Source organism: Gottfriedia luciferensis (genome assembly GCF_002156865.1).
GTDB classification, from domain to species: Bacteria; Bacillota; Bacilli; order Bacillales; family Bacillaceae_G; genus Gottfriedia; species Gottfriedia luciferensis.
Genome location: NZ_NCTA01000016.1, coordinates 1 through 57,671, shown reverse-complemented (window position 1 = coordinate 57,671; position 57,671 = coordinate 1). Strand labels below are relative to the sequence as shown.

Here is a 57,671-nt window from a genome sequence, read left to right as displayed (position 1 = left end):
TGCAGCATCTGAACCAATTCCTCCCATAGCAATTCCAACATCAGCTCTAGCTAGAACTGGTGCATCATTCATTCCATCTCCTACAAAAGCAATTTTTTCATTTTTAGATTTCAAATGTTCTATTTTCTCAAGCTTTTCTACTTTTTGATGAGGTAGTAGCTCTGAATAAATTTCATCAATCCCTAATTCATTTCCTATCATTTTTGCAACAGATTTAGAATCTCCCGTTAGCATAACTGTCTTTTCAACACCTATTTTTTTCAGATCAGCAATAGCTTTTTTAGCGTCGCCCTTTAACTGATCCGCAATCACAATTGATCCAATAAAGTGCTTATTTTTAGCTAAATAAACAATGGTTCCAACTTCTCTAGATGGTTCATATAAGATCGAGTGACTTTCCATAAGTCTTGCATTTCCTGCTAATATTTCGTCTTCATTCATTTTAACGCTAATTCCATGACCTGCAATTTCACTATAATTTGAAAGTTTTGCTTCTACTATATCCTGCCCGTATTTTTGGCGAATCGATACCGCAATAGGATGGGTAGAATAAAACTCTGCATATGCTGCTATTTCAAGAATATCTTCTTTAGAATGTCCACGAGTAGGAACGATTGAACTTACTTGGAATTGCCCTTTTGTCAAAGTTCCAGTTTTATCAAATACGATGTATTTCAGATCATTTAACGCTTCTAAATAATTACTACCTTTAACTAAAACTCCTGCTCTTGATGCTGCTCCAATTCCTCCAAAGAATCCTAATGGAATTGAAACAACTAAAGCACACGGACAGGATATAACTAGAAAGATAAGCGCTCGATATACCCAATCTGATAATGTTTCTCCTGGAATCAAAATTGGTGGAATTACTGCGATCAACGCTGCGGTAATCACAACAATTGGTGTGTAAACTTTAGCAAATTTAGTAATAAAATTTTCGGTTGGTGCCTTTTTACTTGTTGCATTTTGAACAAGCTCTAATATTTTTGAAACAGTTGACTCATCAAATTTCTTTGTTACTTCAATTTCAAGCAAGCCCTGTATATTAATCGATCCACTTAACACATCATCACCTTCAACTATTTCTTTCGGTAATGATTCTCCTGTTAATGCAGATGTATCTAAACTTGAGTATCCTGTTTTCACTCGACCATCTAGTGGAACTCTTTCACCTGGCTTAACAACAATGATGTCACCAATTTGAATTTTTTCTGGAGATACTTGCTCAGTTTTATCTCCTATTTTTAAATTTGCATAATCAGGTCGAATATCCATCAACTTAGAAATCGAATCTCGAGATCGATTAACAGCAATACTCTGGAATAATTCACCTAACTGATAAAAGAGCATTACAGCAACAGCTTCGGGATATTCACCAATAATAAATGCACCAATTGTGGCTACTCCCATTAGAAAATTCTCATCAAATACTTGACCTCGAAAAATATTTCGTATTGCTTTAAATACAACATCAGCACCTGATATTAAATAAGCAGCTATAAAAATGATGATTTGAAAAAATGAAGGAATGCTTAGTAACTGAGCTAAAATTAGTAGGATACTACCAATTCCTAATTTCATCATTAATTTTTTTGTTTCTGAACTTAGTCCTTGCTGCTTAGACTTAAATGTATTATCGGACTTTGATACTGGATTGATATGTGGTTCTAATGAACGAATCTTATTTTTTGCATTATTTAAGATTGTTTCTTGTTTATCTTCACTCGTTGTAATCGTCATTGTTAAAGTTGCAAAATTTACTGAACATTCCTCGACTCCTTCAATAGAAGAAACACCTTTTTCAATCTTCATTGCGCAATTAGCACAATCAAGCCCTTCTAATTTTAATTCACTATTTATTCGTCTTTGCCCCGTACTCAACTATTTTCAACTCCTCTCCTAAAAAAACAACCGCTCCCTTAATCCTCTAAAATATGTTCTAATGCTTGATTAAAAATTTGTGTAACATGATCGTCCGCTAAAGAATAATAAACTACTTTTCCTTCTTTACGATTTTTCACTAAATGAGCCTGTTTTAATACACGTAATTGATGAGAAATGGACGATTGAGTCATTTCCAATAGATGAGCTAAATCACATACACACATCTCGGATTGACTTAGTGCGTGTAATATCCTAGTTCGAGTTTTATCACCAAGAACTTTAAAAAGATCCGCGACAACTGTAAGGGTTTCAGTATTTAACATTCTTTCCTTTACAGAAAGAATTGTGTCCTCATGCATAATCGTTTGCTGACAAGTTTCATCACAAATTTCTTCTATTCGTTTTTTTTCATCGATCATTCATTTGTCCTCCTATGAATATATGAGCAACCATTCATATGTTTAGTATATAATATATTATATGAGTGAATGTTCATATGTGTCAAAACATTATTTGTAAAATTTAAAGGATTATTTCATATGATAAAGAAATGACTAATAAAGCATATAAAAGGAGAAAGTTTAATGACTCTAATCGGATATCTTTTTTGGGGAATTTGCTTAGTAGCCGTAATATTTGCCTTTTTTATGGAAAAGAAAATAGGAACAATGCCCCCTTATAAAACAGAACATCAAGTGTTTTGTTTTAGGCAGGATCAAGTTTTAAAAGAAATGTCGGGAATAGGAAATTCATAAAACTTTAATAAACCTATTTACTTGTAATAATTAATAAAAAAGTCAGACAGCGGCTTATCACTGTCTGACTTTTTTATTTTAATATTAATCTTAAATACTTGGCATTGGTGTATTTGTTGGTTTGGCGTACCCGTTTTTATACTTATCATCAATTAACTTTCGAATTTCTATTGGTGTTTTTCCATCTTGGAGGTATTTAGCAGATTCAATTGCAATTTCCATACAGTTGATGCATGTAGTTGCATGACTATCCCAAACGATTGATCCATCTTTTTTAACCTCATTAATAAAACAATCTAAATTGCTTTTATGACCAACACTTTCTCCACAACCACAGTAACATGGAATATTTTTTAGTAAATCAGTATGCTGTGCTGCAACTAAATAAATTTGTTGAATTTGTTGTTCTCTATCTGCTAAAAATTTTGGTATTATATCCTTACTATTTGTTTGTTCCCTTATATCACTAGTTTGTTTATGCTCGCTATGATTTTGATGCTTTTGATGCTTTTTACTATTAGTTGTTTCAGCTTGTTGGCTATTACACCCTGCTAAAACAATAGAAACAGCTAAAACTGACAGGACATTATGAATCATTTTTCTTTTCATTGTACTCCTCCAATAAATGCACATTAATTCTATTTTATTTATTATCGGAGTGAAAAACAATTCTTACTTATTCACTTTACTATTCATTCTCAAATTTTTGATCACTATTAATCATTACCTCATTAATTACTTCATGCTTTAAAATATATGATTTACTTCTTGAAATCTCTATAGATTTTTATTTTCTGTATTAATCGTTATAGGAGATATTTTTACTGTACTTTCGTCATAGATGAATGTTTGAGGGTCATTTTTAGATTAAAAAAACGAAATGATTGGTTGAATCAATAAAGTCGTAATTAGATAGATGAATCTTAATATGAAACCTGCCCATGCAAATCGACGGTATTTTGCCCATCGAGTTTGATTATTCTTCCTTGAACAGATCCAAAGTAATATCCATACTCCTAGCGGTAAAATTGGTATTTCAATGTAAGATTGATCAAAATTAAAATTAATACTAAACACAAATAAACCTAGAAACATTGCAAGGAATGCTTTCCATAATTTTGGCTTTAAATCATTTGTTTTATAGACCCAATAAAGTACTAACCCAAAAATAATATAGTTTACTAGGGTAATCATGGTAGTTGAAACATGATGAAAGTCCTCATAACGAAATTGAAGATTCATGTAATTCTCCTTTTTAGTAATTTGTCTCTCAGTTACTTGTATATTTTAAAAAATTTAATGACGCTGATTGGGGTGGAAGGAGTGGGACAGAAGGAGCAGGGAACAGAGACAGTAAATTAAATGATTTCTAATAATTATGACGTACTTTACGATAATATTTATTTATATGACGATTTTTTTCATCTATTCGAAAGCAATAATCTTCTATTAAACTAGTTATTCTTACATTTTTAGTAAAAAAATCACCTAGTTACATTAGGTGACTTGATCAAATTAACATATACAAGTTTTTTTCTTAACACCAATCTTCCCTCTGGCTTCAACCTTTTCAATGTAATCGGTCACTAAAGGTACTTTACATGCTGTGTTTCCGACTTCCACATTTACTTTTCCAATCTTTTGCCCGACCATCATTGCTTCAACAGTAAGACTTGGTACAAAACTTCCAACTGAAATAACAAAGCCGTTCATTGTATACCGAACTCTATTTTTAGAAAGATGAATATTATTTTCTACATAATTAAGTAATGTACGAACTTCTTCCTTATCAATTTCTTCATCTGGTGCAATTGATAAATAATGACTATACGTACTCCAGCCACAATCTTCAATTAATTCAACATCTGATTTAATCCAATCTCTAGCTAGTTCAATTGCAAATTGACTTTCTGCAGCAACAGCACCTACAATACTTTCAGCAATCATATACCACTGCACTTCTCTAGCCCATTTTTGGAGTTGTTCTTTTGTCATTAACTTTGGATTAATTGATAAACCTGCTAAATACATCGCGTCGGAATTTCCGGTACTATAAAGCGCCAACGCTAATTCTTGGTCCTTTTTTACAAATTTAACTAGCTTTTTTAAGTCACCTATCTTAACTCCAAAAAATGGTTCCTGCGCTCCGTGACGTAAAAAAGTTTTTTTCGTTTGTTCAGTTCCCATTTCCTCTAATGTTTTCATAATTTCTTCTAAAGTCACTTATTTCCCTCCTTTTTCTCACACATGTTTGTCTCGTAACATCGTTGTCTAAAATGTATCGTATCATACATACCATGGAAGGAAAGTATTTAATGAACTATTTTACTCGATTCAGTTTATTATTATTTTTAATTCTAACATCCTGTTCGAATACTAAGATCGAACATGTCGTTCAGGTAAACGATTCAACGATTAGTACGACAAATCATGATGATTGGTCATACACTGGAAACACGGGACCTAGTTATTGGAGCTCGCTAGACAACGATTATTCACTTTGTTCGAATGGAAAAAGACAATCACCTGTAAATATAAACAAGGCTTCAATAAAACCTCTACCTCTTGGAATAAATTATCATCAAGAAACATTTAAAATTGAGAGAGAAAAATACACAATTAAATTGATTCCTCAAAGTAATACTAACTCAATTAATTTAAATGGTACCAAATATACTTTAATTGAATTCCATTTTCACACACCAAGTGAACATACAGTTAATGGTTTACATAGTGACTTAGAAGTACATTTTATCCATGAAAACCTAAATAAATCAATGGTTACAATTGCAGTACTAGTTAATAAAGGAAATTTAAATAAAGAGTTTCAAAAAATAATGAATGCAAACCCAATGTCCGCTCAAAGTAGACAAAGTCAATTTGTAAAACTCAATTTGCATTCATTTATTCCTTATTCAAGTAAAAAAATTACATATGATGGCTCTTATACGACGCCACCTTGTAATGAAGGTATAAAATGGATTGTATTTAAAAAGCCACTAAAATTTTCAAACAAACAAATTCTTTTCTATCAAAACTTTTTTTACCCGAGTAACCGTCCAGTTCAGCCATTGAACGGTAGAATCATATCAGAATCATGGTAACAACAACTTTATACTTTTAGAAAAACAGAAAAAGTTATCCTAAATTAAAGAATAACTTTTTTTATAATCTAATATTATTCACTTATTTTTTGGTCTCTATGAACTACTTCTAATTTCCCTGTGTGTGGGTCAATTACTAAACCATGTACTTCAATTCCATTTGGAATTAGTGGATGGTTTTTTATGATTGAAACACTATGTTTAACGCTATCATAAACATCAGTAAATCCAGTTAACCATTTGTCTAAATCGATACCTGAGAAGCCTAATATATCGATATTATCTTCTTTAATACCTCTATCAATCATTTTTTCTTTCATTCTAGATGGGTTTATATTCCCCATTCCGCATTCATGGTGACCAATTACAAATACTTCTTTTGCACCTAGTTCATAAATTGATACTAAAATACTTCTCATAGCAGAACCAAATGGATGGGAAATAACTGCACCTGCAGTTTTAATCATTTTAACGTCACCATTTCTTAAATCAAGCGCTTTAGGTAAAAGCTCAACTAGACGAGTATCCATACAAGTAACAACTACAACTTCTTTGTCCGGAAATTTCGAAGCTATGTATGGCTCATATCCCTTATTCTCAACAAATTTCTTATTAAATTCTAAAATCTGATCTAACATATTTTCCCCTCCAAACAAAAATTAAGAGCTTTTTATCCTTATATTGAAGGAAAAGCTCAAAATATACAACATATTTTATAGTATGAATCTAAAATTATGTTTTAATTTATTCGATTTAATTTATTTTTTTTAAGATTTTACAGTATCTTGTTTAAAAAAGCTTTTATGAAATAATCTTGATCGAAATTTTTTTATTTTTAAACTTTATATTGTAAACTAGACTTAGTCTTTTATAAGGAGGGAATATAAATGAAGTTTGAACATTCTATAACATTACATAATGGTGTCAAAATGCCTCAATTAGGATTAGGTGTATGGCGAGTGTCTCCGGAGGACGGTGTAGATGCAGTCCGTACAGCTATTGAATCAGGGTATCGACACATTGATACTGCAGCTGTTTATCAAAATGAAGAACAAGTTGGTGAAGCGATTCGTCAATCTGGTGTTGCCCGTGAAGAACTTTTTATTACGACTAAAGTTTGGAATGCCGATCAAGGTTTTGATACAACTTTAAAAGCTCATGAAGTTAGTCTTAAAAAGTTAGGTTTAGACTATGTTGATCTTTATTTAGTGCACTGGCCAGTAAAAGAAAAATATTTAAATACATATAAAGCATTAGAACGCCTATATGATGAAAAAATGGTACCAGCAATCGGTGTTTCGAATTTCCATATTCATCACTTAGAAGATATTGCAGCTCATTGTAATATTAAACCAATGGTAGATCAAGTTGAATTACATCCACTATTTCAACAAAAAGAATTACATGAATATTGTCATAAAAATGGAATTGCATTAGAAGCATGGAGCCCATTAATGCAAGGTGGCGAAGCTTTAACAAATCCTGTAATTACAGAGATTGCCAGTCAGTATGGTAAAACATCAGCTCAAGTCATCATTCGTTGGCACTTACAACGTAATGTCATCGTTATTCCTAAATCAATTACACCATCTCGCATCAAAGAAAACTTTGATGTATTCAATTTCGAACTTTCATCAAATGATATGGAACAAATTGCTTCACTTGATGCAAACAAACGTGTTGGACCAGACCCAGATAATTTTGATTTTTAAGTATAGCAAAGGCTACTATTCTCTTCAGAAAGTAGCCTTTCATCTTTATGCGTAAGTGTTTTAGATTATTTATACTAAATATATTTCAATGCGCTCTTTTCCTCCACCAATATTGTTACGCTTCAACTTAATTGCTCCAATTTCACTAGTTCTTCTAATATGTGTACCACCGCACGGAACTTTCCCAAATCCTTTGATTTCCCAATATCTTCTTTGGTTTTTCTCATGTTCAAATTCACTTTCTATTTCTAAATCTGCCTGAATCATTTCATTCGCTTTCTTCTCTACTACTTGAAATGTTTCTGATATATTTCCATTCCAATAAAAATCAATTCTTGCTTTTTCACTAGTAATATTCGCCCCAATTTTCTCAGGATGATTATAATTTTGATACATTAGCTCTAAAATGATCTCAGCAGCAAAATGTAACTTCATAATTCGATATCTTTTCTCCCAATCAATTGTAATCTGTACTTCTTGACCAGTTTGAATAGTATGATGTTCAGGTAATGTATAAACAATTTCTAATCCTTCTTTTTTAGCTTCTAATACTTCATACTCTCCAATTTTACCTGAATCAGATTGTTGACCTCCTGAAAAAGCATAAATAATCGTTTGGTCTAATGTAACTTTTTGAGCATCAACATTTTTAACATTTGCGGAGGTTTTTGTAAGATAAGGCTCATCCCAAAACAGTTTTTTTACGCTCATAAAATATCTCCCTTATTGATTTAATGGCAATTTAATTACTATTTGATTTCAACTTCTAATACTTTTTTCCTTTATTTTTGTTTCGAACCATCGATTGATGTTTTAGTAAGGCTCTATTAAAAAAGAATATTGATGATTTCCGTTACAGGATGCCCTAAAGAGCAGGAACAAGGAAAGGCAGGATTAAGGAAAGATATAAAAAGCCTTTAGTTTATTTTATTTCCTCATGTATTTTCGTCTTAAGCTTTTCAAGGCCTACTTTCCTGCCTTTCCTGCACTTAGAATAGGAGTAAAGATAGACTGTGAATAAGGTTCATATATTAAGAAAAAGGAACAATTTTAAGTTTATTGTCCCTTTTCTGTAAGTTACTTATAGCTTTGCTAATTCAGAGCTTTTCAATAATTCAATTCGAACTTTTGAAAGCTGATCTGCTTCATCCACGTATGTAGTAAGCTTCCAATTTGCTGCAAGCGTATTTTTAATAATGTTGATTGCCTCATTAGATAATTGTATACCTTCGATTGCAGTTCCCATATCTACATAATCTGTTTCAACTTCTATGTCAAATTTAAGTCTTAACAGTGTCATTAATGAACCTTTTGTTAAAAACTTAATTTGATAACCTTCATTAACTATTTTGTTAAAATCTTCTTCATTTTTTTTATAAAGATTGATTAATGTCTCCCAATCAGGCATTCCTTTACCAAACTGATTTAAAAACTCGTAATTCTCTTCTTTTAGAGCATCTATTATCTGACTATTTCCAACACCTGCATTACGCAGTCTTTCAATCATAATTGCATAATTGATCGCTATACTTACATTGCCCATTTTTCTTCCCCTTTCGAATTACAAGAATTTTCATTTTATTCAACTTTATCATAAATTAAAGCTTCAAACTATGATTTGATTCTTAAATTAACAAAATTAATTCAAGCTCTGTTAAATAAGAATGTTGATGATTTCCTTTACAGGATGCTCGCTTTCCATGGGGCGTGAGCTGAGCCTCCTCGGCAAGCCTGCGGGGTCTCACCCTTCCCGCTACACCCATAGGAGTCTCCCACCTTCCTCTTCAATCAATACTTTTAAATATTCTTTCTCAATAAAAAAACAGACCAAAAAATTGCGATTTGGTCTGTGATTTGGCTATTTAATTTCTAGTTTTTCCTCAAAGGAGAACTCATTGTCATATTAACAAGTTTTTTAAACCTTTTTTAAATTGTGTTTAAACTAATTACGGCAGTTGTACCCTCACCATGCTCACTCGTGATTTGAATATCTCCACCATAGTTTTCAATTAAGTTTTTGGCAATTGATAGTCCTAAACCATTTCCGCCATTTGCTCTACTTCTTGCTTTATCCGCGCGATAAAAGCGGTCAAAGATGTGATTGATGTCTTCTTCTTTAATGCCAATCCCATTGTCTTTAACTCTAATTTCAATTTTGTTTCCAATTTGTGATGTAGTAATGACAATTTTTGTATGATCCTTACTATATTTAACTGCATTATCAAACAAAATAATTAAAATTTGCATTAAGTGTTCTTTAGCGATATTAGCTTCATCCATTACATGGTCAACTAAATCGAATTGGATTTCTAAGTCTTCATGTAATAATTTATAATTTTTAACGATTTCGTTCAATACTACATTAACGTTAGTTGGCTCATGCTGTTCAATATTTTCGTTACTCTTCTCTAACTTTGTCAGTTGTAAAAGTTCATTCGTTAAAATAATCATTCTGTTTGTTTCATTAATACATGTATTTAATGAGTTTTCTAAAACAGATTTATCCTTTTTTCCCCAACGATTTACAAGAGATAAATGACCATGAATGATTGCCAATGGGGTTCTTAACTCATGGGAAGCATCTTCAACGAAACGTTTTTGTCTCGTAATTGAAGCTTCAAGCTCATCCATCATCTTATTAAAAATTAACCCTAGTTCAGATAGTTCGTCTTTCGTTTCTCCAACAATGACTCGTTCTTTTAATTGATTGTTTTTTATTTTCATCATTGTTTGGTTCAAATTTTTAATAGGGTTTAATAACTTTTTAGATAAAAAGTAACCGCTAAAAATACTTAAAATTAACGCTAAGATTGTTCCAAAAATAAGAATGATGAAAACTTCTTTAACAAAACTAGTGAAGATTTCTACGTTCATTGCTACTTCTAATATTCCGTGGAAGTTTCCGTAGTGCAATGACTTACTTGTAATTAAGATTTCTTGATTGTGTAATCTATATTTTTGAATTTCACCGAAATCATCTTTGTTAATATGAATTTTTGGCATTTTTCTAGATACAGTAAAAATAACATTACCGTCTTTATCTAACAATCGAATCATTTCATTATTTTGAATGATTTTTTCAAAATATGATTTGTTTTCGATTAATGAATTTGCATTTGGGCGTTTCGATTTATATTCTTCATCCAAATAAGCCGACGTTTCATTTAATCTTTTTTCAATTCGATGTTGCTGTTGATTGATAACAGACATTTGAATGGAAACGAGCTGAATAATATTACATATTGTAAATATAAAAAACATTAGTACAGCAATCGTAATTGTTATTTTCCATCTAAACGAAAGCTTATTTAACAAGGTAAAATCCACCTCTACATCCTCATTACATATCCAGTACCTCTAACAGTGTGAATATAGGTATTATTTTTATCTTCTAATTTTGTTCTTAAATAGCTAATGTAAACATCTACTACATTTGTCTCAATTGTCGATCCATAACCCCATACTGTTTCTAATAAAATTTCACGAGTTAATACACGATTTACATTACTCATTAATAAATACAATAAATCAAATTCTTTTTTCGTTAAATCAATTATTGCATCTTCTTTTTTTACAACTCTTGCTGCAGAATCTAATGATAAATCTTTGAATTTTAAACAATGTAAATTCGTTGAACGATCGATTCGTCTAAAAATCGCTCGCATATGTGCTAAAAGCTCTTCAATTACAAATGGTTTTGAAATATAGTCATCTGCACCACTATCTAAACCAGAAATACGATCAAAAACACTATCTCTTGCTGTAATCATAATAATTGGCGTATCTTTATGTGCTCTAATTCTTCTACAAACTTCAATTCCACTTAGATTAGGAAGCATTAAATCAAGTAAAATCAAATCATATTCTTGGTCAATTGCCTGGTTTAATCCATCTCTTCCATCATTTGAAATATGAACTTCATTTCCTTCATATTCTAATTCTAATCGAATAAAATTTGCTAATTCTTTTTCATCTTCTATAATTAATATTTTTTTCATTTATTTTATCCCTCATTTTTTTTATAATAACATATATAAAATTATTCTTTATACTGTATAAGGATATCTTTTTAAAATGAAAATGGCTTTACGGATATCTTAAAATTTAATTAGGGTTTTATTAGAAATCTTTAATACTTAACCTTAATAGTACTGATGATACTATTTATTGTTTACATTTTCTAATAATATCTCTAAAAAAAGATTAAATTTGTTTAAGAAATCATGTTTTTTTCCTCAAAGGATTATGTAACTTAGCTATCAGAATTCCACTTTAAACATAAAAAAAGACTCTAGATTTTTCTAAAGTCAGTAAATAATCTTTTCTTATTTTATTTTGTTAATTGAATTGGAATATTTAATATATGTTCAGGTTGGCCGTCTTTTGCACTTGCTACATAAAGAGTAAGAATCCCATTAGGGCTTGTAGGTTCAGTATACTTAATCTCTAATTTAAAGTTACCCCATTCAGGAGCACCCATATCAGTCATAGAGTTTCCTTCCGCTAAGACATTGTGACCATCTTCTAATCGATAGAGAAACGTTGCTTCAAATACACTTGCTTTCCCTTCAACTAGTAAGACATTTTTTTCAGCGTCATTAACAACTGATGTTACTTTAAACGCATCGTTTTCTACCGGAGTAAATACTTTTACTGGTGGCTTATGTTCTTCTTTTTTTGGTGGTTTATTATTTTCTTTGTCCGTTGTTTTGTTCTGATCAACTTGTGTTGATTTATCATCTTTTTTACCATAACCAAAGTCGCTTGATTGACAACTAGTTAAGCAAAACATACTTAACAAAGTAAGTCCAAGAAACAAAAGTCTCTTCATTCTTATCCCCCCTAATTTAATTTATTGTTACAAAATATTTTTGTTCTAATTTTAATTATTTATTTTGCAATTAAAAAAATAAAAGTATTTGTCATCATTCATAATATGACAAACACTTTTTATTTTTTACTCTTCAAGGATATTACTAAACTAGATTGTCGTTAGCTATTTGATTATTTGTTATACCACTTTTGACAGAAGTTGATTACAACGGAAGGTGCGAAACTGCTGTGGGAGTAACGGGAAGGGTGAGACCCCGCAGGCTTGCCAAGGAGGCTCAGCTCACGCCCCACGGAAAGCGAGTATCCTGGAGTTGTAATCAACTAACGCACTTCAAAATGAAAAGTTATTAATACGACAATTTTCTTAAAATAATGTTTTCACTTACTTTAAAATTAACTTTCACAAATTTTTAAAATAAAGTTCTAGCAAGTTGTATTGTGATCGGTAAGGTAATGCTGCTTAATATTGTGGAGGAAATAACAGTTTGGGCAGCGAAACTTGCATGAGGGCCTTTGAATGATAATAATGCACTGTTTCTAGAACTAGGAAAAGCACTTCCAATAAAAAGGGCTTTTGCAACTACACCTTCAAAACCGAAGAATTTAATTAGTCCGAATGCTATTAGTGGGCCACCAATTAAGCGTAGAAAATTGCTAATGGCCAAGTTATCCCAACTAATTTCTTTACCTGATTCAGCTAATTGTGCTCCAAGGGTAATAAGTGCAAACGGAGCAAATGCTTCAGTTATAGGATTTAAAATATTGATTACTTCTGAATCTAATTTCACATGAGATAGTTGAAGGATGAATCCAAGTGCAACACTATATAAAATAGGTAATTTCAGCATTTTGCGAATTGCTTCTTTAATTTGAACAGACGCTTCAGCATTATAAACCCCTACAGTAAATGTCATGATATTTTGAAACAATACAATAAGTACACCTATACTCAATGCAAAAGGATCATTTTTAAATACTAATGCATTGACAGGTAATCCTAGATTTCCAGAATTGTTTAAAGCAACACTATTGGCGAACGTTCCTCTCATCGAAGGCTCGATTCCCCTCCACTTACAGATTATTGATGAAATGAAGGACATTAATATAAATTGGATCACTAAGTATAATAAAACTCCACCTGCTACAGTTCCAGAAATCGGACTATCATATATTTTCGTAAACACTGCTACTGGAAGAAATAAATATACTAAAAGGGTCGTTAAGGTGCTTAAGTGAAGCTTAAAAATACGATTAAAAAAGTATCCTAATATTACATACATAAATAGTGGCAGCATAACTTCCAGCAATAATTTTAATAGCATTTCTTTTCCTACTTTCATTTAAAAAACGATGTTTTTACATCTCTCGGTTAAAGATTTTTTCCTTTTGATTCAGAAACTCACTTTCTGTAATGATTCCATCGTTTTTTAATTTGTTTAATTTACGAAGTTTCACTTCAAAATCATCTTTTTCCTTTGATAAGTACTCTTCAACATTTACTACATAATCAGCATATCCTCGGTCAGTAAACACGTTATAAGCGTTAACGACAGTAATCATTAAGGCAACACCAATCCAGACAAATCCGTATAGACCTATATTCGGTATTACGAATGTAAATCCGAGAACGACAAAAATAAGTCCAATCAATAAACCAAAGAAAGACTGACCTTTACTCGGTTTAACACGTATCTTTCTCAAATCTCCACCTCAATTCTTAGTTATTCTCTAAGCTTCTTCAAATGGATTCTTGTTTTTTAGTTGGTTTGTTTAACTAACTAGTAAATTAGAAAAAACGTTCGAGTGGAAGATGCGAAATTCTTGTGGAAGAAGCGGGATGTTATAAAGCCTACTAAGGTGATTACTATGATTTTGACGAATAATCTTTATCATACAAAATACTATATTCGACAAAATCGTTAAAATACCTATTTCATAAATAAAAAAACCACCTAGAATAGATGGTTACAGTGTATAGACAAAGTCCTATTTATCTGATTTTAGTCTGATTGAAAACACTTGTCTTTCGAGGCGCAAAGCCTGACGAGGAGCGGAGTTACCTTTAGACGGTAATGAGCACCGCTCAGCAGGCGAAGCAACGAAAAAATGGAGCGTTTTGCGGGCAGTCTAAAACAACCTAGAATAGATGGTTAATTCTTTCCAAAAGAGCTAGTTATTTTTGATATTTTTTTCTCCAATCACTTAAATAGAGAATTTCATTTGTTTTTACTGGTTCTCCATCGAGCAATGTAATAAACTCTAGACTATTCCCATCTGGATCACGGAAATAAACGCTTGCTGCTGGCATCCATGTATGTACAACTGGTTCGATTGGATTTAGTCCAAAAAAGTTTTCAGTAGGTTGGATCCCTCTTTCTTTTAACCAACCAATACTTTTCTCAAGTTCTTTTAGACTAACTCCAAAAGCAAAATGCCCTTTATGAAATTCTTCTCCATCTGTAACTTCCCATAGTCCAAGCATTTGTCGATTTTCACCAATGAAAAAGAATGCTACCTTCCTTTCTTCAATTTTATGGGCTAATTTAAGATCCAGCTTTTCATAAAACAAAATTGATTCTTCTAAGTTTCTAACTTTTAAATGAGTTTCCTAGATACTTTTTATCATCGCTTCTCCCCACTTTCCCTTACGAATTTACTTTAAATTACTTCGTTGTCCCAATAACTTTTACCTCTCCACGATCGTTTACTTCTATCATCATTTTATTATCAACAGTAATGATAACTGGAAATATTTCAGCTTCCTTAGTTGAAAATAGGCCATTTTCGCTTTGGTGGTCCTAACAATAAAAAACAGCATTCAGCTCTCATAAAGTTTAAGGTATTTTGAACTTCTTTATTATCCCTTGCTAGAATACCATTCGAGATTAGTAGTTTACCGCCTTTAATTATTTCAGCCGTAGTTAGATTGATTTCACCAATATTAATAATGGAGTCAATTGAAAAAGATATGTCTGATGATGGTGAAACTGAGTGTCTTGAAATAATTTCGACAATATTGCCAGAAGTGTCTTCAATATAAAATGAATGAGCGTCTATAAATTCAAAATAGATTCTTGTTAGTTTCTTATTCGAATAAGTATTATTATTTTAATACTTAAATGCTTTGTTAATGATAATTGTTGATACTCAAAAAAAAACACATTTTGGAAAAAGATTAAATAAAATTTAAGTATAGATATTAAAAGACATTGATTGGAGTGGAAGGTGTGAGACTCCTATGGGAAGTAGCGGGAAGGGTGAGACCCCGCAGCCTTGCCGAGGAGGCTCAGCTCACGCCCCATGGAAAGCGAGCATCCTGGAACGGAAATCAATCTTCTTTTTAAACAGTGCTTATCAAACAAAAGAATACATAAGAAGAAATGTTCATTAATTTTTTCAAAATAGTGCTATGATTTGCTTAAAACCTACATAAATTTTAAACTTTCTTTCATTTCTATTTAAGGAGGATTAACATTGATTTTAAAAAATAATAAGCTTATGGTTCGTCAATTAGAAGAGAATGATATTCCCCTTTTATCAAAATGGCTCTCAGATCCTAATGTCCTCCAGTATTATGAAGGTAGAGATAATCCATTTGACAATGAAAAAGTTCAAAATGTTTTTTTTAGTAAAGATCCTTCGATTCAAATGGGCATTGTAATTTATGAGAATAATGAAATTGGTTATATTCAATATTATCAATTGGATTCTGAGTCAAAAAGTGAATATGGATTAAGCGATTCTACTGAACTAATCTATGGAATGGATCAATTTATTGGAGAGATTAATCATTGGAATCGAGGGATTGGTAACATACTCGTATCATCAATGGTAGATTATTTAGTGAATAATAAACATGCAGATAAAGTAGTAGTAGATCCACAAACATGGAATATCCGTGCAATTAAATGTTATGAAAAGTGTGGGTTTATAAAGACAAGATTGCTTCCAAACCATGAATTACATGAGGGTGAATATAGAGATTGTTTCGTAATGGAATATAATAAAAAACTACAAAAAAGGCTGCCAAATATTCAATAGCAGCCTTTTATATTATTTAAATTTGGAATATCACTATTTTTATTGAACAAAAACCTGTTTTAACGGTTGATCGGCTGGACCTTCTAAAACTTCACCATAAATTGAAAACCTTGATCCATGACAAGGACAATCCCATGATTTTTCTCCATTGTTCCACTCGACCTCGCACCCTAAATGAGTACAAGTTGTGTCAACACAATGTACTTTTCCATTTACATCTTTATAAGCTCCAACTCTTTTTCCATCTAATGTAACTACTGAACCTTCATCATTGTATAATTCTTCTATTTTTCTAGAAACAGGTTCTAATTTCCCTTCAATTAAATGTTTAGCGACATCAAGATTTTGCATTAAGAAATGCTTAATACTTGGGTCAGCTTGAAATCTTGAGGGAGTAAAAAGATCAGCATCTACAGCTTCTTTTTCTAGAATTAAATTACTAATTAATTGTGCAGAAACTGTTCCACTTGTCATGCCCCATTTACGGAAACCTGTTGCTACATATATATTTTGGTTTTTCGATGACAATCTGCCGATATAAGGTAAGTTATCTAAAGTAATTAAATCTTGGGTAGACCATCTAAATTTTACATCTTCTATTCCAAAAGTCTCTTCTCCAAATTGCTTTAAATTTTCATAAAAGCTCATTGTACGAGTTTCTACACCAGTTTTGTGACTCTCTCCACCAATTAAAACTAATTCTTCGTTATTATATTTAATCGATCTTAATGACCGTTTTGGATCTTCCGCACTTATATACATTCCTCCAGGAAATGCTGTTTTTACCTTTGCAGCTAATACATATGAACGATCTGCATGCAATTTTGTAAAAAAGAATTGATTTCCATCATAAAAAGGAAAATGAGATGCACTTACAACGTGCTTACATTTAATTTTTCGTCCACTTTGCGTTACTACAACTGGACGATCGCCAGTTTCAACGTCAATCACAACAGTTTCTTCATATACTTTTAATCCTTTTTCGACTGATTCTTTTAATAAATGAATCAAATATTTCAAAGGATGAAACTGTGCTTGATTCTTCATTGTGATTGAAAATTTACTATCAACTGGAAGTAATATTTTTTCATCTCCGAATGATTCAATTCCTAATAATTCATATGCCTTTAATTCTTTATGAAGTTTACTTACATATTCATCTGAATTTGTATAAATGGTTGCATCTTGAATCTCAAAATTACAATCTAATTGATTATCATTACAGTATTTCTTAATAAAATCCATTGCATTTTTAGTAGAGTGATAAAAGATTTTTGTCTTTTCCAATCCGAAGTGCTGAATTAGCTCATCATAAATTAAATCATGCTGTGCCGTTACTTTTGCTGTAGTATGGCCAGTAGTTCCATTAATGATTTTATTCGCTTCAAGTAAAGCAACCTTCATACCAGCTTGAGTTAAAAAATATGCGGTTGAAATTCCAGTAATACCAGCCCCAACGATTACAACGTCAAATTCTCCATCATCATTATATGGTTCGAACGAAGGAATATTTAGTCCACTTCTCCATAATGGCTTTGAGTGTTTAGGTAAACCATTATAATCAATCTTTTCATTCATTTGAAAACCTCCAAATTTGTTATATGGCTATTATTACCAAATTGAAGACTGTTCATGATATTTACTTTTTAATTCTACTATTTAGTAAATATTGTTAAAATGGACATAATGATGAATGCTAATTAAATCAATTCATTCAAATAGGAAAAATATGTAAAGAGGGTAATTTTCATGTCATATAGAATTAAGGATACTTTAATTTCAGAATCTGATTTAAAAACAAGAGTAAAAGAACTCGCTAAACAAATCGAAAATGACTTTAACAATGAACCACTTATCTTAGTGGTAGTATTAAAAGGCTCATTTGTGTTTGCAGCTGATTTAATTCGTGAAATGAAGAACGACATTAATGTGGATTTTATTTCTGTATCTAGCTATAGCAACCAAACTGAATCCACTGGTAAAGTTAAACTACTAAAAGATTTAGACGAGAATATCACAGATAAAAATGTTGTGATAATTGAGGATATTATTGATAGTGGTCTAACATTGCATTTTCTGCGCGACCATCTAGACATGCATAAGCCAAAATCAATTAAGATTTGTACATTATTAGATAAGCCAGAAAGAAGAAAAATCGATTTACCTGTAGACTATGTAGGGTTCGTTATTCCAGATGAGTTTATTGTCGGTTACGGAATTGATTATGCACAGCAATATCGTAATCTTCCTTATATTGCTACGGTAGAAAAATATTAAACAGAAAAGCTTTGTTTAAGAAGGTAGGGGTAAAAGTATGGAACAATTTTCTGTCCACTCCTTATTAACCTACCTTTCTAGCTATTAAATTAAAAAACCATTTTTTTATTTATTAGCTCTATTAGTAAATTGCGATCTTCAGGAAAAGAAAGCTCTAAATCCTTTATTTCATCAGCAGATTTCCATGCTATATCATAAATCAACTGATCAGGATCTTGTATTTTTGCGTTACCACCTACGACTTTAACTTCAAAATAGTGTACTTCTACTTCAAAACCATATGAAACTCCTTCTTTTACAAACAATCGTTTAACAATTTCAGCTTCATATCCTGTTTCCTCAAAAATTTCTCGAATACAGCACTCTTCAATCGTTTCATTTTTTTCTAAACCACCAGATGGTACCGACCAAACCTTCTTTTCCTCAGGTTTACCTTGGAGCACCATTAAAATTTGAGCATTTCGATTAATACAAACACCAGAAGCGCCAATCCATTTCTCCATTTATTATCCCCTTCCCTTTTTACTTTTCTATTCGTTAACTTGAATGCTTTTCCTACCTAAAAATCGATTCTCTATTTATTAATTACGTTTCAAACTTAGTTACTTGGGAAAAATAAAACAAATTTAAAGAACGGAGTGATTTTGTGAATCGAAAAATCTTTTTAATCATCCTCATTATTTTCAGTTTTATTGTTCCTAGCTTTACACACGCCGAAACGACAGAAAAACCATTAAGAATTGCTTTTGTACGCGATGGATACGTATGGATAAAAATAAACAATAAAGAAACAAAGATTACCAAAGTAAGAAGTGTATACCTGAATGCACCACAATGGTCTTATGATGGTAGTTATTTAATGTACGAAAAAGAAATACCAACAGGTCCTACCGCTTCTTATCCTACTCGTTCTGAAATTTGGATATATAATTTAAAAACTAAAAAAGAACAAAAAATATTTAATGATGGCAATAATCCGAAATGGTCACCGACTAAAAATATTATTGCATTTCAAGATAGTGGCGTGTTGAATGTTTCCGATTTTAAAAACTTTTATAATGTTGCATTAGGCGTAGACGACTATAATTGGTTTCCTAATGGACAAGGCTTTATCGCTTCTTCCGCTGCATCACTTAATCCGGACGGTTGGACAAACCCTGTTTTGTATAAGATCACTCTACCAAATGACTTAAAAAAAATTCCCGGTTTAACGAATCATGTGAAGCAGTTTTTCGTTGTTCCAAAAACTTTAACAAAAGGAAATACTTCAATTCCATCTATTAATGCAAGATCCTTTCAATTTTCACCTGATCAAAAGTGGATTTCATTTATCGTAAACCCTACAGCTTCTTGGTCAATGGATAGTGATATGCTTTGTATTATTTCGTCAGATGGTAAGGTTTTTGAAGTTCAGGATGAAATTATTTTAAATTTAGATGATCCGAAATGGGCTCAAACCAAAAATATTTTAGGATACATAGCAGGCGGAGGAAGATTAGTTTTCGGATATAAAAATAAAAAGATGAAAATCACCGAAATGCCTGCTTTTACATCAACAAATTTAACTCCACCCAAATATGCTGAATTAGCATTTACTTGGTGTGATGATTCATCAATCGTTGTTTCAAGGGTAAAAGAAAGTGAGTGGTCTAATGATGAAAAAAAACGTCCGAAACCATCTTTAAATCGAATCAATCTTCATGATCATAAACAGTTAAAAATTACAAGTCCACCTACCGGAAAGGGTGATTATAATCCTATTTACTCCAAATCTACGAATAAAATAACATGGTTAAGAAAAGGTGAGCTGGATGTAATAGGTAATCTGTGGATTTCTAATTTGGATGGCAAAAATGCTAAAGTTCTAATAAAGAATGTTAGTTCCTACTCTATTTTTAACCGTTAGAATAATAAAAAGGATGAATAGTAAATTCATCCTTTTTCACCTGTTGAAAAACAATTACCAAATTTTCGTAAAGGAAGTTGAGCGATGTTCATTTCCACTACAGGATGCATGCTTAAGAGCAGGAAAAAGGAAAGGCAGGATCAAGGGGAAAGTGAAAAGAAAAGATATTAAAAGACTTTAGAGTATTTTATTTAATTCCTATATATAATATATTTCTTATCTGCTTTACCTACTTTTCCTGTTTTCCCTGCCTTTACCATAGGAGTCGAGCACCCTTTCGTTCCAATCAACTTACTCATTAATAAAAGTATTCATTAAATAAAAATTTATATATCCTTTACTTAGAAGAATTTATTAATTTGTTTGAACGACAAATTCAAAAAAAGCATCTTCCATTATTCATTAATAGAACGTTTAAAAATACTAACTTTATCATCTATAGTTTTCAATTAATGACCTTTTTCATATTGAACATACTATATTTCAACACACTGAGAATAGATGAATTAGTGAATTCATCCTTTTTCTATTTTTAATGCATCAACAAAACAATTATTCTGCAAAACTGGGACTACATTAAATCGATTGATTTGACTACAATGCTTAACATCCTCTTTAAAACCTTTCATTCTAAGCTCTCGTCCGCTTCCACATTCCCAAATTAGCTCTTTTATTTTATGTTTAGAATAAAGAAATGCTCCTAAACAAACTTCCACTTCTGGTGATTTTGTTCCCTCTAATTCATTCAAAATTGCTCCTGCACCTAAATAATCTTCAATCGAAGGTCGTAATGCATCTTCGTTTTCTTGAATTTCGTTCCAAACCTCACCGCAAGGAATAACTGTGATATTTGCATTTAATTCTTTTCTTAGACGATTAGCATAGGCTGCAACTGATGAAGCGTTTAGGAAAGAACCAATTAATAGTGCAGGCACTTTTGAAGCAATCCAAGAGCAAAATGCTCCATTTAGTGAACATAAGACGTACTTATTATTTGCATGACTTTGATTAAAAGAAACTGGTGAAAGAGTGGCCTTCCCTATTACAGCTGCTTCATTTCTACCTAATATATACTCTGCACCAATTTTTTCTGCATAAGCTTTTCCATCTAAATTTGGTGGATATGGGTAGATAAGTGCATCCTGACTAATTGCGGATACAACAGTTGATGAAAAGCTAAGAATATCAACAACAATTGTAATATCGCCTCGCTCCGCTGCTTCTCGAGCACCTCTTTTTCCCCATTCTACACGACATTCAAAATAAGATTGATCGAACACATTCTCAACCTCCTTAGGACCTTACTAAAATTAATACTTTGCTGTAGACAAATAACATATATTTCGGACTGATATAAAATGTAAACCTATTTAACGATAGGTTACTTCTGTAAAACCAAAACTATTTTTAGTAGTATTCATCGGTTTGTTTGGATAATAGAAAGCTAAATTTTTATAATTCATTTGATATTTACTTTTTGTAAAATACTTATTTAGTTGTACTACATTCATTTTTTTATTGTCTATATAGATTCCTTTACCAATTGGTCGATCCATATCAAAACCATAGATTAATTTATCATTTAAAAAATGCATTGCTTTTCCATCGCCAGCGTACAAATGTGCAGCTCCTGAAATCGTTGCATAATTCACTGTTAAAAATGTTGTAGTTTTATATATATAAATACTATGTGGAACATTGGTTATACATAGAGTGTAATGACTGTTTGGGATATTCACTAATTGGTAATTTTCTTTCTTTAATTCAGGTAAATCTTTATGAATTGCAAATTTTATGGCTTTTTCTTTTGTATTAAAATTTATTGATATGTAAGTAAATATGCTGACAATCGATACAAAAATTAGAATTAGTGTAATTATTTTTTTATTCATTTTTGAACCTTTCTTCTAAAATGATCATTATTCAGGAAAAGAACATACACCTAATCGATTACCATCTAAATCATAAAACTCGAACCATTTAAACGTTCCATCTTGGTTTACTTTCTCTACTTTTACATCATGTTGAACGAGATGTTGATATGCTTTCTCTATATCAGAAGTATAAAAATTAAATTGCATATGCTTATTGGTATGACCTACTTCTTGTTCGTTCTTTCTAACGAGTGTTAATGGAGTTTCTCCTATATTTAAAGTTGCATATCCATTTGTTACATCATTCCATCTAACCGTAAAGCCTAATACTGAACAATACCACTCTACTGCATTCTCAAAATCAGTTACTTGTAGGAAAACAGTATCAATTCTTTTAAATAAATTTGACATAAAACCCCTCCTTTTTTTCAACCTTTACATATTCACCATTTATCTACTTTTTCCTGTTACTATTTAAATTTCATCATTTTGAAAAAGCCGAGCCTGAGGCGAAGACAGTGACTTAGTTGCACTTATACTTAATTCCGCCAACTACGTCGAGTTTTCTAAATAGCTGCCAACTTTCTTAACGTAAAAAAGTCCACCATTAAAAGGTGGACTCAGTGTGTAGACAAAGTCCTATTTATCTGATTTTCAGACTGATTGAAAACGCTTGTCTTTCGAGGCGCGAAGCCTGGCGAGGAGCGGAGTTACCCTTAACGGTAATGAGCACCGCAGACAGGCGAAGTAACGAAGAAAGCGAGCGATTGGCGGGCAGTCTGAATCCACCTTTAAAAGGTGGACTTAAGAACGATTAAATGCTTTTGTAAATCGCTTTAATCTAAACGAGTTTTATTTTAGATTTTCTAAATTTAATGAATAAGAAAAAAATTCTTTATCAACTTGATAGCCATTTTTTTCATATAGAGCTTGAGCTGATTTATTATCAATAGCAGTTTGTAAGTCTAATGACTTTGCTTTTGATTCAATTGCAAATTTCTTTGCAGTATCTAGCAGCATTTGAGCTACTCCTTTTTGTCTTGCAGCTTCAGTTACATATAAATCATTTAATATCCATAACCTCTTCATCGATACAGAAGAAAAAGAGGGATATAACTGAGTAAACCCTAAATATTTATCTTCATCTTTAACAACAAAAATAATTGAATCTTTCTTTTTGATTCTCTCTGTAATAAATTCAATTGCACCATTTAAATTACTTTCTTGTTTATAAAACATTCTGTATTGATTAAACAATGTTGCCACTTCTAAAATATGCTCTAAATTTGCACGAACTGCTTCCAAACAAATCCCTCCAACGAACGATCGAATATATCCTTAGTTAGTTCGATACATTTCCAAAAATTCCTCCATAAAGCAACAATAAATACGAAAAGGGAAATAATCTAATTAACCAGATTTATTAAATTTCCAAAATATAGGTTTTCACTTATAATGATATTGTAGTTGAAAAATTAATTTGTTTTAACCTATTTTGTGAAAGAATTAACATTCATAATTACTAGGGGTGATTAGAAAGTGGATAAAAAAGCGCTTATTATTATTGATTATACGAATGATTTTGTAGCAGATGCAGGTTCATTAACTTGTGGTAAACCAGCTCAAGAAATTGAACATAATATTATGCAATTAACAAAAGAATTTATTAAAAATCAAGATTTTATTGTATTTGCAATAGACGTCCATGATGAGAATGATCCTTATCATCCCGAGACAAAATTATTCCCTCCTCACAATATTAGACATACTAAGGGAAGAGATTTATATGGTGGATTACAGAATTTATACAATTCAGTGAAGAATGATTCAACCGTTCAATGGATTGATAAGACCCGCTATTCTGCTTTTGCAGGAACAGATCTCGAAATTAAACTAAATGAACGTGGAATTAATGAGCTTCATTTAATTGGTGTATGTACTGATATTTGTGTATTACATACAGCAGTCGATGCTTATAATAAAGGTTATAAACTAGTCATTCATCAAAAGGCTGTTGCTAGCTTTAACGAAGCTGGACATGAATGGGCACTAAGTCATTTTAAAAATACTTTAGGGGCGGAAATAAGATGAATTACAACTTTCAAGATGATAGCTTTGCACTACATACTGACCTATATCAAATTAATATGGCAGAAACGTATTGGGGAGACAATATCCATAATAAAACTGCCATTTTTGAATTATACTTCCGAAAGCTCCCATTCGGTAATGGGTACGCCATATTTGCAGGTTTAGAAAAAGTAATCAATTATCTCCAAAACTTTAAATTTAGTAGTACAGATCTGGAATATTTAAAAGAAGAGTTAGGGTATGAAGATGATTTTATTCAATATTTATCTGGAGTACGATTCACTGGTTCGGTCCGTGCAATCCAAGAAGGCGAATTAGTTTTTGGAAACGAACCAATTTTGAGAATTGAAGCTCCATTACTTGAAGCACAATTAATTGAAACTGCTTTATTAAACATAATAAATTATCAAACATTAATAGCAACGAAAGCTTCACGTATTAAACATATCGTTGGTAATGATACGCTTATGGAATTCGGTACAAGACGTGCTCAAGAATTTGATGCTGCAATTTGGGGTGCTAGAGCCGCAATTATTGGTGGATTTCATGCGACTAGTAATGTTCGTGCTGGCAAATTATTTAATATACCAGTTTCAGGTACACATGCTCATGCACTTGTACAAACATATCGTGACGAATACACCGCATTCAAGAAATATGCGGATCGACATTATCACTGTACATTTTTAGTCGATACATACGATACGCTAAAAAGCGGAGTCCCAAATGCGATTAAAGTAGCAAAAGAATTAGGTGATAAAATTAACTTTGCTGCAATAAGACTTGATAGTGGTGACTTAGCCTATTTATCTAAAGAAGCTAGGAAAATGCTTGACGCTGCAGGCTTCGTTAATACTAAAATCGTTGCTTCAAATGATTTAGATGAATATACAATCTTAAACTTAAAATCACAAGGTGCGAAGATTGATTCTTGGGGAATTGGTACAAAACTGATAACCGCATATGATCAACCTGCTTTAGGTGCTGTATATAAACTAGTAAGTATTGAAGATGAGAATGGGAATATGGTTGACACCATAAAAATTTCTCAAAACCCTGAAAAAGTTACAACTCCTGGATTAAAGAAATTGTATCGAATCATAAATACGATTAATCATCACGCAGAAGCGGATTATATTGCGCTTGAAGATGAAAATCCTCAATCAGAGGAAAAAATTAAATTATTCCACCCAGTTCATCCTTATATTAGTAAATTTGTATCTAATTTTGAGGCTAGAGAACTTCATCATCAAATTTTTTCAAATGGCGAATTAGTCTATAAATTACCATCGATTACTGACATCCAAGCATTTGCCGAAGAAAATTTAGGATTACTTTGGGAAGAATATAAGCGCGCTTTAAATCCCGAAGAATATCCTGTTGATTTAAGTCAAAAATGCTGGGATAACAAAATGGAAAAAATAGCAGAGGCTAGAAAGAAAACAGAGGAATTGAAAAATGGCTAAAATTGGGATTTATGGCAGTTCATTTGATCCGATTACAAATGTTCATTTATGGACTGCAAGTACGATTGCTCATCGTTGCCAATTAGACAAAGTAATATTTTTACCTTGTTCTTCTAAACGAAGAGATAAAAAATTACATAATACAGATGAACATCGATGGAATATGTTAAAACTGGCAATAAAGAACAACTCAAAATTTATTGCAGACGATTATGAAATGAACAAAGATGCTTGGGAAGTATTTACTTACTATACAATGAACCATTTTAAAGCGAAGTATAAGGATGATGAGGTTTATTTCATTATGGGAGCAGATCTTCTTGAGGACATAGCTGACGGAAAATGGAAATACGGTGATCAGTTAGTTTCCGAAAATAAATTTATTGTAATGGCTCGCGATGGAATTGATATGTTAAAGACGATTTCTCGTTCGCCATTATTAAGAAATAATGATAATGGATTCAGATTCCATCTTATAGATAAAGGATTGGCGATGGAAATTAGCTCAACTTATATTCGCGAGGAGTTTGCAAAAGGCGGAGAGCCAAGATATTTATTACCTGAGGATTGCTATGCATATATTAAGAAATACAATCTGTATCAAAAGGAGAATGAAGATTGAACAGTTTACAAAAAGAAATAGTTGAAGAAATGAAAGTAAAGCCTGTTATCGATCCGAAAGAAGAAATTCGAATTAGTGTCGATTTTCTTAAAAGCTATCTAAAAAAACACCCATTCTTAAATGGTTTTGTATTAGGTATTTCAGGTGGTCAAGATTCCACTTTAACAGGCAAACTTGCGCAAATGGCAATTAATGAATTAAATAGTGAGCAATCGGAAAAGAATTATCAATTTATTGCAGTTAGATTACCTTATGGGGTCCAAATGGATGAAGAAGATTGTCAAGAAGCTTTAAAATTCATTCAACCAACGAAGACATTTACAGTAAATATTAAAGCAGCTGTTGATGCTAGTGTTGAAACATTAAAAAGCATCGGCATTGAGCTTACTGATTTTGCAAAGGGTAATGAAAAAGCTCGTGAAAGAATGAAAGCTCAGTATAGTATTGCTGCGATGAATGGCTGTGTTGTATTAGGAACGGATCACTCTGCCGAAGCAATTACTGGTTTTTACACGAAATATGGCGATGGAGGCGCTGATCTTTGTCCGATTTTCCGTCTTAATAAACGTCAAGGGAAAATGCTATTACAAGAATTAAATTGCCCACCAAAATTATATGAAAAAGTACCGACTGCTGACCTTGAGGAAGATCGTCCTCAACTAGCTGATGAAGTCGCTTTAGGTGTTACATACAATGATATTGATGACTATTTAGAAGGAAAGGAAATTAGCAGTGATGCTCAAGCAAAAATCGAGTCATGGTTTAATAAATCTAGACATAAAAGACAAATGCCTTACACTGTTTTCGATAAATTTTAATTTAAAGTTTATCAACAGTCTAAAGCTGCCAATTATGGCAGCTTTTTTAATTGTTAACGTAATCTTGGATATGAAATAAAAAATTGGACAACGTAATAATACAGTCATAAAAGAAAGGAATGTTCATTAATTATGTGGATTCTATTTTTTATTCTTTTAATCTTATGGTTTTTAGGATATTTTACATTCCATATCGCTGGCGGATTAATTCATATTGTATTAATTATCGCAATCATTGTCTTTATCGTTAATTTATTTAGACGTAAAAAGTAGTTAGTTTTCGTCAAATGTGAGCTTGAATCTTCAAGCTCTATTTTTTTGTTAATCCAAAACTAAATCACAAAATCTCTTCTATCTCTCCCTATTATTGAATAAAATTTCTTGAATGTCTTAATAATAGAGGAGCGTCTGTATGACTGTGAGCATGGAAAGTCCTTTAACAATGGAACAAATGCTTCAAACGATTCGTACAGGACTACCAAAAACACATGAGCCAAAAAATATAATCATTGTAGGAGCAGGTATTTCCGGCTTGGTAACTGCATCACTTTTAAAAGGAGCAGGTCATCAAGTAACCGTTATTGAAGGAAATAATAGAATTGGTGGTCGGATTTTTACTAATCGTTCTTTTTATGCCGGACAATACATGGAAAATGGTGCAATGAGAATCCCTTCAATTCATTTGCTAGTATTAGAATATATTAAAAAATTTAACCTTCCATTAGAAGAGTTCATTAATAGTACTCCAAACGACATTATATATGTAAACAATGTACGAACAATTCAAAAGATTTATGAAGAAAATCCAGATATTCTTAACTTCCCCACATCACCGTCTGAAAAAGGTAAAACTGCTGAATATTTAGCACAATATGCCATGCAACCTGTAACTGACTTTATTAAACAAAATCCAAAAAAAAATTGGGAAATCGTCATTAAATTACTTGATCGATACTCTATGGATTATTATTTGAAATACAATCCTTATGGCAGAAGATTATCAGTTGGAGCAATTGATATGATTAAGGTAATACTAGGTTTGGAAGGTTTTCCGGAGCTCTCATTCACTGCCTTACTTCGAGAAGTAATGATTTTATTTACTCCAGGACTTAAGTTTTATGAGATAAAAGGTGGAAATGATCAATTACCATATGCATTTTTGCCAGAGTTACAAGAAAACATTTATTATAATCTAAAAATGAAAAAAATCGAACAAAACGACTCTCAAGTAACCATCCATACTGAAGATACTCAAACCTCACAACAATACAATATTACAGGCGATTTAGCAATCATTACGATACCCTTTTCTTTAATGAACTTCGTTGAGGTAGTTCCTCGTGATTTATTTTCCTATAACAAATATAAAGCAATTAGACAGTTGCACTATGTAGCTTCGACAAAAATAGGTTTACAATTTAAGACTAGATTTTGGGAAAAAGAAGGATATGTTGGCGGAAAAATGATATCAGATTTACCTGTTCGTTACTCATATTTCCCTAGCCAATCTATTGGTACAGAAAGTCCCGGTGTCATTTTGGCAAGCTACACCTGGGAAGATAACGCTACAATTTGGGATAGCTTAACTGAACAGGAACAAATTGAAAATGCACTTGAAGATTTATCTAGAATATATGGAAAAGAAATTTACAATGAGTTTATGACTGGGAATTCTTTCAGTTGGGCAAAAAATCCTTTTTCTGGTGGTGCTTTTGCAATTTACAAACCAGATCAACAAACTGAAATCGCTCCTTATATTTCCACTCCAGAAGGAAATGTCCATTTCGCAGGAGATCATACTTCTACTGCTCCTGGTTGGATTCAAGGTGCAATTGAATCTGGAATTAGAGTTGCATACGAAGTTAATGACCTCCCTATCTCATCAGTAAATGAGAAGATACATGATTAAATCAATCAGTCTGAAAATCAGATAAATAGGACTTTGTCTACACACTGACATGATTAAATCATGTATATTACCAAAAGAAAGGGGCTGAGACAGCCCCCATTTTTATGTATTTTATTATCCAATTTTTAAATAACCGACCGTTGGAACAAATGAATATCCTTTATTAATAACCATGTCCGTTATTTCAGTTGAGTCTGTATCCTTAACTTGGTAAAACAATTTATATTGAATTGATTTCGTTTTCTTACCTTTTAATACATTATTTAAATAAACTAATTCAATGTCCAAAAAAGGTATTCTGTACTTTAAATTATTCGTTAATCTACTTGTAATTAATTTATTAAACTCGATATCTGCATCGTTTATTGTTTTATTGCTCTTCATCTCATCCATTAATTGAGCTTGCTTACTCACAAGTTCATCAATTATAAATTCGATTTCCACTTTCGAAAGAGAGCGAGTTTCTTTTATCGGTAATATAGGCTGATTTGTCGTTTCCTTACTAAATAATCTTTTTAAAAATTTAATCATAATCCTTACCTCTTCATTTTTCTCATATTTACTTTTAATCATTTAAACAAAAGCATTTTTTTAAACTTTAACAATTAAACAAAGGATGTTTAGCTTCATTATCCCAATAACAGCCTTTTTAATAAAGCTTAAATATTTTTCGCATTAATACTATTCTCTTCTTAATTCAAAAATCCTTTGAAGAATTGATTATCTTTAAAAATTAAAATTTCTGCCTTTGCGATGCCATGTTTTAATTAGATATTATTTTAAAGAATTTAGCGTTAGGTTTATAGAAAACTCGCAGATTGGGGCCTTTATTGTACTTATAACTAAAATTGGGAACTACTTCAAGTTTTCTTCACTACTACAAATTATACTTTTTTAAAATGTAAAAATAAAAGGGCGTCTTAATGTAGACAGCCCCTTACTTTTTTTCACATGCATAGTTATCATGATTCTGATTCATGTGAGTATGACATTTTTTGGTTATCAATATAATGATCTCCATAAATAAAAGGTTACATAAGCTTCCCAACCATTCCATTTTGTTGCTAATTTCTTAATTTCCTCAATGGTAGGTTTTTTATCTAATGATAGTTGATTCTTAAGGGCATTATGTATTCCAACATCTGCAATCGGAAATGCACGTGTCTCCTTTAAGCATTTCATTAGAACATAATCAGCCGTCCAATTTCCTACACCGCGAATTTCTATTAGCTTTTTTAATTTTTCCTCATATGAACCTAGACATACTATTCCTTCTTTTGAAATGAAACCTTCCTTCATTAATTTCGCAATCCCAATTATATATTCAGCCTTCCTAGTCGTGAATTTTAAACTTGTTAAATCGGAGACTTCTAGCTCATCAATGTCTTCAGGAGTCGGAAATAGCCAAAAGTCTTCACCATTCCATTTAAAACTCTCGCCATATTTTTCTACAAAGCTTCTTTTCAATGAAAAGGCAAATGTTAAATTGATTTGTTGGCCCATAATCGCCCAAGTGAATGCTTCAAATAAATCTGGTATTCCAATTATACGAAGTCCATAATATTGCTGAATTAGCTGTTTTAGCATTTGATCATTGTTACTTAGTTGATAAAAACCACTTAAATCCCTTCCCATATCAAATAAATCCCAAATATAACGTGCTGCAGCTTTCTTAATGACTTCACTCGGATTTTGATCAGGAAACTCAATTAATATTCTCTTATCTTCACTACTAACTTTTAATAATAGTAATTCATTATCTATTTTAATAAGCTTAAAAAAAAAGTCCTCCTTAACTGCATGAAGAACCTCATTATTTGACCTTGCTAAAAACACTAAACATTCTTTAAAACTAAAATCATCTGGGGATAAAATTGATATGGCATTCTGCTGATTGTCTATGAATACTCTATTATTTAATTCAATCTGCTTATTAACCAAGTTACTCAACTTCTTTCAGTTTTTTTAATTACGATATTTTTATTTACTCTTTTATGACCTGCTATTCCTTTTCCCTGCTCTTATATTCCTAATCACAAGTTAACTGTCTCCTTACTTTCTTTTACAATCTTTATCTTTTGAGAAAGATAACTATGTAATATCATTCCAATCATGATAATCATCATTCCGAACCAGGATATGATTGATGGAATAGGTGAAGATAAGAAAAAGATCTCGCCTATTACTGTAAATAAAACTTCCATTGACTGAGTTGCTTCTACTGCACCTAATTTTTGCATGTTCCCCCGAACAATGTCAGTCGCTTGAAAAAATAATACTGTTGCAATTACTCCTGAAGAAAGAGCTACAATTAATGATTGTGAGATTTGTCCCTGACTTGGTAATCCTTCCGTAAATAAACCATAGATCGACAGAATGATCCAAAATGGTAAGCTTGCAATGGTCATGCCTAAAACTCGTTGATATACATCCAACTTTCCATCACAAATTTCCATCATTTTTCGATTACCAAGCGGATATGCAAAAGAGGCAATGATAATCGGTATAATGCCTATTAATACCGTTGAAATCGTAAGTTTTTTAGCTAATTCAGTCTGCATTAATACTATTCCGAAAATGATTAACAAGGACATACCTAACCCTTTAAACGGAATTTTCCCACGTATTTTTCGAGGTCCATTAGGCGTTTGAACTGTAAGGAAGAACAAAGGCGCTAATAGAGATCCTGATAAAATTGTAATTTGCCATGAGCTTGCAATAAGCCATCCAGGTGAATAGACTGCTGCAAAACAGATCGGTGCATAAAATAATCCAAATCCAATTGTAGACCAACTAATCCAAAGTTTTAATTGACTCTTCATTTCTTCGAATAATTCTGTTAGATTTTTACGACTGATCACGATAATAAGTAAAAAAGGGAGCATAAAAAAATACCTTAGTGACGCACTCCAGATCCAGCTACCGCCAGATAATTCCATTGATCTGTTTAAAATAAACGTAATCGAGAAGAAAAATGCTGCTAATATTCCTAGTAAAATTGGGCGCATGTTGATCCACCTCATTTCCTTAGCACCACAATAAATTCAATCATTATTTTACGATTCATGGTTTTGTCCTGAAATTTTCTTTTAAACTAGTACGTAGAAACTCAGGATAACCTTTTTATCTATTTAATGAGAACAATTAAGTAGCAATATTCTCAAAAATGTGAATGCCGCCAATCCACCAGTCAATACCAATTAAATCAACCCGGTTTGACTTTCCTTTCAATACTTCCATTCCCCATTTTGTTAAACTCAACTCTGCTTGAGGGCTATATTGATTATAATTTGGTAGCGTTTTATTACTACTTATTAAAGGATATTCACCGTTCATTAATTCATTTAAAATAGCTGCGAAATATAAATCACTTAACCCATCATTTATCCTCTCGTTAGAGACTTTAGTGAATAACTCTGCAAATGATTTCGCACTCTCATCTAACATTGATAAAGCTAAAAATTCTACTTCATTTAAACCAGTCTTTGGAGATGGAAAATAGGTTTTATGGCATATTAATGCTTGTTTTAATAAAGGCAATGTATAACAATTTTGAATAAATCTATTTAATTCCTCATAATGATCTGATTGATATGCATTCCATCCTGCAATTGCTTCTTTCATTTGTTCATTCGAAATTTTTTGTTTCATATTAAGTAACTCGATTAATTGTTCAGAAGTCAACTGCCCTAAACCATGAAAAGGTTCAATTCCTTTATATTCATTTATGCTTACCATTGAGACTTTTTGAAAACCTAGTATAGATAATTGTGTTAATAAAAAAATGAACATTGTTTGATCGTAACGATCATGTTCAAACCATAATACAACTTCCTCAGATCGTGATAAGTTATTTAATAATTCGTATTGTTTTTGGCAATTTTTAATAAAAAATTCTGCCGGAATCTTTAGCTTTTTCTCAAAAAAATTCGCTCTTCTTCTATAAGTTTCTTCTAAAGACCATGCCTGATTAAGTGGACCAAAATCGTACATTTCTCTCCAAACAATAATATTTCCATTTAGTTTTTTAATTTTATCTCCTACAACATCTCCATTTACAATATGATTCATCACTTCAGCTACTTTCTGATTGATTTATTAGTTACGACAAAGAAAATACATTACAATGAAATGATGATGTAATGTATTTCATCAAAAATGGCTAATTAAGTGTATAACGTTAGCGACAAGTTGTAAAAACATAAAAACTTTAATGAACAATAGACAAAAAAATCATTGATAATATAATTCTTTATTCTCTTTATAAAGGGGATATCCCTTTAAAATATATGTTTGTATGCGTTTATTTAAAAGCTATGTAAAAAAGTATGATGATTTCCGTTAAAGGATGCTCGCCTTTATTAAGAGTAGGATCGAGGAAAGGCAGGATCAAGGGTAAAGTAAGAGATTAAAATACTTTAGAGTATTTTGTTGATTTCTTTTAAATAACTCACGTCCTTTATGCTTTCTCTGAAATATGTATTGTTAAATACCACAAAAAATTGCGAAAAAAAACGCTAACCACCTTATAGTTAGATGGTTAGCGTTTAATTAAGATTGTTTTTGTTTTTTTCTTGAGGAAGACATTTCGATTCCAGTCTCAGAAGTAGTTGTTCCTTGACCTTGTACATGTGATGAACCTAGTCCAACTCTAGATGGATCTTTTTTAGTTTTTCCCATTAAAAACACCTCCATATTTACTTTTTCTAAACTTAAACTTCTTTATTCTAAGAATATTTTTCCTTAAAATAGCAAATCTTATATTCTGAGGAGGTGTTATTTATGGCTAGAATTGGAGTAGAACAATCTTTAACAAATGTTCAAGATGCACTGCGTTCTGCAGGACATGATGTAGTTGAATTAAAACAGGAATCTGATGCAAATGGTTGCGATTGCTGTGTAGTAACAGGTATGGATTCAAATGTAATGGGAATGCAAAATGTTGCAACACAAGGATCCGTGATTGAAGCTAGTGGCTTAACTGCGGAAGAAGTTTGTCAACAAGTTGAAAGTAAATTACAATAATCGGACCTTATTTACCAGCCAATTAAAGAAATAAATATGGTTTCAACCAAAAGGTAAGCAAACTTTCACGAAAATTTGCTTACCTTTTTTCATAGCCTTCGTTGTACTATTTTTCATAAAATAATATTTTAAAATCATTTTATTCTCCCTCTTATTTCTACATGTTAAAAATCGACTTTCCATTAAAACATTATACTAATAAGTTTTTTTACTCGTTAAACAACTTCATATTCTTTTAGTAAGTAAATACTATTCTTGTCATATCAATCGTTTATGGATAATTTGTAAATTAATTGAACTTTTCGATTCAACTTTTTGGATAATATATTTTTTCCATTTTCCAAATAAAATATTGTTTTTCTCAACTTTTATAAATTTATAGGACTATTTATTTATTTTCCTGCTAAATTTTCCGAAAAATTTTAATAATAGAACTTTACTTTTTATAGAGATTTTTTTAAATATAATGTGTATTATATGAAATTGTGTAATTAAACAATGCTGGAGGACTTAAAGAAAATATGAAAGTAAGTAAGAAATATGTAAATTTACTCAATGGTATGACTTACACTTCTCTTGAAAAAGAAAAAGAAAGTATCATACAAATTCTTTCAAACAAAGATACATTAGACACTGATTTCTATAATTTAATAAAAAAACTCGAACTAATTTATCAAATTACATTAAAAAAGTTCAAAAAAAGTGTTCAAAAGAAATACTCCTAATGAAACCTACATCATAAGAACATTCAATAATACAGTTCTTCTCCTTCAATTTCAATTAAGCACCAATTCATTTTCGTCTAACTATTAATCAAACTTTTTAAATTAAAAATGTCCATAAACCCACCTTGTATAGAACACTAATCATCTTGTACCAATTATTTTATAAGTAAGAGGACTGTATTATTCTAAACCGTTCAAGACTTTTAGGAAAAAGCATAACTATTTCCATAAATTACAACTTTTTAGAATCTACCGAAGACTTAAAAAATTCAATTAATATCCGAAATAATGAACAACACTAATAAATTTACTATAAGAAAAAGGAAGAGAACTATGTTTAATTTAAAAATTCGGACTAAATTATTATTATTTTTAGCAATTCTAATTGTATTACCAAGTGCTGTAATCGGAATATCTTCTTTTATAAGCGCAAAAAATAAAGTAGAAGAAAATATTGTGAAAAACGCTACCGATAATGTTTCATTAATAAATGATAATATCAATAGTACGATATCAAATCATTTCAAATTAATTGATTTATTATCTAAATCAATTAACCAATCGAGTTACGAAGAAAAAAATCTTCCGACATTAATTAATCAATTCCAAAATGTTATTGATTCACATGACGAAATAGGTACTTCATATGTCGGTACTGAGAGTGGCAATATTTATATTTATCCAAAAGTAGAACTGCCTTCAGGTTATGATCCAAGAACAAGAGATTGGTACAAGGAAGCAAAGGAAAAGAACGGGAATATCATCATTACTACTCCTTACGTAGATGCAGCAACAAAATCAGTAATTGTAACGATTGCAAAGGCATTACCAGATGGAAGTGGAGTAGTTGCAATTGATATAACATTAGATGAATTAAAGAAATTAGTATTAAATGTTAAAATTGGTAAAACTGGCTATCCAGCGATGCTAGATCAAGATAATAAAGTTATCATTCATCCAACGATAAAGCCTGGTGATTCTCTACCTAATGCCATTACTTCAAAAATTGCCCAAAAGGCTAAAGGTAGTTTTAGTTACACATATAAAGGCGCTTCAAAACAATTGATTTATATTACAAATCCTATTACAGGTTGGAAAGTTTTAGGAACAATGGATCAAAAAGAATTCATGGACGAAGCTATGCCAATTTTAATTACAACAGGCATTATCGTTTTCATTTTCTTATTAATTGGAGCAGTAATTAGTTATTATATAATCCGAATGATTATGAAACCAATCAATGAATTAATAACTGTAACTGAAAAAGTTAGTAATGGAGACCTTACAGTAATAGTACCAGTAAGAGCAAATAATGAATTTGGAATTTTAGGTAAAGCATTCAATCAAATGATCCAATCTTTAATCCAGTTAATTTCAAAATTAAATTTAACATCAGATAAATTAGCTGTTTCATCTGAAAAACTTGCAATTACAATTACTCAAGTAAGTGAAATCACTTCAAATGTTAATAGATCAATGGAAGAAATGGCGGCTGGTGCTGAAATCCAAATGACCAGTACAAATGAATCATCAATTGCAACAGAAGAAATCGCTTCTGGTGTTCAATACGTAGCAGAAAAATTAGCTGAAGCAAGTGAATCTTCTTCTGAAGCAACAATTAATGTTGATGAAGGGAATAATTATATTCAACAAGGTATTATTGAAATGAGAAATATAAACGATACCGTAAAGAATAATTCATTATTAGTCCAACAACTAGGAAAGAAATCTTCTGAAATTAACGTTATTATCGATGTTATTAAAGGGATCTCCGAACAAACAAATTTACTAGCACTTAATGCATCAATTGAAGCTGCTAGAGCAGGAGAATATGGAAAAGGATTTTCAGTTGTTGCCCAAGAAATTAGAAAATTAGCTGAAGCAAGTGAATCTTCTTCTGAAGCAACAATTAATGTTGATGAAGGGAATAATTATATTCAACAAGGTATTATTGAAATGAGAAATATAAACGATACCGTAAAGAATAATTCATTATTAGTCCAACAACTAGGAAAGAAATCTTCTGAAATTTTTTATCGATGTTATTAAAGGGATCTCCGAACAAACAAATTTACTAGCACTTAATGCATCAATTGAAGCTGCTAGAGCAGGAGAATATGGAAAAGGATTTTCAGTTGTTGCCCAAGAAATTAGAAAATTAGCTGAAGCATCTAAAAAATCAACAAGTGAAATTTCTGAAATACTTTCTTCAATTCAAGGTGAAACTTCGTCCTTAATTCAAGCAATGGAATTAGAAGAGAAACAATCATTACAAGGCTTAGAAGCAATCACTCAAACAGGCGAAAGCTTTAATAAGATCCTCCATTCAATTACTGAGGTTAATAAACAAATTCAAGAAGTATCAGCAACTTCTGAAGAAATTTCAGCTTCTACTGAAGAAATATCTGCTTCATTTAATGAGATTTCGAACATTGCAACAAGTTCGTTTAACTCAACAAAATCGACTGCAATAGATACAAAAGAGCAATTACTCATGACTGAACAAACAAGTGTCGCAGTCGGAGAATTAGCAAGACTAGCATTCGAATTAAAAGAAGAAATTGCATTATTTAAAACAACTAAAGAAGAATAATAAGAAAACCTTATCGATTGAATTCGATAAGGTTTTCTTTAAGTTATACCTTAAGATTGAAACAAAAATAACCAATTAAAATAAGTATCAATCCTCTTATTAATGTTAATCATAACTTTAAAGGAGGTGTCTTTAATATGGCAAAAGATGTACTTTGCGAAGTGAATAACTGTAAATTTTGGGCTTCTGGAAACAAATGTAATGCTGATTCCATTTATGTTGTGAGTCATAAAGGGAAACAAGCTTCAAACAATGCTGAAACTGATTGTAAAACATTTGATCCAGAATTATAAGTATGTAAGGGTAGCCCTTGACGGTTACCCTTTCTTAATACTAGTATTGATAATAACTCTCATTTCCATTCAAATATATTCCATTTATTTTATATTTTTTACAATAAATCGTTTCGAACAACAAAAAAACCAACTTAATTAAGTTGGTTCATGGAAAACTTTTAACTCATTGATTAATTGCTTTCATTCCTTCTAATATGACCTTTGCATCTGCATTTAAAAAATCAAATACATCTTTCTTTACTAAGAGCATAGCATTTTCTTTTACTAATTTTTTTAATTCCCTTAAATCAAATTTAGTCGCATTAGTATTAATTGCATGGATGATCATCAATTCATTTCTAGTTAATTGTTCATAGCCATCTTTTTGGCGATTTGAAATAAAAACCAATAATTCTCTTGAATTACTGTTTAAAAGTGTTTTATTTTCTTTTAAAATTTCAATGTTCTCTTCAATGTACTTTCTAGCAATTGATAGTTCTAAGTTGTCCACACTTTTATTTATATTTGAAATTAATTCTTGTAGGATCAAATTCTTTCTCCCCTTTTAAGTTGAACTTATTTAATATATCGGACTAAAATTAAATAAGTTAATTTGGGAATAGAATCCCTACATATAAATCGAAATTAAAATCTTAACAAATACTATTCAATCTTGCTCCTTTTTAATTTTATCTTTCACATTAGCCTTTTAGTTCACATCTCAAAAAAACTATCCCGTTCGACTTTACAAACTCTTATAGCGAAAGATTCATACCAATCTTTTTTCCCACGATTTTGAGCTAGTCTATGTGTTGCATGCTCTTTCCATGATTTAATTGCTTCCAATGAATCCCAATACGAAACCGTAATACCAATTTCTTGATCACGTGCACTTTCAATTCCTAAAAACCCTTTTTGAGTTGAAGCTAATTCAACCATTTTTTCGGACATTTTTCCGTAACCATTATCTCCATCTGTTCGAATTGAAGAAAAAATGACTGCATAATATGGTGGCGTAGGTGTTTTTGCAAATGAACTCATTTAGAAAACTCCTTTTTATATTAATCATATTTGATTAAATAAAAATAATATATCAATTTTCCAAAAAATATTTTTTACACTTACTCTTAAAACAGCAAAATAAAAAAAGCGATACCGCTGTGGTATCGCTCTAATCATTCATTCGAAAATATAAGGGTTTCCACTTATGTTTGTTCTCATATCATTCGTTAATTCAAAATCATTTTGAAGATAACTATCCTTTGTCACTTCATCATTCAAACTTACACTACCATCATAATGTATTGGTTTATTTTCCATTTGTATCACCTTCTAATAAATTTAAGATTTATGCTTGAAATCTTATTATTAGAATGTCCAATTAATTTAAAATAATTGCTTTGTTAAAAAAAATGTTGATTTCCGTTCCAGGATACTCTTAAGTGCTTGAACAAGGAAAGGCATGACTAAACATCAGCTAAAATAATAAAAAAACGATGTTGTTATCCCCAACATCGTTTCGATCTAATTTAATTTGTTTTTGCAGTAACTTTATTTGTTTGAACAAAAGAGTAAATTGCAGAAAATAAAGCTAATATGACAATAATACCGCCAACTACTGCATTCATTGTTACTTGATATTGACTAATAAGTATACCACCTAAACTTGAACCTAAAGCAATACCAGTATGAGAGAAAGAATTATTTAAACCAACTTGAATATCAGCTGAGTCTTTTGCCACTTTAGCAAGGCTATCTTGAACAGCAGGACTAATAGACCAAGAGACCGTTCCCCAAATAATAACAATAACAAATAAACTAATCATTGAACTTGGCGCAAATGAAAGTGTTAAAATCGTAATAGCTAGTAATCCTAAATTGAAAACAATCGTTTTCCCTCCACCGAATTTATCAGTAGACCAGCCACCGATCCATCCACCAAGAATTCCTGCCATACCAAATACAAGTAACACGATACTTATCATTTTAGTAGATAGTCCCATTGTATTAATAAGATAAGGTGCAAAATACGTATAGATTGTAAAATGTCCTGTTAATTGTAAGAAAGAGATTAATTGAACTGATAAAATCCTTTTATTCTTAAGCGTTGCTACTTGCTTAATCAAAGGTATTGTCGGTTGAGAATCAACTTTTGGTAGAAATTTATAAATTCCCGCCATAGCGAATAAACTTAATCCCCCTACTAAAACAAATGTCATTCTCCAACCAAAATTTTCTCCGATAAGAGTTCCTAATGGGACACCAAAAACTAAAGAAGAACTAATTCCCATAAATATAATTCCAATTGCTCGACCTCTAATTTCAGAAGTAACGATATTCGCAGCAGTAGTGATAGAAACCACTATTACAACAGAACAACTTGCTGCAAGAATAATTCGAGCAATTAATAAAACGATAAAATTTGGACTTACTATTGAAAGTACATTTCCAAAGAAGAATACTGTTAATGCAATTAATAATAATTTCTTTCGCTCCATTTTCGAAGTAATTGCCATTAATACAGGTGCACCAAATGCAAATACGACTGAAAAAATTGAAACTAATTGTCCTACGGCACCAACCGAAACATTTAAATCTCCTGCAATCATTGACAGCAAACCAGTAATAATAAACTCTACCGTCCCTGCAACAAAGGTTGCAATAGCTAATATATATATACCTTTATGCATTGTTTAACTCCTCAAATTTTAATACATTTCATCTCTAAAGATTTCGTCACATTAGTTTATTATATAGATATAATTAGAAATGTCCACGTAAAAAAACGAACCTAATGAAGGTTCGTCTCGCTGTTGAAAATTAATTTTGTAAAATAAAGACCATATTTTCATAAAGGAAGTTGAGTGTTGTTCATTTCCACTACAGGATACATGCTTAATAGCAGGAACAAGGAAATGCAGGATCAAGAGGAAAGTGAAAGGAAAAGATATAAAAAAACTTTAGAGAATTTTATTGAATTCCTATATATAATATATTTCCTATCTGCTTTTCCTGTTTTTCCTGCCCTTCACATAGGAGTCGAGCACCCTTTCGTTCCAATCAACATACTCTTCAATAAAAGTATTCATAAAAAAACGATTTAAATAACCTTTACTCAGAAGAAATCTAAAGTCTCGAATTAATCATTTTTATTTTCTATTTTAGAATGAACTAATTTTATACTTTGGTCGTCTTTATTCTCAACAAGATGCTGTAAAATGGATAATTTATTCGCCCAAAATTGTTCGTAATAAGATAGCCAGTCTTTGATTTCTAAAAAGGCTTCTGGCTGTAATTTATATCGTTTTTCTCTGCCAACTTTTCTTCCGCTAATCAATTCAGCTTCTGAAAGTATATGGAGATGCTTCGCAATTGCTGTTCGACTAATTGGAAATTTATTTGTTATTTCGGAAATAGGTAGTTCCTGATTAGCTAATAATTTTAGTACTTCTCTTCTAGTAGGATCGGCTATCGCCTGAAAAACATCGTATTTTTGAGCTGAACTAGTCACTGATTTTCAACAACCTGTTTTAGTTTTTGAACAATACCTGTCCATCCACCATTCATCTTGTCGCGAACAATCGCACTCTTTTCGTTTGCTTTTGGAAGAATTTCGTCAGCTGTTTTCCAACCGCTATGAATTAATGTAAATTCCGTTTTATCTTCTAATTCTTTTAAATTAAAGGAAACTACCCATCCTTCAACATCCCATGTAAACGATAGATGATTAGGTTCATTAATTTCTAATACTTTACAAGGTGATGGACCAAATGGTGATTGCAAATGAAACTCATGACCTACAATTGGTTGAAAATCATTTGGCATAAACCATGCAGCAATCCCTTCTGATGTTGATACTACTTCCCAAACTTTTTGAATTGGTGCATTGTATACAACGGTTTGTTTAATATCTTCAACTTGATTTTGAACTCCCATTAGATCACTCTTTCAAATTTAATATAAAACCTTTTGGTTACATTTCAGATTATAGTAAACCAATTAGTTTTATGTCAATTGCCTAGTACTTAATTATTTTTACCAACAACCATCTATTTATTAGGACCAGGGTCAAGGAAAGGCAGGATCAAGGAGACTTTAGAGAAATTTCCTGTCCTATTGTTTCCCCTGCTTTCATCCCTAAATGTTTTCCCTGTCGTCCCTGCTCTTACCTGTCCTTCCTGCTCCTAATTTCATCGTTATAAAATCAGCCCGATCCGTGTAAAATTCTTTGTCTATTTCAAAGCTAAACTTTTTATATAAATTAATTGCTCTTGTATTAAACTTTGCTACTGTTAATCTAACTGATGATTCAATTGTTTTCTCTTGAATATGATTTAGGATAAATTTCAAAAATTGACTTCCAAAACCTTGTCCAGTTAATTCTGGTTTGATGCCAAGTCCTAAATCAATTAATTTTTCGTCATAGACACCAAAGTCATATCCTTTCGGTACTTGAGCTGCTTGTCCAATGCAGAAAAAACCAATTAATTGTTCATTTTGATCTACGACTGCATCATAATGATTATTCATTAATTCATTAAGTCCTTCTATACTTATTTCATTATTATAAAAATCGTACGGATGCTCATATTTCCAATTAAGTATTTCTATGGCGTTCGCCTCTATCATTTTTCGAATAAATAACTCCATCATTTTCCCCTCATGATACCATCTTTCTTTCAATCTTTACTTACTTTTTTGCCAATAAATAGCAGGTGCGATGACAGTCCAAGTACTGTTGGATCATTTGCTCTTTCAATTAATAGATTCATTACTTCATTGACTTCATCTTTCTCTTTCCAATAGTTCCAGTTTTCATTTGATAAGAATGTACCAATATTTGATCCGATTAACTCGATACAATCAAATCCATTTGCAGTCATAAATTCTTTAATTTCATTGATTTCAAAGTAGTATGCTCCAGTAAAGCGCCCTTCATCACGATGATCAAATTGGCCTGTTTTGGAAAATTTATCAATTTCTCTCATAGAATTATTCGGTTTCCAATTTTCTGGATTACTCAATGAATTCATAATATGTCTAACCCTTGACATAAACGCTACAAAAACGAGACCATCATTTTTTGTTACTCTATATAACTCTTGAACTGCTTTTTTTCGATCATATTCGTCTTGTAAATGATACATAGGTCCAAGCATTAAGGTTGCATCAAATTGCCCATCATCCAATTTATAAAGATGTCTAGCATCCATTGTATAAAATCCCTTAAATTGATTATGTAAGTTAAGTTCTATCGCCTTATCTTTAGCAATATCAACTAATTTTGGTGTTAAATCTGTTAACGTGACTTGATAACCTTCTTTTGCTAATTTCATTGAGTATTTCCCAGGTCCGGCACCATTATCTAAAATCTCCCCAGTTTTTGGCATATATTTTTTCATAAAATGCCAATTCACTTGAAATTCTATCGGTTCTCGATCCAGCCTACCCCATTCATCGAATTGATTATAGTAGTCAATTATTTTACTCATAATACCACCTTCTTTTTGAGAAATATTGAAAAAGCATTACCCTATCTAAGAGTAATGCTAGAAGTTAAATGAAATAATTTCTATTGCATAAAACTTAATCAACTTAAGAAATTGCTTTACTCCTAATAAAAAACATAACTACTATATTTATAAAAAAAATACCTAAAAAGCATGCTGCTAATAATTGAACCCCGGAAATCACACTAAACCCATCTCCAGCATTAAATAACCACCATACACTAGCAAAACCAAAGGCGAGAAGATTAATATTAAATGCAATTGACATTGTAGCTAAAACATTTTGTGTTTTTGTTTGCATTTTAATCTCAAACCAAACTGATAATATCAACGATACGAAAATAAAACTAAGGAAAGCAATAAATTTAATATCCATTATTATTCCTCCTATATTTTATTTGGTCATCATCTTACTTTATGGTTATTCATTTGATTCGCTATATAGAGTAGAAAATCCTTCCAAAAAAAATAACATCGCTACTCTAATTTAAGAGTTACGATGTTATTTTATTACTAGGATCTGTTAAAAAAGAATGTTGATGATTTCCGTTCCAGGATGCCCTAAAGAGCAGGAACAAGGAAAGGCAGGATTAAAGGGAAAAGAGATTATTTGTTATTTTTCAAATTGCGTCCAATTAGAACCATTTATTTTATTTGAAGTATAAATTATTTTTTTCTTTACCCTTACTGCTTCAGGACCTTTTAAAAATAATGGTTGGTAATTATTGCGACTAGCGACTGAAGAAATCGAAAATGGTACAACTCTAATCTCTTTTTGATTCGTAAGTACTCCATTTTTCAAATGGAAAATTTGTTGAAATACAAAGGTATCTTTATCTTTGGGATTCTTATTTCCACCAAACATAAAATTCCCTAAGCTATATGCAATAAATTTCCCTTTATAATCCTCAATACCTTGTATAACATGTGGATGATGACCAACTATTAAGTCAGCACCATGATCAATCGCATAATGGGCTAAATTCCTCTGAGTAGTGTTTGGAACATAGTCTCTCTCAATCCCCCAATGAAAATGAATTAAGATAATTTTCACACCATTTTTTTTCAAATTCTGAATATCATTATTAATTTTAATTCGAAGGTTAGGAGAATCATTCCACCCCTCATAGCCAAGTACGCCTATTTTAACTCCTTTAATAGTCGTTACAAATTGATTGTTATATCCAAAGTAACCGATTTTTTGTTGCTTTAATGAATTAATTGTATCTTCATACCCTTTTTGTAAATAATCATGACTATGGTTGTTCGCAAGATTTACTGCTTCAATGCCGCTTAAACTTAAAATTTTTGCGTATGATGGACTACCTTTAAATCTAAATGTTTTGGTAGCTTTCTTTGATGCATTTGTTAACGTTGTTTCTAAGTTAACAGTTGATAAATCATCTTCTTTGAAGATATTGTTTAATCCTTTTGTAAAATAGTCTAAACCATTTTTATTTGCTTCCGCTGGAAAAGAGTTAACATAATGAAAACCTTCATCAGACCCAATTGTAAAATCACCAGCTGCACTGATCTTAATCGTCGTTTCTATATTTTCTGGTTTAGCCGTATTGTTATTCTCTGGCTTCTGAACAGGTGGTTTAACAACTGGTTTTTTTATCGGTTTTGGTACATCTTCCACAATATTTTTCGAATCATTCTTTATGAAGCTGTTATCCACTTCATAAATCGTCTTATAAACATAATAGCTAATGGCTGAAACACATCCAAATAAAGCTAAAATAAAAATCCAAATAATTACTTTTTTACTTTTTCTTTTTTCTGTATTTTCTCTCCGACTCCTCATATAATTTATTTCTCCTTTTAATACATTTAACTAATAATAGATTTCCCCTGTATTGCTTAGTTTATTGACCTGATTTTACAAGAGCTGGAACTAGGAAAGGCAGGATTACGGTGAATTGAAAAGCTACAGACTTCAGAGAATTATATTCATCTTCTCTAATTAATTCTCGTCCAACATGCCCCAAGCTTCCTACTCTTAATTCTTGCTCTTCAAAGTTAATACATAGGCTACAAATTCATTTTTATTTTTTTTCTCAATTACTGTTGAAACTAATAACTTTTTACCAGAAGGGCTCCAAGTTATCGGTCCTGCAATTTCATCTAAGTCAGTAGATAATTGTGTTATCTCTCTAGTTTTGACATCAATAACAAATAATCCTCTTTCTCCTTTATCTTCCGAAATAACGGAAAAGGCTAATGTTTTTGAATTTGGCGACCAACCTGAACCAAATATCTGTGTACCTTTTGCTAAAGATACAGTTTTTCTTCCATTTGCATCCGTAATAAATAACTCTCTTTTAGTCGGTGTAATTTTTCTTACGATCGCGAATTTCTTTTGGTTAGGTGAAGGAATAACCCATTCAACTTTTTGATCACCGTACATTTTCCTAATTATATTTATTATGTCGGAATTAGAGTCAATCTTATTAACATGACCATTTAGATCGGTAGAATACGTTTGTTGGAATAATGTTGAATAAATTAAATGCGAATTATCTATCCATCTGCCTTCTGTTGGGATTGCAAAAATCGTATCTGGTTCAGATACTTTAACTTTATTACTGCCATCATGATTCATAATATATCCAGTTCCTGTATTCCCATCTTCCGTTACCTTGAAGAAAATATGTTTTTTATCCGGTGAAATAACTGCACCAACTTGATCACGTTCTTCACTTACTAATGCCTTTGATTTGTTTGATCTTACATCATACGCATATAAGTTTATATGATAAGTAGGTTGACCATTATCTGTCATAGCCGATTTTGGTAAACTTGTATTTTTTTGTTCAATCAAAATTGTATTTTCATCTAACCAATCTGTACCACGAATTCCCTCATACCGATTTATTTTTTTAAGTGCTAAGTCATTCGTAACTACCTCTTCATTCTTTGTTAAAACTGTAATTTTCTTATGTTTATTTTCAATGACAATATTATCTTTTTGATTTTGCAAACCACATCCAGATATGAATAAAATTGTGCAAAGTAAAAAGATTATTTTTATCAACATCTTCCTAAACACCATATTACCCTCCTATTATTCGAGTACTATTTGTATGATAAGAAAAAGTTGTTTCAATTTTTAGCATGAAATGTTTCCAAGTTGTAAACATTTAGATGAATAAAGGAAACGTAATAATAAATTTCGATCCGCTCCCTTCGATCGAATCCACGCAAATTGTACCGTTCTGTTTTTCAATCAAATCTTTTGTTAATGCAAGTCCCAATCCAGATCCACCCGATTGACGAGAGCGATCCTTATTTACAGTAAAAAATGGTTCAAATATTTTACCTAATACAGTAGAAGGTATCCCGATTCCTGTATCGCTAATGATGATGACTACATGATTATCCTCAATTTTATTTGATACTGTTATCTCACCGTCTTGTTTATTATACTTAATTGCGTTATCAATTAGATTCATTATGATTAATGTAAAACTCTCTTTATCAATTAAAATAGATGCATGTTCAAAATTTGTAACAATAGACAAACCAAACTTTGTCATTTTACCTTTCATACGTAAACATAAATCTTCAAGTAATTCTTTTACATCTACCTTTTCATTCACTATTTCAAAGTCATATTTTTCAAGCTCTGCCAATTTTAATATTTTTTCAACCATATCATAAAGACGCAGCGATTCTTTCCCAATATTACTGACTGCTTCTTCTAACAATTTCGGATCATCCGAATACATATCTAATAAATCAATATAGGCTCTTATAACAGTAAGTGGTGTTTTAAATTCATGTGTAATCGATCCAATAAACTGCTTTTGCTGTTTTTCTAATATTTTCAGCTTTTCTACAGCTAATTGAAGATTGTCTTTTTCTAGTTGTATTCCTTTCATATTTTGTTGAATTTGATTACTCATATAAAAGATTGCTTGGCTTAAATAACCTAATTCATCATTTCTTTTTAACACTGAGTTCTTAGGATAGTTACCTAATTTTATCTCCTCAGTTACTCTCCTTAGTTTCAAAATACTCGTAACAAGGGCGTTAAAGAAAAAATATCCAATAATAAAACTAAGGATCGTTGTAATTAGACCAATCTTTATAAATAAATTAATCGTATTATCGTAAAATTTTTGATTACTTACTAATGAGTAATCAAATTGAACAACACCTATTTGTTTATTTGCATTATAAATTGGAGCGAAATATGACAAAGTTTCACCAATTTCTTGATATGCACTTTTGCCTTTTAAAGCATAATTTAAAGTATCCTTTACATCCCTAGAAGTTTCTAAAGGAAGAGAATCGCCAACAACTTTTCCTGACATATTAAATATTGTGACATGTAGACTACTAATGATTCCAATTTGTCTAGCAATCTCATGACCATATTGCTTAAAAAATTGTTGAGGGTTCACATCAGTTTGGCTTAAGTAAATCTGCTTTACATATACATTCGCTAGTTTACTTTGCCTGGCGAGCAATTCTTCAGTTTGTTTTTGCTGATTTTGTTTTATTCCTTGAAGGACTAAAATACTCAAAACAATTACTGTACCAATTAATAGAACGGCTAAAAACAAGCTAGACTTTAATTTGATGCTTAATTTCATTACTGCTCACCTGACATTTTGTATCCAATTCCAAATACAGTTTGAATTAGATGTTGATAAGATGGACCTAATTTTTTTCGTAAACGTTGTATATGAATATCCACTGTTCTTGTACCGCCAATGTATTCCATACCCCAGACTAAATCTAATAATTCATCCCGACTAAAAATTCTCTCAATATTTGAGATTAATAGTACTAGTAATTCGAATTCCTTTGGCGTCAATTCAATAGTTGTTCCACTAATCGTAACTTTTCTTTGAAATGGTATTACTTGTAATTCTTTAATTGAAATAATCTTTTTTTCATCAACTGACGACTGTTTTATAAGTCTTCTGAGTAAAGACCTAGCTCTAGCAATTAACTCCCTAATATCAAATGGTTTTGTTAAATAATCGTCTGCTCCAAACTCTAATCCTAATACTCGATCGATTATGTCATCCTTAGCTGTAAGTAAAATAATCCCAAGACCATCCTTATGACCAATTTGTTTACAGAGATCCAAACCATTCATTACAGGCATCATAATATCTGATATAAGAATATCCGGTTTAAAATTTGAAATTTTTTCTAAAGCTTCTTTACCATTAAACGCGTTTTCTACTATAAATCCCTCTCTACGGAAAGCATATGTCAATGGATCTACAATACTTTTTTCATCGTCTACGATTAGAACTTTCGCTTGCATTTCCTCACCTAAATTCATATTTTATGTTTTTATTAACATCTTTTAACTAATTTTTATCCTTAGGATAAAATTATAGATGGCTATCTATTCAATTACTAAATGTTTTTTATGAAAAATAAAAAATTTTACATTTTTGAAACATCTCATTCCCATTTTTTTAATCTGTTCGTATTAATCAATTACTTTGAACAACTTTCTAGTCCATTATCTATTTTCATACATTATGTAATTTTGGGAGTACAAAAATGGAGCATGACTACATTCGCAATGTAAAACAAAAAAATGCAAAAAATACACTGCCATGTAATTTTTATTACGATCCTAATTATCCATATATTTACCAAAGAAATGATCATCATCAATAAGAAAGAAAAGCATCTAGATATTCTAGATGCTTTTCTTTCTTATTGAAGTAATTTAATGTGGGCAATATTGAAAAATCTAAAATGACCTACTTGCCACAAAACTATAAATTGATAAGGGCTTAATTTCATTAGAATGAATAAATTTGGCAGAATGGGACACTAGAATTAGTTCAATTGAGCAATATCCACATTTATTAGCTATTTTAATACAAGCGCAGTATGAATCTTTTAAACAAAATAGTGAATCAAATATTCGCACGCTTTTTACACCAAATGATATTAAAATTAGTTTGTGAAGAATCAGGATGGAAAATAACAGATGAAACCAGATGGTAGCTGGGAAGTTTATAAAACTTTAGAGGAAACTAATCTGGTGTTCAACGTCATTTTTCCCCATCAGATCCCACCTTAATTGAAGAAAGTTCTACTTCTCTACTAACTTATTATTTTAATCTACTTTAAGGTTTACTTCTCCAACCCCAAGTTCCATGTTTATAGTTACTTTAACTTTTGAGTCTTCATAAGCCTTATTAACATAAACACCATTTCCTTTTGAGATTAAATCAACTACGTTTGCCTTACCAATTCCTTTGCTAGTTTTGACTTTCACTCCAACATTTGAAGGAAGAATAATTGTCGTTTTTCCAACTCCTGATTCAATATTTACATCAAAACTGTTTTTCCAATTCCCACTTAAATTGACATTAAGCTCCCCAACACCAGTCTCTATATTTAATTTCTTAAGTTTCAAACCACGTAAATCGAGATTAGTCTTTGAAGCTCCTGTATTTACATCTAAATCTAACGGGACTTTATTTGTAAGCTTTAAATCCCATTCATTCTTAAATTTTCCTATTTTAAAATTAGGAAAATGTTTTTTTGATTGATCAATTTTAACTTCCCCTGTAGTGTCCTTAAGACTATACGAGACGGTAGGCTCAAGTTTCCTATTATAATCAATACTTCCATCAATCCAGTTTTTGGCACCTTTTGAAACCGTCATTTCGCCAGCACCTAAATTTAAATCAACATGCAATTTTTTTGCTTTATCTTTCTTTATTGAAATTAATTCATTTTTTACATTGTCATTATTACCGATTGAAAAACCAACAACAATAAATAGTGTAGTTAAAACAAATAAAATAGAAAATAAAATTTTTTTCATTATAAAACCTCCATAATTGCAATTCTTATATTCTCATTTTATGGAAATTTAAAAATCTAGATAACATTCCGTAGCATTAATTCAACTAAGTCTTAAGTCTGAATGTAATTAATTCCAATCAGTTATTGCCTCACGATCAACTTCCTTAATTTTCGTTATGATGCATTTTAGTTTTTCTCCAAATAATTGACACTAACAAAATGATTATGCCAATCGAAGTACCAATTAGTTGGTCTATTAAAAAATCACCAGTTCTTATTAATCGAATCGTAAATGTTCCTCCAAAAATAATGAGGCACATACATGTAAATTGGATTAGATATGTATTAGCTTTCATTTCAATCTCCTTTTATTTCATAAATCAATAGTAATCTATCAATTTTGTTAACAATAAAGATCATGTGATAGTTATTAAACAGTTACTCTAACAACGTAACGTGAAAAGGTAATTGGCAAACCATTCGCTGTAGCATTTTGTTCAAAAATTTGTTTTACTCGTGTATAGTTTTCTTCCATTAAATATTGAAAAATTGATTGTTTTTGACCAAAACAGCGTAGTTTAAAAACATCTTTAGGAGTATGTAAAATTTCTATACTTTTTATAATCTGTATTTCCGAACGCTCGAACATACTAGTATCAAGCCTTCTCATTAACGTATCTAAAATTGGAGTCCCATTAGAAATCGTTTTAAAAAGATTCGGAAACAATATAGGTAATTCAGCTCCTATTTCGTCACCGGGATGAAGTCCAAGTATTTTGCCACCTTTTTTAACTACTTGCTTTAATTCAGGATATGCAGACGTCGGTCCCTTTCTGTTATAAGCACAATCAAATTGACCAGCTTCAAAAGGCAATCCTTTTTTCGTATTCCCTACTACAAAGGATATATTTTGTTTTTGGTTTTTACTTCCACTTTTAATGAAGTCATTCGTCACATCAAAACCTATTATTTCTTTTGCATGTGAACTGCATTGAATAGTGAATTCTCCATGCCCACATCCTACATCTAACACTTTTTGGTCTTTTATCATCAGGAAAACTTCTTTATTAAAAATAGACTCTCCATTCGGTTCCATGACCGTTGATCTCCATGGATATGAGTATTCACCATATAATTTTCCAAGCTGTTCATACCACTCTATAGAATGCGGGGTTAACCATTCCTCAATCAAAGTAGGGTCAAGTAATTCCATCTAGTTTAAACCTCCTTTGCTTATTTTCCAAACTAATCGTTAATCCTTGAATTAATTGAAATACCTTCTATATAATAGTCATAATGAAAAAAGAGCAGATTATCTGCCCGTAGTGTATAAACAAAGTCCAATAAGTTTGATTTTTAGACTGATTAAAAACGTTTATGATGATTGAATTTCACCACCTGGGCGAAACCTTCCCATCATAATTTCATCAACAAAACGCCCGTTTGCCTTTATATTCCCTTTCTTAACACCTTCAACTTTAAATCCAAATTTTTCATATAATACTTTTGCAGTTGGATTTGTTTCTAATACGCCAAGTTCTACCCTTTCCAGTAGCAACCAATTATCCGCTAAATCTAACATTTTAGTTAGCAAGGCTTTTCCAATCCCTTTATTATGATAAGCACTATCAGTCGCGATAAATAAATCTCCAACATGTGACCTACGTCCGGTTCTTTGTGCTAAACCGATAAATCCAACAACATCACCATTGTACTCCGCGACAAATTCATATTCGTTTTGTTGTAAATTTTTAATTCGATTTTCCATCATCTCTACTCTCATACTAGGCAAAAAAATCATATTCGGAAATACTTTGTCTTGTGTACAAATTCGATGAATTGCTCTAGCGTCAGTTAATTCCACTGGCCTTATTGAGATTTCCATAAATCTTCACCTCTACCTTAATTTTTTAGTATAAAACTTATGATAAATCTTGGAGCCACTCATGATCAGGATGATGGCGTAAGATTGCTTCTCGTAGCCAAGTTTTTCTTGATTTCTCTAAACTATTTTTCACATAGTCAAAATCATGTCGATCTTTTTCTCTCGTATTTTTTACTTTGTATAAAAGAACGATTTCTGGATTTAAGTAAGGTATGCCTTGAGTTGAAATACTAAAAAACGAGTCTAGTCCACAAGTAATAGATACATCTCTCCTAAAACGCCACTCATTATTTTCGATTTCATTTAATAGCACCTCTAATTCACTATTGGATTCATGAGTACTTCCGTGAATTTCATGAATAGGAAGTTCTAAATATTCATTCTCCCAAAGTGATAATTCTCCTTTATTCACTTTATTAAACGTCCAGTTCTTTAAATAATGCTTTAGACTTAGTTGATCCTTTCTTGCAATTGCGATTTCTATATCATGATGATTTCTTGTTTGTTTATTTAATTAAAGATCGATGGCCCATCCACCTGCTATATACCATCCATTATTAAATCCGCTCATTATTTCCCTTATCTTAAGGCATTCCTCAAATGACATAACCTACCTCCTATTTGGCAAATATTACACCGCTACCAATTTACACTTTCAGTATTAAAAAAAGTACCACACTAATGTATGATACTTAATAATTTAATTACGTCAGTCATCTTTTTGTACTCTCGGATGTATTGGCTCATCAATAAAAGAACGATTTGAACGATGATGTGGAGCCTGGTCATCTATGTAAATAGATGGTTCAATATTAATCGTTAATACAGCAAACAAACATAATACTGTAATAAACTTAACAAGTCTTTTCATCATGCTATTTCCTGCTTTCAATAATTTTTAATAGAATAGTATTGTATTCTTTATATAACGCATTTTGCTCTTCGATTGTTTCATGTTTTTGATAGTAATCTATCACAATTCCATAATATTTAATTAATTTATCTGAGTCCTTGCTTTTAATCCACAATGGTAATGCTACTTCACGTAAGTATGCTACTAAACTTTGTTCGTCCTTTTTAGCTTCAAATAATAAAACTTTCATTCTAATATAAATCGAACTATTTTTATCCTTAATTTTGGACAGGTTTTTACATAATAGTTTAATAGCTGTTTCGAAATCATTCAAAATCATCATATTGTTTGCTATATTCGAAATGACTGAAAAATACTCTTCAGTATCCTCTTGAATATTTGCTAAGTATTCTTGATAATATTTAATTGCTTTTTTATGTTGATTAGAATGATAGTATAAAAATCCTAAATTATGTAAAGCACTCAAATGGATTGTTTTATCACTTAATATTGAGGAAATATCAAGTATTTCTTTTAGAAATGTCTCAGCTTTATCTAGAAACTTACTCTTTATTAACTGTAGTGAAAGTAACATTTTAGCATCAAGAATACGTTTTATATTATTATTTTGTACAAAAATAGGTATCGCTTTATTACAAAAATACATTGATAATGACGTTTGATTTATGAAACTATATACGAGTGCTCTATAAAAGCAATATTCCTGAAACTCTATTTCAAGATTAGGAGTAATTTCCTGGACTTCATCCATTACTAGTAAAGAATCATCATATCTTTTATCTTTTATGTAATATATTGATAGTGTAAACATATATTTTATAAATTCATATTGGGAAAATTTCTTCTTTTTTGACTCAAGTTTTTTCAACATTTTCTTGGCCATTTTTAAATCTTCGATAAAAATATAATATCTCCAAATCGTTATAAAAAAATCATTTGATATATTAGTATAATTAATAGAATCCTCTTTCTCTTTTAATTCTTCAAATAGAATTTTACTTGAATCGTAATCAGCACGTTCGATGGAATTCCATAATCGTTTAAGCTGAATCATTACTTCATCTAACTTAATTTCGTTGTCATCTATTTCTACTTCCATTTTTCTTAATAGCAATTCAATCGTGTCAATGCCTGCCTCTTTAGTACCGTTTTCAATTTTACTTAAATGAGAAACAGAACATATTCCTTCACATAATTTCTCCTGGGTCCATCCTAATTTCTTTCGATGATGAAAGATCATCATGCCATAATTCATATTAATATCTCCTGTTCAACTTTATTTAAAACTGATTTGTTACATTTCTTAATGAACATATTTTCTTATATTAATATTTTTAATTTTTTCTTAATATATAAATTTTATAAGATTTTTCGTCATATTAATATACTTTTTCACTTAAATTCTGACAAATTATATTCAAAAAATTTTCCCAATACAAAAACTTTGAACTGAGTGGTATGATTTTGATACACGCAATTAAACAATACTAGCGATTTAACTTCATTAGTATTATTTAAATGCACCCCCATTTAATAACCAGTTTAAAGCAAGATGTAATCATTACATCTTGCGATTTTTTTATGGAATAACCCTTTTTATATTGTAATTAAATAATTTAAATATAGTTTCCTTCTTAAAAGTGAACAAGTATTTAACTAATTATACAAACTAGTAGTCTTTCAAATTAATTTATTCTAAGGGGTCTCATATGGTTAAAAAGCCACGTTCTTTCCTTTTGGTAATTTTTGGTATTATTGTCTTTTTTATATTATCATTAAATCTATATATTGAAAAAGAAAAACAGAACAGATTTGACAATGAAGTAGCCGCTGAAATTTTAGTAGAGCAAAGTGTTCAAGATTCAGCAAGAATGTATATTTCTGCATTAAGATGGAGAGATATTGAGAAATATAACTCAGTTGTAGTAGCCCCACTAAAAATAAATAAATACTCTAACTACTTTAATAACATAATAGCCCATGTCATTGATGCGAAGTTTATAGGAGATAATCTTTCCGCTATCCACTTAAAAAATAATGATCGCTCAGCTACAATCCATGTTAAATATGAAATCACTTTTGATGAAAGTGTTAAATCTGATGGTATTTATACAACCGGTAGAAATATTTGTAAGGTTTCACTTGATTTAATAAAATTAAAAAATAAATGGGTTATTACGAATATTTATGATTTAAAAATGATTTGATATCGAAGTTTATAACTTTATCGGAAAGAGTAGAAAATACTAATTATTACATATAGAAAACTCCCTGATTGGCGAGCCTTAGGCCGAAGATTGAGACTTAGTTCACATAAACTTGATACCTAAAATTGGCAACTACGTCGAGTCTCCTACACTGCTGCCTAAAATAAAAAGGGGTGTCCCAACGGTCAATATTTTGACTTTTGAGCCACACCCCTTTTTTTAATGTTAAAATTACGGTTTAATTGTTTCTAAATCTTTCATTAACCAGCTCTTACTTTTTTCATCCTTAACATCTTGTGCATACTGTATTGCCTTATTTTTAGCTTCTATGCTTTCAGTTGATTTATTTAGTTTAGCGTGCGCCCTTGATGAAGCCTCGTATGCATAAGCTATGTAAAATGGTTCTAACTCTGCATTAATACTTACATCGATGCATTTTTGAGCGTAGTTTAATGCAATTTCACCTTGTCCAATAACAGCATAAACTCGTGATAATTGCCAATAACCAATCGATAAATTTTTCTGAGTATGCTCCTCTACCTTTGTCCAGTGCCAAAAAGAGCTATGACATAAATGGACCATTTCTTCTGTTTGGCTTTCCGATCTGATATCTAATTCTAGTAAGTCCCACACTTTATTAAAACACAATACTGCAAAATGCCTATGAGTAGAACTAGTTTCAATGGTCTCTTCCATTCTATTATCCTCCTTCATTAGATACTACAATTAACAAGTGAATTATAAGAAAATTTAGACTATATGTAAACTGTGATATTTCCTATTTACTTTCTTTACCAGTAACTGAGCAAAAAAAAAAAAAACGGTTCTTTATAAGCTTAAAAGAACCGTTTTTATAGATTTTCAATAATTAATTATTCACCTAAGTCTACATTATGGTAAACTCGTTGAACATCTTCTAAATCTTCAAGAACATCTAACAATTTTTCGAACTTAGCTTGGCCATCTTCTGGTAAAGTTACATCGCTTTGTGCAAGCATTGTTAGCTCAGCTACAGTGAATTCAGTAATACCAGCATTTTTAAATGCTTCTTGCATTGCGTAGAACTGATCCAGGTCACCATAAACGATAACAGCATCATCTTCTTCTAAAATATCGCGGACATCAACATCTGCTTCCATTAAAATCTCTAGAACTTCATCTGAAGTTTTACCTTCAAGTCCAATTACTGCAGTTGCGTCAAACATATATGATACTGAACCAGTTACACCTAAATTCCCACCATTTTTACTAAATGCAGCACGTACTTCTGCCGCTGTGCGGTTAACGTTATTCGTAAGTGCATCAACAATAACCATTGATCCATTAGGTCCAAACCCTTCATAACGAAGCTCATCAAAGTTCTCTTCCGAACCACCTTTTGCTTTTTCAATAGCTCGATCAACAATATGTTTTGGTACACTATATGTTTTCGCACGTTCAAGTACAACTTTTAAAGCTTGGTTTGATTCTGGATCTGGCTCACCTTGTTTTGCCGCTACATATATTTCGCGTCCAAACTTTGCATAGATACGACTAGTATTCGCATCTTTTGAAGCCTTCTTTTCTTTAATATTATTCCATTTACGCCCCATCTTGTTCCACTCTCTTTCAACTTCGAATCTACGATTAATTTACTATGTATTAGGTATCTTTTCAACAACAAATCAATGACGATATGTTGTTGCATTCTTCTAGATTACCAAATACTCACTATTCAATATTATACCTTATTTGGTCAATTTCAAGAAATTAATCGTTACTAAAAAAATGTGGAAATAAGAACATTACCCCAATATTCAGGGAAAGTATCGATCAATTCAGATCAAAGTATCTTCAATTTAATGAGATACGTAAAATAATTGTTCCCTTTCCAAGTTCCCTTCACTTCATAAATTCGCTCACCTTTTTTGGAACCTATATGAAAAGTATAATCCCCATAGCCTTTCGAATATTGGTCATATACATATGATTTTTTTGTAGCTGAGTGCTCTACTATTTCTACATTCTCTGGTTGTTTTGAAAAATGAATTTTTACTGAGTCACCTTCGAAAGCTGCAATAGCCACTTCTTTCTTTATAGCAGTGAATGTATCTTTAAATGTTGTTCGGTCTTTCATTCTTTTTCCCCAAGAATAATTTGCAATTTTATAAGGAATTGTTTTATCTGCTAATTCAAATTTAACTTTCGGCTCTTCTTCTTTTGAAAGTATTGTTTGGTTTATTATTAAATACATCGTAAAGATTGCTAATAAATACATTAATACGCTTTTAACCATCTAACTTACGCTCCGTATTTTCATTTGTTATGTTAAATTTAATCTATTTCCGCAAAAATGTCATCGAGAAAATTCTGTGTTTTCAAAAAGTTTTTTCTTCACATAAATTAATCTTTTATTATTCAAAGGTTTGTTAAAAAAGAAGGTTGATTTCCGTTACAGGATGCTCGCTTTCCATGGGGCGTGAGGCTTTAGCCTCCTCGGCAAGCCTG

The 57,671-nt window shown here is 31.1% G+C and carries 66 protein-coding genes and 2 pseudogenes (1 of these 68 running past the window's edge); 19 read left to right on the top strand and 49 right to left on the bottom strand.

Annotated elements, in window-relative coordinates; translation table 11 throughout:
• On the bottom strand, positions 1-1,881 hold the 5' portion of the coding sequence (locus B7R67_RS12730; RefSeq protein ID WP_088070978.1) for a heavy metal translocating P-type ATPase. The gene continues 243 nt to the left of window position 1, outside the view; 1,881 of the gene's 2,124 nt are visible here — the first part of the coding sequence; it begins with the start codon at positions 1,879-1,881; its stop codon lies beyond the left edge, outside the window.
• Between the two features lie 38 nt (positions 1,882-1,919).
• Positions 1,920-2,303, bottom strand: coding sequence for an ArsR/SmtB family transcription factor (locus B7R67_RS12725; RefSeq protein WP_088070976.1), 384 nt, complete (start codon positions 2,301-2,303; stop codon positions 1,920-1,922).
• Between the two features lie 165 nt (positions 2,304-2,468).
• Between B7R67_RS12725 and B7R67_RS22170 the strand changes: the two genes are divergently transcribed.
• Entirely contained in the window at positions 2,469-2,639 is a 171-nt protein-coding gene (locus B7R67_RS22170) for a hypothetical protein (protein WP_158095093.1), read from the top strand.
• 90 nt (positions 2,640-2,729) lie between these two features.
• Here the strand turns inward: B7R67_RS22170 and B7R67_RS12720 are convergent, their stop codons facing one another.
• From B7R67_RS12720 to B7R67_RS12710, 3 genes are all read right to left on the bottom strand, one after another.
• Complete coding sequence (locus B7R67_RS12720; RefSeq protein WP_235822154.1) at positions 2,730-3,248, bottom strand: PCYCGC domain-containing protein; 519 nt, start codon at positions 3,246-3,248, stop codon at positions 2,730-2,732.
• Positions 3,249-3,506: 258 nt separating this feature from the next.
• Entirely contained in the window at positions 3,507-3,881 is a 375-nt protein-coding gene (locus B7R67_RS12715) for a hypothetical protein (RefSeq protein WP_088070973.1), read from the bottom strand.
• A 273-nt stretch (positions 3,882-4,154) separates the two neighbouring features.
• Positions 4,155-4,862: a DNA alkylation repair protein gene (locus B7R67_RS12710; RefSeq protein WP_088070971.1), complete on the bottom strand. Its 708-nt coding sequence runs from the start codon at positions 4,860-4,862 to the stop codon at positions 4,155-4,157.
• A gap of 92 nt (positions 4,863-4,954) precedes the next feature.
• Between B7R67_RS12710 and B7R67_RS12705 the strand changes: the two genes are divergently transcribed.
• Positions 4,955-5,743, top strand: a complete 789-nt coding sequence (locus tag B7R67_RS12705; protein ID WP_158095092.1) for a carbonic anhydrase — start codon at positions 4,955-4,957, stop codon at positions 5,741-5,743.
• Positions 5,744-5,817: 74 nt separating this feature from the next.
• On the opposite strand, the gene B7R67_RS12700 is transcribed toward B7R67_RS12705, so the two are convergent.
• Entirely contained in the window at positions 5,818-6,381 is a 564-nt protein-coding gene (locus B7R67_RS12700; RefSeq protein WP_088070967.1) for a beta-class carbonic anhydrase, read from the bottom strand.
• A gap of 249 nt (positions 6,382-6,630) precedes the next feature.
• Here B7R67_RS12700 and B7R67_RS12695 point away from each other — a divergent pair, with 249 nt between their 5' ends.
• Positions 6,631-7,455 (top strand): aldo/keto reductase, encoded by an 825-nt coding sequence (locus B7R67_RS12695; RefSeq protein WP_088070965.1) that lies wholly within the window; start codon positions 6,631-6,633, stop codon positions 7,453-7,455.
• Between the two features lie 69 nt (positions 7,456-7,524).
• Here B7R67_RS12695 and B7R67_RS12690 read toward each other — a convergent pair whose 3' ends face one another.
• From B7R67_RS12690 to B7R67_RS22855, 9 genes and pseudogenes are all read right to left on the bottom strand, one after another.
• Entirely contained in the window at positions 7,525-8,166 is a 642-nt protein-coding gene (locus B7R67_RS12690) for an alanine--tRNA ligase-related protein (RefSeq protein ID WP_088070963.1), read from the bottom strand.
• 370 nt (positions 8,167-8,536) lie between these two features.
• On the bottom strand, positions 8,537-8,998 hold the full coding sequence (locus tag B7R67_RS12685; protein WP_088070961.1) for a hypothetical protein: 462 nt from the start codon (positions 8,996-8,998) through the stop codon (positions 8,537-8,539).
• 383 nt (positions 8,999-9,381) lie between these two features.
• Positions 9,382-10,770 carry a HAMP domain-containing sensor histidine kinase gene (locus B7R67_RS12680; RefSeq protein ID WP_088070960.1) on the bottom strand — a complete coding sequence of 463 codons (1,389 nt, stop codon included), beginning with the start codon at positions 10,768-10,770 and terminating at the stop codon, positions 9,382-9,384.
• Between the two features lie 14 nt (positions 10,771-10,784).
• Positions 10,785-11,453, bottom strand: coding sequence for a response regulator transcription factor (locus tag B7R67_RS12675; RefSeq protein ID WP_088070958.1), 669 nt, complete (start codon positions 11,451-11,453; stop codon positions 10,785-10,787).
• A gap of 332 nt (positions 11,454-11,785) precedes the next feature.
• A complete protein-coding gene (locus B7R67_RS12670) occupies positions 11,786-12,286 on the bottom strand; it encodes a Gmad2 immunoglobulin-like domain-containing protein (RefSeq protein ID WP_088070956.1) in 501 nt (166 codons plus the stop codon).
• A 412-nt stretch (positions 12,287-12,698) separates the two neighbouring features.
• Positions 12,699-13,610, bottom strand: coding sequence for an AEC family transporter (locus tag B7R67_RS12665; protein ID WP_158095091.1), 912 nt, complete (start codon positions 13,608-13,610; stop codon positions 12,699-12,701).
• A 34-nt stretch (positions 13,611-13,644) separates the two neighbouring features.
• Complete coding sequence (locus B7R67_RS12660) at positions 13,645-13,989, bottom strand: SHOCT domain-containing protein (protein ID WP_088070953.1); 345 nt, start codon at positions 13,987-13,989, stop codon at positions 13,645-13,647.
• A 472-nt stretch (positions 13,990-14,461) separates the two neighbouring features.
• Positions 14,462-14,869, bottom strand: a pseudogene (locus tag B7R67_RS12655) (VOC family protein); the annotation flags it as partial.
• Between the two features lie 182 nt (positions 14,870-15,051).
• Positions 15,052-15,219 (bottom strand): hypothetical protein, encoded by a 168-nt coding sequence (locus B7R67_RS22855; RefSeq protein ID WP_407920397.1) that lies wholly within the window; start codon positions 15,217-15,219, stop codon positions 15,052-15,054.
• Between the two features lie 543 nt (positions 15,220-15,762).
• Here B7R67_RS22855 and B7R67_RS12650 point away from each other — a divergent pair.
• Positions 15,763-16,329 carry a GNAT family N-acetyltransferase gene (locus B7R67_RS12650; RefSeq protein WP_235822153.1) on the top strand — a complete coding sequence of 189 codons (567 nt, stop codon included), beginning with the start codon at positions 15,763-15,765 and terminating at the stop codon, positions 16,327-16,329.
• Positions 16,330-16,368: 39 nt separating this feature from the next.
• Here B7R67_RS12650 and B7R67_RS12645 read toward each other — a convergent pair whose 3' ends face one another.
• Positions 16,369-17,907 carry an FAD-dependent oxidoreductase gene (locus B7R67_RS12645; protein ID WP_088070951.1) on the bottom strand — a complete coding sequence of 513 codons (1,539 nt, stop codon included), beginning with the start codon at positions 17,905-17,907 and terminating at the stop codon, positions 16,369-16,371.
• Positions 17,908-18,078: 171 nt separating this feature from the next.
• On the opposite strand from B7R67_RS12645, the gene hpt reads away from it, so the two are divergent.
• Complete coding sequence (gene hpt / locus B7R67_RS12640; RefSeq protein ID WP_088070949.1) at positions 18,079-18,606, top strand: hypoxanthine phosphoribosyltransferase; 528 nt, start codon at positions 18,079-18,081, stop codon at positions 18,604-18,606.
• A gap of 89 nt (positions 18,607-18,695) precedes the next feature.
• Here hpt and B7R67_RS12635 read toward each other — a convergent pair whose 3' ends face one another.
• The gene (locus B7R67_RS12635) at positions 18,696-19,109 is read right to left on the bottom strand and encodes an NUDIX hydrolase (RefSeq protein ID WP_088070948.1); all 414 of its coding nucleotides are present in this window, start codon (positions 19,107-19,109) and stop codon (positions 18,696-18,698) included.
• A 143-nt stretch (positions 19,110-19,252) separates the two neighbouring features.
• Here B7R67_RS12635 and B7R67_RS12630 point away from each other — a divergent pair, with 143 nt between their 5' ends.
• Positions 19,253-20,512 carry a TolB family protein gene (locus tag B7R67_RS12630; protein WP_088070946.1) on the top strand — a complete coding sequence of 420 codons (1,260 nt, stop codon included), beginning with the start codon at positions 19,253-19,255 and terminating at the stop codon, positions 20,510-20,512.
• A 515-nt stretch (positions 20,513-21,027) separates the two neighbouring features.
• Here B7R67_RS12630 and B7R67_RS12625 read toward each other — a convergent pair.
• The 4 genes from B7R67_RS12625 to B7R67_RS12605 all read right to left on the bottom strand — a co-directional run bounded on the left by B7R67_RS12625 (position 21,028) and on the right by B7R67_RS12605 (position 23,691).
• Positions 21,028-21,792, bottom strand: a complete 765-nt coding sequence (locus B7R67_RS12625) for a 2-phosphosulfolactate phosphatase (protein WP_088070944.1) — start codon at positions 21,790-21,792, stop codon at positions 21,028-21,030.
• A 90-nt stretch (positions 21,793-21,882) separates the two neighbouring features.
• On the bottom strand, positions 21,883-22,404 hold the full coding sequence (locus B7R67_RS12620) for a hypothetical protein (RefSeq protein WP_088070942.1): 522 nt from the start codon (positions 22,402-22,404) through the stop codon (positions 21,883-21,885).
• A gap of 27 nt (positions 22,405-22,431) precedes the next feature.
• Complete coding sequence (locus B7R67_RS12615; protein WP_088070940.1) at positions 22,432-22,797, bottom strand: VOC family protein; 366 nt, start codon at positions 22,795-22,797, stop codon at positions 22,432-22,434.
• A gap of 441 nt (positions 22,798-23,238) precedes the next feature.
• Positions 23,239-23,691 (bottom strand): GNAT family N-acetyltransferase, encoded by a 453-nt coding sequence (locus B7R67_RS12605; protein WP_088070936.1) that lies wholly within the window; start codon positions 23,689-23,691, stop codon positions 23,239-23,241.
• Positions 23,692-23,925: 234 nt separating this feature from the next.
• Here B7R67_RS12605 and B7R67_RS12600 point away from each other — a divergent pair, with 234 nt between their 5' ends.
• The 6 genes from B7R67_RS12600 (at position 23,926) to B7R67_RS12580 (ending at position 29,292) form a co-directional block, all read left to right on the top strand.
• A complete protein-coding gene (locus B7R67_RS12600) occupies positions 23,926-24,477 on the top strand; it encodes a cysteine hydrolase family protein (RefSeq protein WP_088070934.1) in 552 nt (183 codons plus the stop codon).
• Positions 24,474-25,943 (top strand): nicotinate phosphoribosyltransferase, encoded by a 1,470-nt coding sequence (locus tag B7R67_RS12595; protein ID WP_088070933.1) that lies wholly within the window; start codon positions 24,474-24,476, stop codon positions 25,941-25,943. Before B7R67_RS12600 ends, B7R67_RS12595 begins: the two co-directional genes overlap by 4 nt.
• On the top strand, positions 25,936-26,565 hold the full coding sequence (gene nadD / locus B7R67_RS12590; RefSeq protein WP_088070931.1) for a nicotinate-nucleotide adenylyltransferase: 630 nt from the start codon (positions 25,936-25,938) through the stop codon (positions 26,563-26,565). The genes B7R67_RS12595 and nadD overlap by 8 nt, the downstream gene beginning before the upstream one ends.
• On the top strand, positions 26,562-27,383 hold the full coding sequence (nadE, locus tag B7R67_RS12585; protein WP_088070929.1) for an ammonia-dependent NAD(+) synthetase: 822 nt from the start codon (positions 26,562-26,564) through the stop codon (positions 27,381-27,383). The genes nadD and nadE overlap by 4 nt, the downstream gene beginning before the upstream one ends.
• A 132-nt stretch (positions 27,384-27,515) precedes the next feature.
• Positions 27,516-27,656, top strand: coding sequence for a lmo0937 family membrane protein (locus B7R67_RS21905; RefSeq protein ID WP_208615652.1), 141 nt, complete (start codon positions 27,516-27,518; stop codon positions 27,654-27,656).
• Between the two features lie 139 nt (positions 27,657-27,795).
• On the top strand, positions 27,796-29,292 hold the full coding sequence (locus tag B7R67_RS12580) for a flavin monoamine oxidase family protein (RefSeq protein ID WP_235822151.1): 1,497 nt from the start codon (positions 27,796-27,798) through the stop codon (positions 29,290-29,292).
• Between the two features lie 114 nt (positions 29,293-29,406).
• Here the strand turns inward: B7R67_RS12580 and B7R67_RS12575 are convergent, their stop codons facing one another.
• The 5 genes from B7R67_RS12575 to B7R67_RS12555 all read right to left on the bottom strand — a co-directional run bounded on the left by B7R67_RS12575 (position 29,407) and on the right by B7R67_RS12555 (position 33,972).
• Positions 29,407-29,823 carry a hypothetical protein gene (locus tag B7R67_RS12575; RefSeq protein WP_088070927.1) on the bottom strand — a complete coding sequence of 139 codons (417 nt, stop codon included), beginning with the start codon at positions 29,821-29,823 and terminating at the stop codon, positions 29,407-29,409.
• Between the two features lie 471 nt (positions 29,824-30,294).
• On the bottom strand, positions 30,295-31,233 hold the full coding sequence (locus B7R67_RS12570; RefSeq protein WP_235822150.1) for a DNA-3-methyladenine glycosylase family protein: 939 nt from the start codon (positions 31,231-31,233) through the stop codon (positions 30,295-30,297).
• Between the two features lie 92 nt (positions 31,234-31,325).
• Complete coding sequence (locus B7R67_RS12565) at positions 31,326-32,300, bottom strand: DMT family transporter (RefSeq protein ID WP_088070926.1); 975 nt, start codon at positions 32,298-32,300, stop codon at positions 31,326-31,328.
• A 136-nt stretch (positions 32,301-32,436) separates the two neighbouring features.
• On the bottom strand, positions 32,437-33,363 hold the full coding sequence (locus tag B7R67_RS12560) for a DUF1835 domain-containing protein (protein WP_088070924.1): 927 nt from the start codon (positions 33,361-33,363) through the stop codon (positions 32,437-32,439).
• A 480-nt stretch (positions 33,364-33,843) separates the two neighbouring features.
• A complete protein-coding gene (locus tag B7R67_RS12555) occupies positions 33,844-33,972 on the bottom strand; it encodes a YuzL family protein (protein WP_088070922.1) in 129 nt (42 codons plus the stop codon).
• A 102-nt stretch (positions 33,973-34,074) separates the two neighbouring features.
• Between B7R67_RS12555 and B7R67_RS12550 the strand changes: the two genes are divergently transcribed.
• The 5 genes from B7R67_RS12550 (at position 34,075) to B7R67_RS12530 (ending at position 37,928) form a co-directional block, all read left to right on the top strand.
• Positions 34,075-34,317 (top strand): YkuS family protein, encoded by a 243-nt coding sequence (locus B7R67_RS12550; RefSeq protein ID WP_088070920.1) that lies wholly within the window; start codon positions 34,075-34,077, stop codon positions 34,315-34,317.
• A gap of 521 nt (positions 34,318-34,838) precedes the next feature.
• Positions 34,839-35,042: a hypothetical protein gene (locus B7R67_RS12545; protein ID WP_088070918.1), complete on the top strand. Its 204-nt coding sequence runs from the start codon at positions 34,839-34,841 to the stop codon at positions 35,040-35,042.
• Positions 35,043-35,375: 333 nt separating this feature from the next.
• Positions 35,376-37,091: a methyl-accepting chemotaxis protein gene (locus B7R67_RS12540; RefSeq protein WP_158095090.1), complete on the top strand. Its 1,716-nt coding sequence runs from the start codon at positions 35,376-35,378 to the stop codon at positions 37,089-37,091.
• 196 nt (positions 37,092-37,287) lie between these two features.
• A complete protein-coding gene (locus tag B7R67_RS22850; protein WP_407920396.1) occupies positions 37,288-37,635 on the top strand; it encodes a methyl-accepting chemotaxis protein in 348 nt (115 codons plus the stop codon).
• A 137-nt stretch (positions 37,636-37,772) separates the two neighbouring features.
• Complete coding sequence (locus B7R67_RS12530; protein ID WP_088070912.1) at positions 37,773-37,928, top strand: DUF1540 domain-containing protein; 156 nt, start codon at positions 37,773-37,775, stop codon at positions 37,926-37,928.
• Positions 37,929-38,094: 166 nt separating this feature from the next.
• Here B7R67_RS12530 and B7R67_RS12525 read toward each other — a convergent pair whose 3' ends face one another.
• The 13 genes from B7R67_RS12525 to B7R67_RS12465 form a co-directional block, all read right to left on the bottom strand.
• Positions 38,095-38,460 (bottom strand): hypothetical protein, encoded by a 366-nt coding sequence (locus B7R67_RS12525; protein WP_088070910.1) that lies wholly within the window; start codon positions 38,458-38,460, stop codon positions 38,095-38,097.
• A gap of 164 nt (positions 38,461-38,624) precedes the next feature.
• A complete protein-coding gene (locus B7R67_RS12520; RefSeq protein ID WP_088070908.1) occupies positions 38,625-38,951 on the bottom strand; it encodes an antibiotic biosynthesis monooxygenase family protein in 327 nt (108 codons plus the stop codon).
• Positions 38,952-39,089: 138 nt separating this feature from the next.
• Positions 39,090-39,230, bottom strand: a complete 141-nt coding sequence (locus tag B7R67_RS22315; protein WP_167374912.1) for a hypothetical protein — start codon at positions 39,228-39,230, stop codon at positions 39,090-39,092.
• 209 nt (positions 39,231-39,439) lie between these two features.
• On the bottom strand, positions 39,440-40,600 hold the full coding sequence (locus B7R67_RS12515; RefSeq protein WP_088070906.1) for an MFS transporter: 1,161 nt from the start codon (positions 40,598-40,600) through the stop codon (positions 39,440-39,442).
• 449 nt (positions 40,601-41,049) lie between these two features.
• Positions 41,050-41,421 (bottom strand): ArsR/SmtB family transcription factor, encoded by a 372-nt coding sequence (locus tag B7R67_RS12505; RefSeq protein WP_088070902.1) that lies wholly within the window; start codon positions 41,419-41,421, stop codon positions 41,050-41,052.
• The gene (locus tag B7R67_RS12500; RefSeq protein ID WP_088070900.1) at positions 41,418-41,846 is read right to left on the bottom strand and encodes an SRPBCC family protein; all 429 of its coding nucleotides are present in this window, start codon (positions 41,844-41,846) and stop codon (positions 41,418-41,420) included. Before B7R67_RS12500 ends, B7R67_RS12505 begins: the two co-directional genes overlap by 4 nt.
• Before the next feature lie 201 nt (positions 41,847-42,047).
• A complete protein-coding gene (locus B7R67_RS12495; RefSeq protein WP_328587374.1) occupies positions 42,048-42,563 on the bottom strand; it encodes a GNAT family N-acetyltransferase in 516 nt (171 codons plus the stop codon).
• A gap of 26 nt (positions 42,564-42,589) precedes the next feature.
• Complete coding sequence (locus B7R67_RS12490; protein WP_088070896.1) at positions 42,590-43,402, bottom strand: class I SAM-dependent methyltransferase; 813 nt, start codon at positions 43,400-43,402, stop codon at positions 42,590-42,592.
• A 103-nt stretch (positions 43,403-43,505) separates the two neighbouring features.
• Entirely contained in the window at positions 43,506-43,796 is a 291-nt protein-coding gene (locus tag B7R67_RS12485) for a hypothetical protein (RefSeq protein ID WP_088070894.1), read from the bottom strand.
• A 237-nt stretch (positions 43,797-44,033) separates the two neighbouring features.
• Complete coding sequence (locus B7R67_RS12480) at positions 44,034-45,227, bottom strand: CapA family protein (protein WP_088070892.1); 1,194 nt, start codon at positions 45,225-45,227, stop codon at positions 44,034-44,036.
• Between the two features lie 195 nt (positions 45,228-45,422).
• Positions 45,423-46,475, bottom strand: a complete 1,053-nt coding sequence (locus B7R67_RS12475; protein WP_088070890.1) for a hypothetical protein — start codon at positions 46,473-46,475, stop codon at positions 45,423-45,425.
• A gap of 88 nt (positions 46,476-46,563) precedes the next feature.
• Positions 46,564-48,021: a sensor histidine kinase gene (locus B7R67_RS12470; protein ID WP_088070888.1), complete on the bottom strand. Its 1,458-nt coding sequence runs from the start codon at positions 48,019-48,021 to the stop codon at positions 46,564-46,566.
• Complete coding sequence (locus B7R67_RS12465) at positions 48,021-48,707, bottom strand: response regulator transcription factor (RefSeq protein WP_088070886.1); 687 nt, start codon at positions 48,705-48,707, stop codon at positions 48,021-48,023. Before B7R67_RS12465 ends, B7R67_RS12470 begins: the two co-directional genes overlap by 1 nt.
• A 508-nt stretch (positions 48,708-49,215) precedes the next feature.
• On the opposite strand from B7R67_RS12465, the gene B7R67_RS22160 reads away from it, so the two are divergent.
• Complete coding sequence (locus B7R67_RS22160) at positions 49,216-49,368, top strand: hypothetical protein (protein ID WP_158095089.1); 153 nt, start codon at positions 49,216-49,218, stop codon at positions 49,366-49,368.
• Between the two features lie 152 nt (positions 49,369-49,520).
• On the opposite strand, the gene B7R67_RS12460 is transcribed toward B7R67_RS22160, so the two are convergent.
• From B7R67_RS12460 to B7R67_RS12435, 7 genes and pseudogenes are all read right to left on the bottom strand, one after another.
• A complete protein-coding gene (locus B7R67_RS12460) occupies positions 49,521-50,237 on the bottom strand; it encodes a toast rack family protein (protein ID WP_088070884.1) in 717 nt (238 codons plus the stop codon).
• A 145-nt stretch (positions 50,238-50,382) separates the two neighbouring features.
• Positions 50,383-50,574 (bottom strand): hypothetical protein, encoded by a 192-nt coding sequence (locus tag B7R67_RS12455; protein WP_088070882.1) that lies wholly within the window; start codon positions 50,572-50,574, stop codon positions 50,383-50,385.
• Between the two features lie 74 nt (positions 50,575-50,648).
• Entirely contained in the window at positions 50,649-51,431 is a 783-nt protein-coding gene (locus tag B7R67_RS12450; RefSeq protein ID WP_088070881.1) for a class I SAM-dependent methyltransferase, read from the bottom strand.
• A 162-nt stretch (positions 51,432-51,593) separates the two neighbouring features.
• A complete protein-coding gene (locus B7R67_RS12445) occupies positions 51,594-52,103 on the bottom strand; it encodes a GNAT family N-acetyltransferase (RefSeq protein ID WP_088070879.1) in 510 nt (169 codons plus the stop codon).
• 37 nt (positions 52,104-52,140) lie between these two features.
• Positions 52,141-52,602 (bottom strand): annotated as a pseudogene (locus B7R67_RS12440) (nucleotidyltransferase domain-containing protein); the annotation flags it as partial.
• Between the two features lie 210 nt (positions 52,603-52,812).
• Positions 52,813-52,977: a hypothetical protein gene (locus B7R67_RS22155; protein ID WP_158095088.1), complete on the bottom strand. Its 165-nt coding sequence runs from the start codon at positions 52,975-52,977 to the stop codon at positions 52,813-52,815.
• A gap of 1 nt (position 52,978) precedes the next feature.
• Complete coding sequence (locus B7R67_RS12435) at positions 52,979-54,232, bottom strand: tetratricopeptide repeat protein (RefSeq protein WP_088070877.1); 1,254 nt, start codon at positions 54,230-54,232, stop codon at positions 52,979-52,981.
• Between the two features lie 454 nt (positions 54,233-54,686).
• Here B7R67_RS12435 and B7R67_RS12430 point away from each other — a divergent pair, with 454 nt between their 5' ends.
• Positions 54,687-55,184: a hypothetical protein gene (locus tag B7R67_RS12430; RefSeq protein ID WP_088070875.1), complete on the top strand. Its 498-nt coding sequence runs from the start codon at positions 54,687-54,689 to the stop codon at positions 55,182-55,184.
• Positions 55,185-55,415: 231 nt separating this feature from the next.
• On the opposite strand, the gene B7R67_RS12425 is transcribed toward B7R67_RS12430, so the two are convergent.
• From B7R67_RS12425 to B7R67_RS12415, 3 genes are all read right to left on the bottom strand, one after another.
• Entirely contained in the window at positions 55,416-55,880 is a 465-nt protein-coding gene (locus tag B7R67_RS12425) for a hypothetical protein (protein ID WP_088070873.1), read from the bottom strand.
• Positions 55,881-56,056: 176 nt separating this feature from the next.
• Positions 56,057-56,776, bottom strand: coding sequence for a YebC/PmpR family DNA-binding transcriptional regulator (locus B7R67_RS12420; RefSeq protein WP_088070871.1), 720 nt, complete (start codon positions 56,774-56,776; stop codon positions 56,057-56,059).
• A gap of 230 nt (positions 56,777-57,006) precedes the next feature.
• Positions 57,007-57,459: a hypothetical protein gene (locus B7R67_RS12415; RefSeq protein ID WP_088070869.1), complete on the bottom strand. Its 453-nt coding sequence runs from the start codon at positions 57,457-57,459 to the stop codon at positions 57,007-57,009.
• Positions 57,460-57,671: the final 212 nt, after the last annotated feature.

Coding starts and splice junctions, on each gene's coding strand:
- B7R67_RS12725 (WP_088070976.1), bottom strand. CDS start 2,303: ATGATCGATGAAAAAAAACGAATAGAAGAAATTTGTGATGAAACTTGT.
- B7R67_RS22170 (WP_158095093.1), top strand. CDS start 2,469: ATGACTCTAATCGGATATCTTTTTTGGGGAATTTGCTTAGTAGCCGTA.
- B7R67_RS12720 (WP_235822154.1), bottom strand. CDS start 3,248: ATGAAAAGAAAAATGATTCATAATGTCCTGTCAGTTTTAGCTGTTTCT.
- B7R67_RS12715 (WP_088070973.1), bottom strand. CDS start 3,881: ATGAATCTTCAATTTCGTTATGAGGACTTTCATCATGTTTCAACTACC.
- B7R67_RS12705 (WP_158095092.1), top strand. CDS start 4,955: ATGAACTATTTTACTCGATTCAGTTTATTATTATTTTTAATTCTAACA.
- B7R67_RS12700 (WP_088070967.1), bottom strand. CDS start 6,381: ATGTTAGATCAGATTTTAGAATTTAATAAGAAATTTGTTGAGAATAAG.
- B7R67_RS12695 (WP_088070965.1), top strand. CDS start 6,631: ATGAAGTTTGAACATTCTATAACATTACATAATGGTGTCAAAATGCCT.
- B7R67_RS12690 (WP_088070963.1), bottom strand. CDS start 8,166: ATGAGCGTAAAAAAACTGTTTTGGGATGAGCCTTATCTTACAAAAACC.
- B7R67_RS12685 (WP_088070961.1), bottom strand. CDS start 8,998: ATGGGCAATGTAAGTATAGCGATCAATTATGCAATTATGATTGAAAGA.
- B7R67_RS12675 (WP_088070958.1), bottom strand. CDS start 11,453: ATGAAAAAAATATTAATTATAGAAGATGAAAAAGAATTAGCAAATTTT.
- B7R67_RS12670 (WP_088070956.1), bottom strand. CDS start 12,286: ATGAAGAGACTTTTGTTTCTTGGACTTACTTTGTTAAGTATGTTTTGC.
- B7R67_RS12665 (WP_158095091.1), bottom strand. CDS start 13,610: ATGCTATTAAAATTATTGCTGGAAGTTATGCTGCCACTATTTATGTAT.
- B7R67_RS12645 (WP_088070951.1), bottom strand. CDS start 17,907: ATGAATGAAAAGATTGATTATAATGGTTTACCTAAACACTCAAAGCCA.
- hpt (WP_088070949.1), top strand. CDS start 18,079: ATGTCATATAGAATTAAGGATACTTTAATTTCAGAATCTGATTTAAAA.
- B7R67_RS12635 (WP_088070948.1), bottom strand. CDS start 19,109: ATGGAGAAATGGATTGGCGCTTCTGGTGTTTGTATTAATCGAAATGCT.
- B7R67_RS12620 (WP_088070942.1), bottom strand. CDS start 22,404: ATGAATAAAAAAATAATTACACTAATTCTAATTTTTGTATCGATTGTC.
- B7R67_RS12615 (WP_088070940.1), bottom strand. CDS start 22,797: ATGTCAAATTTATTTAAAAGAATTGATACTGTTTTCCTACAAGTAACT.
- B7R67_RS12595 (WP_088070933.1), top strand. CDS start 24,474: ATGAATTACAACTTTCAAGATGATAGCTTTGCACTACATACTGACCTA.
- nadD (WP_088070931.1), top strand. CDS start 25,936: ATGGCTAAAATTGGGATTTATGGCAGTTCATTTGATCCGATTACAAAT.
- B7R67_RS21905 (WP_208615652.1), top strand. CDS start 27,516: ATGTGGATTCTATTTTTTATTCTTTTAATCTTATGGTTTTTAGGATAT.
- B7R67_RS12580 (WP_235822151.1), top strand. CDS start 27,796: ATGACTGTGAGCATGGAAAGTCCTTTAACAATGGAACAAATGCTTCAA.
- B7R67_RS12575 (WP_088070927.1), bottom strand. CDS start 29,823: ATGATTAAATTTTTAAAAAGATTATTTAGTAAGGAAACGACAAATCAG.
- B7R67_RS12565 (WP_088070926.1), bottom strand. CDS start 32,300: ATGCGCCCAATTTTACTAGGAATATTAGCAGCATTTTTCTTCTCGATT.
- B7R67_RS12560 (WP_088070924.1), bottom strand. CDS start 33,363: ATGAATCATATTGTAAATGGAGATGTTGTAGGAGATAAAATTAAAAAA.
- B7R67_RS12555 (WP_088070922.1), bottom strand. CDS start 33,972: ATGGGAAAAACTAAAAAAGATCCATCTAGAGTTGGACTAGGTTCATCA.
- B7R67_RS12550 (WP_088070920.1), top strand. CDS start 34,075: ATGGCTAGAATTGGAGTAGAACAATCTTTAACAAATGTTCAAGATGCA.
- B7R67_RS12545 (WP_088070918.1), top strand. CDS start 34,839: ATGAAAGTAAGTAAGAAATATGTAAATTTACTCAATGGTATGACTTAC.
- B7R67_RS12540 (WP_158095090.1), top strand. CDS start 35,376: ATGTTTAATTTAAAAATTCGGACTAAATTATTATTATTTTTAGCAATT.
- B7R67_RS22850 (WP_407920396.1), top strand. CDS start 37,288: ATGGAATTAGAAGAGAAACAATCATTACAAGGCTTAGAAGCAATCACT.
- B7R67_RS12530 (WP_088070912.1), top strand. CDS start 37,773: ATGGCAAAAGATGTACTTTGCGAAGTGAATAACTGTAAATTTTGGGCT.
- B7R67_RS12520 (WP_088070908.1), bottom strand. CDS start 38,951: ATGAGTTCATTTGCAAAAACACCTACGCCACCATATTATGCAGTCATT.
- B7R67_RS22315 (WP_167374912.1), bottom strand. CDS start 39,230: ATGGAAAATAAACCAATACATTATGATGGTAGTGTAAGTTTGAATGAT.
- B7R67_RS12515 (WP_088070906.1), bottom strand. CDS start 40,600: ATGCATAAAGGTATATATATATTAGCTATTGCAACCTTTGTTGCAGGG.
- B7R67_RS12500 (WP_088070900.1), bottom strand. CDS start 41,846: ATGGGAGTTCAAAATCAAGTTGAAGATATTAAACAAACCGTTGTATAC.
- B7R67_RS12495 (WP_328587374.1), bottom strand. CDS start 42,563: ATGATGGAGTTATTTATTCGAAAAATGATAGAGGCGAACGCCATAGAA.
- B7R67_RS12490 (WP_088070896.1), bottom strand. CDS start 43,402: ATGAGTAAAATAATTGACTACTATAATCAATTCGATGAATGGGGTAGG.
- B7R67_RS12485 (WP_088070894.1), bottom strand. CDS start 43,796: ATGGATATTAAATTTATTGCTTTCCTTAGTTTTATTTTCGTATCGTTG.
- B7R67_RS12480 (WP_088070892.1), bottom strand. CDS start 45,227: ATGAGGAGTCGGAGAGAAAATACAGAAAAAAGAAAAAGTAAAAAAGTA.
- B7R67_RS12475 (WP_088070890.1), bottom strand. CDS start 46,475: ATGGTGTTTAGGAAGATGTTGATAAAAATAATCTTTTTACTTTGCACA.
- B7R67_RS12470 (WP_088070888.1), bottom strand. CDS start 48,021: ATGAAATTAAGCATCAAATTAAAGTCTAGCTTGTTTTTAGCCGTTCTA.
- B7R67_RS12465 (WP_088070886.1), bottom strand. CDS start 48,707: ATGCAAGCGAAAGTTCTAATCGTAGACGATGAAAAAAGTATTGTAGAT.
- B7R67_RS12460 (WP_088070884.1), bottom strand. CDS start 50,237: ATGAAAAAAATTTTATTTTCTATTTTATTTGTTTTAACTACACTATTT.
- B7R67_RS12455 (WP_088070882.1), bottom strand. CDS start 50,574: ATGAAAGCTAATACATATCTAATCCAATTTACATGTATGTGCCTCATT.
- B7R67_RS12450 (WP_088070881.1), bottom strand. CDS start 51,431: ATGGAATTACTTGACCCTACTTTGATTGAGGAATGGTTAACCCCGCAT.
- B7R67_RS12445 (WP_088070879.1), bottom strand. CDS start 52,103: ATGGAAATCTCAATAAGGCCAGTGGAATTAACTGACGCTAGAGCAATT.
- B7R67_RS22155 (WP_158095088.1), bottom strand. CDS start 52,977: ATGATGAAAAGACTTGTTAAGTTTATTACAGTATTATGTTTGTTTGCT.
- B7R67_RS12435 (WP_088070877.1), bottom strand. CDS start 54,232: ATGAATTATGGCATGATGATCTTTCATCATCGAAAGAAATTAGGATGG.
- B7R67_RS12430 (WP_088070875.1), top strand. CDS start 54,687: ATGGTTAAAAAGCCACGTTCTTTCCTTTTGGTAATTTTTGGTATTATT.
- B7R67_RS12425 (WP_088070873.1), bottom strand. CDS start 55,880: ATGGAAGAGACCATTGAAACTAGTTCTACTCATAGGCATTTTGCAGTA.
- B7R67_RS12420 (WP_088070871.1), bottom strand. CDS start 56,776: ATGGGGCGTAAATGGAATAATATTAAAGAAAAGAAGGCTTCAAAAGAT.
- B7R67_RS12415 (WP_088070869.1), bottom strand. CDS start 57,459: ATGGTTAAAAGCGTATTAATGTATTTATTAGCAATCTTTACGATGTAT.